We start from the raw sequence: 45,418 nt of genomic DNA on the forward strand, positions 1-45,418 counted from the left end.
TAGAAAACTTATCAAGTTACCTAAATTATTTATTAAGGTAATCTGTTTTATACACGTTTAACCTGAATGGACGGGATAGATTTTTCATACGAAGTAATCGAGCTCTTTTTTAACCATTAGAATTTATTTATAGTTGAAAAATGAGTATGTGTAGATGGTGTTGGTGGATATAGTTAATGCTATATTTAAAAATCAATATGTGTAAACACACTATACTTTTATTGATATTGCTACCTGATAGCCGATAGTGGTTTTTAAGAACGAAAAAGAACAGTCTAAAATTTGCTACGTGAAGCGGAAGACATTGAAAAAAGTTTTTTCAGTAACAGCGAATTAAAAACCCCCTGCTACATATAGCTGTAGGCTTAAAATTCAACTGTATAAACAAAAAACCTAAAAATAGAAAAAATGAAAAATGAAAAAAAAGAAGGGTACCCCACCAAAAAACCAAAGAAACCCTAAAACAAGTCTGCGCCTTCACGTAGCATGGGTTTTGAATTTGCTACCTCGGGTATTTTTCAACACACTCTATGGTTGTTGATTTCTAGGAAAATAATGATTGGATTGACGTGCTACTTTATACGACCTATGCTTAGTGTTTTGTCTTGCTACTTGAATTATAAAAAGATTTAAAAAGATTTGATTTTCTGTCCCGCTGCGCCCAAGGATCTCGACAGCTAGGAAGGACAGAATGTAAAAATAGGTCCACAAGGGAACTGGATCCAATATCATCACCCAAACACACGGATTTTTCTATTATGTCCTTCTGGAGAGCTGGCCAGGAATCCGGGATCAGGACAGAAATAGATTCTGTCATCCGGGATCACACCCCCATTGCATTAATCCTTCAATTCTGTCCTATAGGATCGCAGATGCAGATCTCATTGAGGGGACAGAAAAAGTCCTTATTCTCGTTTAGAAATGTGTTCATGTTGTTGTTCATGAACAATAACTATAAATATAATAACATCATAATAGATATTTGCCTTTTTCGGAAGGTATTAATGGAGTAATAAAATTTGGTAGAATCTAAAAGAAAAATAATTGAAAAATTACTGAGTGAGGGCAAAAGCCCAGAAGATATCGCAAAAGAAGCAGGCTGCACAGTGAGATACGCCTATGAGATCAAGGCATTGAACGAGCAACCCAAATCCGAGGAACCGACTGTAAAAAATCATCTTGTTGGAATCGAGGATACTTTAAAGAAACTTTCCGGTGATATCAATATAATACGGAAAGTAGAGCAAGATCCGATAATAGTCTGCCCGTGCTGCAAAGATATGACAACTCTATCAAGTGCCGAGATCTGTGGGGAATGTGGAGTTATGCTTTGTACAGACTGCATTGAGAATCATAAGCAACCCGATACTGCAAGTACCTGGAATCCATTTGAAGACAAATCGTTATGTCAAAAATACCAAGAACAAACTCAGCCAGCGATACAGAAAAAAGAGGATAAGAGGGAAAAGAATTGAAGATAGAAATGCATGATGCTTTTAGGCCAATACTCGAATCGATGATTGACGGTGTAGGGATAAAGAGTATTTCTGAAGCTCTCAACCTACACCTTTTAAGGACCTTGAAGCCCGTAAAATCAAAGAGAATACAGCAGAAAATAGGGGCTAAAGCAGAATCCACATAATCGAAGACTAATGCACCATCTTATAAATATTTGAGGTATTAAATTATATTGAATTCAGCACAATATCATGATTCAATTTTTAAGAGGGTATGGGTTTTTTCCCTCTCTCTTTTTTGATTATGCTATTTACCTTCAAAATCTCATTATATTTGGTATAGTTGGCATCCTTACCTATCACCATCGGATGGCTCAGAGCATTTGGTACTCAACCTTCAAAAAATAGAATTTGGGGCGTATATATAGAACGATCTCGGTATGCCTTGCGTATAACGATTTAGAAAAACTAAGCTTACTTTACCCCACAGAGTTGGTATAGGTTGCTAATAGCGAAAAGCATTTGAGAGAAAATGACAGTTAATAAATAAATATGAAAGAAAGATCACAGCAAATAGATGAAGTGGATGAGGCTATCATTAAATGTATCCAAGCGCAGCCTCATAAACTAAATAATATCATTACAATCACCAGATTAAATTATGAAACGGGGAGAAAACGATTAGAAAAACTGAAAAGGTATGGCTACATCACGAGTCCTAATTTTGGCTTTTATGCGATCACAAAACCGGGCTTAAATCTGCTTGAAGTTAGATCACAGGGAATAGTTACTCCCGATCTCAGGGATGATAAGATCGAAGATCTAATCAAGCTTCTACCCACAGCACCACACCAAGCATTTTTTAGGCTGCTTGTAAGCGGAATTATAGCGAAATATTGCTTATTTGATCATTTCAACGATGGCTATCCATCCTTCATTATCGGAGGTAAAACAAAAGCTTTTAAGACCTCAATAGCGAAGTTGATATGTCTTTTATTTGGCTTCAATAATGGCCTCATACATAAGTTATTCTCTGCTACCGCTGGCGAGTTCGGGATACGGAGAGTATCGACAGGAAATGGACAATTCAGACCAGAGCCATCACAGTACTTCAATGAACCTTTCATATGCCTGGATGAGCTTGATAAGACCACATCAAATGATCTGAAAAGAGTATTGCTAAATTATGCAGACGGCGCCAGAGAGTTTCCTATCGAGGGCGAACAGGTCATTAATCATTGCACGACATTAATCACGCTAAACACCAACGGCGATGTGAATGCAATAAAGTCTTTGGGAATTCATGAGGCTTACATTAGAAGGTCCGTTGTTTTGAACACTGAGCAGCTACTTGGCCAGTTAAAGGATGTTGATCTTATGGCTAAGGCTGTGTTCGATTATATGAACACAAAGACCGCGCCCAGGATAAGATTGGAGATATTAAACTCACGCCTTACCAGATTATCAGAATCCGATTATATTCTTATGCGAAATCTATTGATGGGGAATATTGCAGAAGGATATGAGAATCTTGTAGATACGCAGCCCCTGGAGCTTCTTAGTCTGGGCAGAGCCGTGTTGTTGAATGGAGACTGTCGAGAGGCCATATTCCAAACAACTTATGATAGATTGTGCTGCCTTGAAACCCTGGGCCTATCAAAAGAGGGCTGGCGTAAGAGAATGCAGGTTGAATGGGCGAGGTATCGAGCTATTGAGCAGCCGGGTATCATGGAGAAGCTGAAAGAGGCCTCGATAAAAGAGACAGAGAGAGCAACAACCTTAGAGGAAAGAAGAGCCGAACTTCAAAAACAAAGAGAAGAAAAGACAAATGAAAGACTTGAATTTTTAGCAGAAAGGGGGAAGGTAGCTGGCAGGCTCGGTAAATTAATAGAAACCCTCAAAACAATCACAAAGAATCAATCATTTGAGCCTCAAGCAAAACTACTGCTAGAGCAGTCCAGATATCTTAGAAGCAGGATCGAAAAGGCAAGCAACCAGGAAGAGTTAATGACTTACGTTAGACCTTTCAATGATCTTGCAGCAAGAGGAAAGGAAATAATTGATAGCTACAACTCCTGGGCTGCAAGTCAGAAAATAAAAGATTCCTTAGAAACCGATGGGGGGCCCTTTGAATTCTATTACGGTCAAATTAACAAACCCGTTTTTTTTGAAGTCAGCGAAGGCAATTATAAAGACAATAATGGGTGGCGTGTAAAGTTTGATTCACAAGTACTGGAAATAATCAAAGGCAATCAACGCTGGGCATTTCTAGCAGAGGTAGGATCCTTTAAACTGGGAAATAAATATGCCTTACACATACAGTCAATAGTGCGCAGACCAGAACCACGAATCCTTTTAGAAGTTGGAGGTGGATCAACCAAAATTTGACTGGATGCAAAGAATCAGTCAGAAGCATCCATAATATAAATTCTGTCTAGGTCCCGATCATAGGCCTGGGAAGCTTGGGGGACAGAATAGATTTTCTGTCCGTGCTGCAGCTGAGATCTCCGGATCCATGGAAGACAGAAATCAATGAGGTTTTATTAATATACCATCTTTCACTGTCTGAACTGCGTTATTAGATGTTGATAATTTAACCATCGCCATATCAAGGTCATCACCGCTCAGATGAACGTATATTCGAGGCATACCCGAACCCATGACCCACCCCAGATAGTTACACATTTGAGCTTCGGTTAAATGGGAAGCAAGGAAAGTTGCACGGGAATGTCTGAAAAGATGGGGGTATACTCTTTTCCTTATGTTCGCTTTAACGGCCGCCCTTTTCAATTTCATACTTAAGGCACCATAATCAAGTTCCCACACCCGTTTATCCCCGGCTCTTCCATCTATACACTCGTCCAGCGCAGGCGCAGAATCGATAAGCCTAACCCTTCTCATACCAGTTTTACCAGATACAATGATCTTTACGCCTATCGAATCAAAAAAACAGTTTTTTACCTGTAGGGTGAGTAGTTCGCCTATCCTACATCCAGATTCCCACATGCAATAAAACAAGGCGCGATCTTCTTGGCCTGATGCTGCACTTATGATTTCCTGAACTTCTTCGAAAGTGAGCAACTCCTCAGGGAGTTTTTCGCTATGGCTTTTCCCGGCTTTTATCCATGATATCATATCAGTTTTACCAGACCAGGTATAGAATTTTTTAAGGGTTACCCTGTAATCATGTTTTGTCCAGGAAGACCAATCCGACTTTTCAATCTTAGCAAGAAACCTTTTCAAGTCGTCTTTATCCGCATCGCCCAATGGTACACGAATCATTTCTGCAATAGTCTTGAGAGCATTCAAATATTTTTCAACTCTGCAAATACCAAGACCTGAAGCAAAACAATCCGTTTCAAACTTCCGGATCATGGACTTAGATTTTACAGGCATGGAACTTTTCTTAATCCTCTCTTGTATAGCACTTAACCGTTTGTCGAAATTGTAGATATCAGATTTCATATTTTATCACTTATCGTTCATGGGAACCGCGAATGCTCACAGTTCCGGATACGCTCAAATATCCGGAACCTCACAATAGTACAATAGAACTTTAGTATATTTAACACTTGTGCTAAAGTTCTAAAATATCAAAAGTAATATATACCAATAGAATCAAAATAAACTCTATGGTGGAACGTATAATAAAACCTATGACAACAGACGGAAAGATTACAATCCCCAAAGAATTAAGAGAGGAATACAACCTCAAAGACTATGTGGAGATTGTGAAGGCAAAAGATGGTATTCTCATAAAAGCACATTAATAAAAACCCACAGGATGCGATATGAGGCAGATCGCACATAGAATAGGTTATAAGTTTACATAACATATTATGCTAATCATGAGTGAAAAAACTGCTGTTAAACAACCTAAGAAGATCGGAGGGAGTCTTATGCTGGCCTTGACTGGATATGTCAGGACAGACAAGTTTTACAAAGTCGAGCGCTCTGATAAGAAAATTATCATTTCCCCCATAGAACTCTAAAACACTGTTCGTATTATTACGATTGTTTTAAAAATCCTTCTCAGGATGCGATATGAGGCACGATTTTTGCACCCATGGGAACATATAAAAAATATTATACTGCTTTTCTGTCCTTCCGGAGATCTCTGCAGCTGAGGTCCTGGGGAACAGAAATTTTATGATTTTAATTTTCTGTCCTAAGCATTCCGGGATATCCGGCAGGATCTCGGAAAGCCCGCGGACAGAATAGTCTATTTTAATATTCTGTCTTTCCTGGCAAGAGCAGCTGCGATCAGGACCCGGACAGAAATGAATAATACATGATGCAATGCCTTTTTATTTATATAACAAACCTTTATTTTAATTTAAGAGGCACAAACTAAAGAGGGGTGGAATGATCCATCCTATGATATTTCCAGTTTTCGGCAAGCATAGGACAGAAAACACCATAACCAATCGTCATGGATAAGTTTTATATCTATTCAGTATATATTAAGTATATACAGAGGTTAAAACCTTGCAGGACATCCACAGACTCCCCATTCATTTCAAGAAACATGCCGCATTGAGGCTTTTGCAGAGATTTGAGTTAAGCCTGGACGAAGTAAAGCACTGTATCAGGACAGCAAAAATCATCAAAGCGGTTGAAAAAGAGGGGAACACAGGGACCATGCAAAGTTGCCTCGGAGACTCGAAAATAAAATTCGTATTCACGATAAGAGAAAAAGCATTATGGATAATAACAGTGGAGGAATGCAAATGAGTAAATGCCCTATATGCAGCACGCCCATGCACAAAGAACGAAGAGAGATCCAGAAAGGTATCTTTGCCCAGGTTGAAGTTTGCCCTAATTGTGAAGATGAGTGGATCGATGAAAAAGAGTATGAAACTTTATATCAACTATTCACTCGAAAAACATTCAAGATAGGTGGCAGCATTGCAGTCAGGATCCCAAAAGAGCTTGCAACCCTCATAGGATTGAAAGAAGGCAGTGAAGTTAAGGTAGCTGTCAAAGATAAGAAATTGGTGATAGAGCCAGCAACATAAGTGTTCTGTCCCTCCTGGCCTGTGAGATCTCTGGCGCCATGTGGACAGAATCATTAATTGGATTTATGTCAGGATATAAGATATCAGCTACTAGGCCAGCCCGGAGGATCCGCGAAGATCCGGGAAAGTTGGACTAGGTAATTTTTACTAGTTTGTATTCATGCGAACTATCCAGATATGACCATTATTCCAAATCAGATAATTATAATATCATTTTTAAATATGTAATGACTAAAATAAAGAAATAAAATAAAAATCAAGAATCTTTCTTTTCAGTGGCCTATTTTCTAACATTGCTCTTATTGTTATTGAATAAAAAAAGACATACTTTATTTAGTCTTCTTCGTAAAAAGATCTATAAACTCTCTGGATTCCTTGATCAGGTCCTTTGATGCTTTTTTTATCACATCTATGGGGTCTGCGCCATCTGTCCTCACAAAAAGGATTGGTTCGCTGATCGTTGGATGCTTTATATCATATGTTGCTATTTCAACATGTTTGTTGTTGAGTAAAGCGGTTTTAAGCATGTTGAGCAGGGTATGGGTTTCACCTGCTACTTTAATGTTAATTTCTTTGTCTGTTTTTTTAAGGATCGTAAGTTCCATAATATCACCTAAATAATACCTGTCCCGTAATCAGAAGATAGTTTTCTCGTTTCTGTCCTTTCACATTTGGGACATTTAAGTTTGTTGTTATCCAGTTTCAGAACTGTCCTGCAATTCCCACAATAAGCCTTCATAACGCCAAGTTCCTTATTGACGGTTGACAGGCGCATGTTCCGAAGGTCAAGTACTCTTGCCTTTACAATATCAAACGGGGCGAATTCATAATACAACTCCTTGACATAGGCGTCTTTTACATTTGATACATGAATTGCGGCCTGGTCCGCATTGACGATCTCGCGTTCGCCTTTGCCTTTAATCCCTGCTATCTCAACGAGCGCAACCGAATCTTTCACATCTGTGACCTGCCCGATAACGATATCTCCAACCACAAGATGCGGAGGTGTATTCGTGACAGGTTCAACTGATATGGAACGCTCTTTATTGTTAATTTTTACAATACCGCTTGCTGATGCATAAATATTCCCCCCGTCCAGATATGCGCCACTTTTTGGGATGAATTCTTCCGAGGTTCCGATAAGGTCGCCCGGCAAAACATTTCTTGTTTCTTCTTTTTGTTCTTCCTCAACTGCTTCAACAGGTTCCCCGGCCTCAACAGGTTCTTCGGACTGGACGATTTCTTCCGTACTCTCTTCTGTAATTTCCGATTCCATGGTTACATCTTCAACTTCTTCTTCCAGCTCAAGCTCACTTTCTTTTACTTCTTTGGGTTCTTTTTCATCACCCTTGCCAAGCTTTCTCCTGCTTGTTATTTTCTTTCGTTTGATTCTAATAATTATCCCTCTGTTCTTTTCTCGATCCTGTATATCTCAACTTTTATGACCAGTCTTTCCTTCTTATGAAACCCGAATGTCCTTTTTATCGGGAAATCTATTAATTTATATTCTGTTATGACCGATGGGCTTATGAATTTTTTTATGAATTCTGCACTCTGGGCATTATGTATTGAATAAACCACGCTGCTTAATTCGAGGGCTTTCCTCAAAAAAGGGCGATCGCTTCCTTTCTTCTGCGCGCCAAAAGGCGGATTCATTACAACCGTATGCGCTTTTCCACTTATGTCGGAAATATTGCTGCATACGAACTCGACATCAACGTCAAGTTTATGTGCATTTGCCCGTGCAATCTCTAAAACTTCTTTATCATCATCAAAACCTATAACCTTTTCTGCCCCCAGGAGTTTAGCGCCAATAGCAAAAATACCACTTCCGCATCCAAGATCATAAACCGTATCTGTGAGATCTCCTTTCATAAAGGCAAAATGCAACAGCTCCGAGGCAACAGTTGCTGGTGTTGCATATTGTTCCCTGTCAGCTTTAGGTGACCTGAAACCGTCCACTTTTTCCAGCATCATCTCAAGTTGTTTTTTCTTCATGTCATTTCTTCGCGATAAAATGTATAGCTGGCAGCATGGCTTCACCATGTTCTTTTACTTTGTGGAAATACTGCTTTACAAGCGCTTTTAAACCTTCCCCGCCCTGCGTTTTTTCTAATTTTACAAGATTTCCCAGCATCAGAAGGTGCTCATTGACAAATTTCTCAGGAACCGTGATATCATGCCTGATGCTTTCAACTGTTATCTCTGCGAATCCGGCTTTATTTAGCTTGATGCTTATTTCTTCAAAATCATGCTGGTAAAGGGCTCCAACACTTTTCAGGATTTCATTAAATAGCAGATTTGACTTTTGCGCGTCATTGGTTGCAGCCCACTGCATTATCATGAATGAAAAACTTGCATCTTTATCAAGCACTCTTGCTGCCTCTTCAAACAGGAAATCAAGTTTTTCAGACGATACAAGGTCAAAATAATGATATGAAACAACTGATTTAAAGACAGAATTCTTAAATGGCAAGAGTAGCGGTTTTATAAGAACCGCATTTGAAAGTACTCTTTTTGAAGTTATCCCGAAAACAGCTGAGTTGAGTTCTTCGGATAGCATTCCCCCAAAATCCAGAATTCTGGAATCGGGAATAAGATTTGAACGTTTGATGAATTCCTGTCTGTCTTTTGCTGCGTAGGGCATAATTATCAAAATATCTCAGTTTTTATATATCCTCTGCAACTCTTATCGTGATAAGTTTTGCGACGAATAACAGAAATAGTGTTCAAATTTTAAATAGATAACTTAATTATTATCTTAAATACAATTATGGATGGATGTGAACCAATGAAAAACATAACAAAAATAATAATCTCAACATTTTTGGTCATTTTATTGTCAAATAGTGCTTTAGGATATGCTTCATATGGCGGCAATTTAAATGCTACAAATACTACTAATGCTATAGATATCCCGCAAGATACAGGGACAATCCCAACAATAGACCTTAACAACACAACAAGTTCAGACCAGAATGTCATTATAACCCAGCATCTGATAGAATTGGATGCAGTCAAATTAAAGGCAGAAAACAAATTATTTATCCGTGAAACCCTTATTTTCAAGAATATCGATACAAAGGATTTCTTTGGAGACCTGAGGACATGGGTGCCTGAAGGTTCGCAGAATTTGAAACTTGCCAGGTCGGAAATGATGACCGGCGGCGGTTTGGTGCCAATCGATCATTTGCAAAATGGGAATATAATCAGCTGGAAGGATTATGTTCCGCAAAACAAGCTGCCATTCCTTTATGCCTTAGAATATGATGTTCAACAAAAGGCAGATGGAACAATGTCAGGTGGAGAAATATTTTCAAAAAAATTAGCTGTTCCTACAATAGTTAATTATAAATATGTGGAAAATCCGACTATAGGTTCTGCTGTAGTATTAAAAATTACAAAACCGGAGGGTAATACAGTCAAATTCACTGATGAAAATGGCAACAAGGTAGCTGCGACTGAGGTGGAAGAAAAAGAGGGGATTTTCAGGTTTTCATCTCCGGAATTCAGGGAAATAAATGTTGAAATATCATCATCCTTATTACCCGCTTCCGGAAGCCAGAGCTATGCTATATATATTGTTATAGGGATATTGATAATTCTTGTTCTTTTATATCCCTACATAAAGAAAAAATTACAATCTGATAAGACCCCTGAAGATACATCAACAGAAAGTGAGACTGAAGCAACGGAAATAAACGAGGAAGAAGAAATCGAAGCTGACAGTTCCGTATCATCCGGAAAATACGAAGGAAAAAATATGAACGAGCTTTCGGACCTCAAAAACCAATTGCTTTCCAGAATAACAGACCTTGAAAAGAAATATGAATCCGGGGATCTTCTGGATGAAGATTATGAAGACAAAAGGAAATCGTACCAGGACGACCTTAAGGAAATTGATGAGATATTGAAAAAGATGGGATGACCTATCCTATCATTTTCAAAAAATAATGGTGTATCCTGTAATCATCTGTCAGTTCAGGATGAAATGCAAGGGCAAGTATATTTTTCTGTCTTGCTGCCACAATTGAATCAGTGTACTTTGAAAGTATCTCCACTTCATCAGTACATCCCGTGATGCTGGGGGCCCGTATGAATATAGCATTAAAAGGCGTGTCGAATCCATTAAAATCGATCAGGGTCTCAAATGATTCTCTCTGGCGCCCGAATGCGTTCCTGTTTACATGTATATCCATGATTCCAAGTAATGGTTGCCCCGTTTTTTCTACCTGATCATCTCCATATTTTGCAAGAAGAACAAGCCCTGCGCATGTTCCCATAATCGGGATTCCAGCGTTGGCGGCCCTCCTTATTTCCTCCGCAATGCCTTCCCGTTCCAGGAGCCTGCCAAGTGTTGTGCTTTCTCCTCCCGGCAGGATTAGAGCATCACATGAATCAACCAATCCTTTACGTTTTATTTTTATTACCCCGGCTTGAAGACCAGCATGGCGCAGTGCATTTTCTAATGCATTGATATGTTCTTCTACATTTCCCTGGATGGCGATAACTCCGATACGCATGCATCTAACTTATTATTTCAGAATATAAAATTATTCATAAATGTTCAGGATTCAGGGACAGCATATTAGGCTCACATAAAATATCCTGGCGAAAAAAGGAGCCGAATGCAAATTATGAATGTAAATGATATTTTTTTATAGAATCATGATGTTTCTGAATAAGCTGGAGTAAGCCGGAGTAAATATCATGGAAATAAAAACGCCACAGGGAATCCATAAATCAAAAGGCGGGCTAATAAGATCATTCGTTGCAACCGAGAACGGCAGGATAAAAGAAATAAACATCTCAGGAGATTTCTTCCTGTTTCCTGAAGAGTCTTTTTTCAAGATCGCCAAAGAACTGAAAGGAGTTAAGGCAAAACGTGAAGATATAGAACATAAGATCGAAGAAATTTACATACGTGAAAATATCCAGTCACCCGGAACGTCACCATCTGACTTTACTGAATCAATAATGAAAGCTCTGGAGGGATAATATGGAAGAATGGCGCTTTATTGATTTCGGACTTGTGGATATTCGCGATATGATGGCCATGGATGAAGCCATCTTAAAATCCGATGGAGGTAATACCTTTTTTTTCTGGACACCTAATAAATCCATTATCCTTGGTTTTTTCCAGAAGGCAGAGGTTGAACTGAATCTTTCAAACTGTAAAGACTATACTATCACAAGGCGCATAAGCGGTGGCGGTATTGCATTTTCAGATGACCGTCGCAGGCAGATAAATTATGGCGTTGTGGGAACTATCGATAATGAGCGGTTCCCAATGGACATTATAGGATCATATAAGCAGGTATGCGGCGTACTTATTGATACACTGATACATTACAAACTGAATGCAGCTTTTCGTCCGATAAACGATGTAGTTGTGGATAACAGGAAGATCTCAGGAAACGCCCAGACACGCTGGGAAGGAAAACTGCTCCAGAATGGAACTCTACTTCTTGATTTTGATATAGATGAGATGCTCCGGATCTCAAATATCCCGAAAGAGAAATTCATGGATAAGAAAATAGCGTCCGTAAGGGAAGGACTCACCTGGCTTGACAGGGAACTGGGGGAACAGCGTGATATGGAAGAGATAAAAAATGTTATGAAAAGTAAATTTGAAGAACGCTTTTCCATACGTCTAAAATCCGGGTCTCTTAGCCGCAAGGAAATAGAGCTTACACAAACTCTCTTGCCAAAGTATTACTCAGATGAATGGGTTTATCGCTAATGTATGATGCGATCATAGCAGGAGCAGGGCCTGCCGGGTCTGTTGCTGCAAGAACAGTAGCGCTGGCGGGTTATAGTGTCCTCATACTTGAAAAAAACGAAAGGTGCAGGTCGCCCTGTGCAGGGTATATCAGTAAAACCATAAATTTTGATGTACCTGATGAATCTGTTCTCCAGTCAGATATAAAACAAATGCGTACATATTTTCCTGACTATTCGTATCATGATTTTTCACTGAATGGGTATGTCGTGGATAGACCTTTGTTTGATATGAGTTTACTCTCAAAAGCAAAAGAATCAGGGGCGAAGATCATGTGGAATTCACCGCTGATCGATATAAGTTACGGTAAGGTGAAATTCCGTAACGGGAATGCGTCTGGAAAAATAATCGTTGGCGCAGATGGTGTTTTTTCAAAAACTGCGTCAATACTGGGATTGCAGCCGCAAAGATTTGCTGCCTGCGCCCAGTATCACATTCAAGGTATCGAACTTCTTTCGCAAACATGTGAGATTTTTTTTGATTACGATTATGCCCCGGGCGGATATATCTGGGTATATCCGACAGGGGAAAATTCAGCTAAAGTAGGGCTGGGAATGATAAAGGGCAAAAGATCCCCGCGGGAGAACCTTGATGCATTTATAGAAGGATCAAAAATTACGAATCGGCTTTCAGGTAAAAGAACAGGATATATTGCAGGTGCTTTGCCAATCGGAGGACTCCGGGAGAAACTTGTATCCGGCAATGTTCTTCTTGCAGGTGACAGCGCAGGAATGGCTGACCCGGTAACGGGCGCAGGCATCAACAATGCAATACTTGCGGGTGAATTAGCAGGAAAAACTATAATCAAAGCCCTGGAAAATGAAGACATAGCGCAACTTTGCGAATATGAAACAAAAATACGCAAATTGCTTGGCAGGCCGCTGGGCCGCGCTCTTGAAAAAAGAATAAAAATGGATGCCTGCTGTAATAATCAGTTATTACAGGAGCATCTTCCGAAAATTTGGGTTACTTTTAAGCAGTACCGGGTATGAGAACAGCGTTGATGCTGCCTTCCTGCCCTGGCCTGTTCGTGACGCGGGCGCTTCCTATTTCAGTCCTGATTATGGAGCCTTTTGTCACAATGTTTCGCCTTACATAGTGTATATTTGCGGGATTTCCGGTTACAGTTTCTATTTTTACAGTCTTTGATGTCTTTGTTGCCGGATCTGTTACTGTTGCGGTCTGTGCCCTTAAAAGGCGTACTTTTAGCTGGCCACCCAATGTTTTCGCTGTTTTGCGAATGGGTTCGCCCAGATGAGTATTGGCCTGCTCTCCACCAAGCTCGTATTTTTTCTTACCTCTTTGCCGTATGAGTCTTCCGCCTGTATATTTCCGTACTGATTTTCCCTGGAACTTCATAATAATCCTCTTTAAACTTAAATTATAGAATAATTATTTTTCCGCTTTAACGTGGTAATGTAATAAAAAACTATCGGATAAGCTTTTATTATATTCTGTAATTATAATTTACCCTAATTTGATTTGAAACTATAAAAACAATCCTTATAGATTTTTATTTTATTTTTTAATAATAACACATATATAATAATTGACCGTCAATATTAAGAGCTCGATTTTATGAGGCATACGCACATTACAAAAATTATATGGAATTTCTCAATAATATCATATCAGGACAATATTCAAACAATTGAAGCAACATTTATACCTACAAGAGAATATGTCTTGGGATATTGGGCGCTGTATGATCCGCTTTATGCAAGGAAAGAGGGTGGATAGCCAAAGTACCTCACTATAATCCTTTTACTTGTGTTATTGTCTATCCCGCTCATACCACCTTATCGATCACTTAATCAACCTTGGGGTAGAATCTGAGAATATCATTGTCTGCTACCTTGAATTTTATATTACCCATTATGGTTATCTCAGTATTTTTGATTAAGCTTACAGTGTTCTCGTTAGAAAGCATTATCTCATCTCCAAGTGCGGTTCTTACTTCAAATATTCCGAATTTATCGGCGGCTTTTACTTCCATCGCTGTGCTTTCATCGATCAGCCATGCATACTTGAACTGTACCATGTCTGAGGTTGCACCTGAGAAGATCGAGTCCACATAAACGGCGAACAGCAGAGCATTCGATTCACCCAGAATTGTTTTTGTCTTGTAATATACAGCATTTTGTTTATCTGCAAAAGTACTTCCTGAAGGGGCTTGTCCTATTCCCTCATCAACTACTGCTCTGTTTTTCTTCAATGTGAACCATACATGTCCTGGAGTTGCTCTTGTATCTATGGCGTTTATGGTTATCTCATAACCGGAGCCGAGTGGCCATGTTTCACCGGTTGTGAGGGTCTTCATATCTTCTTGGCCCATTTCAAAGACAAGTTTAACTAATTTGTTGGCCTTATCGTTGATAGCAATCCATTTCTCGGCCATCCAACCTACTAATGAATATGAAGATGAGCCAAGGACATTTAGACCTTCTTTCTCGAAGACCTTGAAATCAATAGGTGCTTTTTCGGTTTTGTACACAAGTTCTTCTTTATTGATAGTCCTTGAAGCTTGAAGATCGGACATTGTTCTTGTGATATACAACTTCTCCGGCTTTCTGTCATACTTTAAATCATAGAAAAATCCTGCAAAGGACTGGGCATCCCATGAAGGTTTAGCTTTTGGATTGTCTGGTGTAATAGATCCTCTAATCGCACCTGCTGGTGCTCTTGGTACTGTTGTTACTGTTGCTGTTGATGCTGTTACTTGCGTTGAGACATCAAAAATACCCTTGGCTAGTTTTTTTATGTCTTTTTTCTGTGCTGGAAACCGTCCCAAAATTCTTGCAATGGAATCCAGTAACAGGTTAAACTCTTCATGGTCGTCTGATGTTCCATCCCAATCCATAAGCTTAGCTGCTTCTATCCTCCTGAAAGCAAGGGGGGGTGTCACTTCTTCAATAAGAATTGGGACGAGAATTCCTCTCCGATCACCTTCTCCAGCTTCGGTTTTTACCCACTTTGATTTTACAGATTCTTTTGACCAGAGAACCACCAAACATTTTGAAGCATCCAGTTCTTCCTCAATAACATCATCATAGTTTTGCCCGATAGGGATGATTCGATCCCACCAGACCGAATACCCATGCCGCTCAAGCGCTTCTGCGATTATTCGTGCCTTTGTTCGTTCTTCACTTTTGTAACTAAGGAAGATGTCACTCATTTCATTCCTACCTTTTCAAAAACATGGAAGAGCTTTTTGTTTACCACGAAATCATCCATATGTTGTTTTTATAATAATTTTTATGCTATAAATATCTATCCCATCTTCAAATTACTTCTTTTGATCTCTCACTGTCTTTTCCATCGTTGCCTCCCATTTTGCATGCTCTCTTGAAATCAATGATTCAATCCGTTCAGCTAGCATCACTTCGGGGTTATTGATATCCTTGTAAGCTCCTGCTTTTGAAAGCCATAAATACTTCTCATGTTTTAATTGTTCAGCAGTTGAACGATACGATATCCAATTGTCATGATACTGGTTCAAACTTTGAATTCCTATGAATATGATGATGAGAATGCCAAGTATTCCCGTAAGAATACCAAGCCCATCAAAACCAGCTGCGAATGGAATAATAGCTGCTGCAATTATTTCAGCTACTTTTAGCCGTTTGTACCATTTCTGGTTCTCCATACTTTTGGTATCATACCAAGAAATTTGGTCTTCAAGCCTCTCAAATGCCGGATTAACTTCAGCCATGATTATTGCTATACTTTGGCTAAGTATTAAAAATATTCTAATGAATCCAAACAAAAGAACAATACATTTAGCTAATATAGAATAAAGCCGAAAGTGAAACGGCAGGCTTGAAAAAAAATCATGAATTTGAAATTTATTTAGTATTCGTATTACAAAAAATTATACGATATTTTCATTATCAAATGTTGAACGAAGTAAAACATTTTTATATTTCTATGAACAAAGGCATATGATCACTTTTCCATTCATTATATTGACCAACAGAAAAATTTTTTATTGTATTTATTTTATTTTTCTTTAAAAAAATGTAGTCTGTATGATAATGTCGCTTTTTATTATAGAGATCATATAGATGGTAATATGTTGGATTTTTTTCTTTCCCAAAATCTTCTTTTAAGTAATGATGATAAACACTTTCAATGTTGTACTTATTTAGCATATCATTGACATGTTGAAAATCTCCCTCAAGAGAACACGATTCTTTTTTATCCCAGATTATATTCCAATTGAAGTCACCAAATATAATTATATTATTATTATTATTATTATTTAATAGTTCTTCGTATTCTTTTAGAATATTCCAAACTTGAGCAATATAACGATTTTGAGGTTTTTCTTTGTCATTCATTGCCCATATGCCAATAAAAAAAATATCATTTACCTTAAAAGGAATATAAAACCGTGATGTTGGACTTTTTTTATTAAGTTCTATAATTTTATATTTAGAAAATACAGCTATTCCTTTGTTTTTGTCTTCACCTCCTTCCCAAACATAAAATGGAAATAATTTTTCTTTAAACTTATCAGGATGTTCGCACTCTTGTATGAAAGCAACATCTGGATCAAGTCGCTCCACTAAATTTTTTTGTTTATTTCTGAATGCCATGTGTGCATTCCAAGTTACTATTTTCATGGTTTTGAAAGAGAGATCAATTTACTTATATCTTAGATGGATTTGAAAAGTCTTTATAGTTATATTTATACCATTAATTAATTTAATCTTATTAGAATAATTGAAACCACATAAGTCTTTACACGATCATGAATTTCACACCCGCAATGACAAGAACTACCGCAAGCAGTTGGTAAATAGTTTCATTCGCAAATCTGCGGCTTCCCATGTATGAGCCTATTGTTCCCCCAAGAACTGCCGCAAAACCCAGTATATAAATCGTATCAGGCAAAAATCTCACTCCCGTAAGATGTCCCGCTATCCCGGCTATTGAGTTCACAAGAATGAATACGGCAGAAACGCCTGCTGCCTGCTTCGTCTCTGCCCAGCCCATGTACAGGACAAGAGGGGTGAGGAAGATACCGCCGCCCACACCCACCATCCCGGAGAGCAGACCTATTCCGGCGCCGACCAATATAGCTGCCAGGACAGGAATTTGTTTGGATGTATCTGCGGTCGCTGATTGCTTTTTGCTAAAAAAATGGTAAGCTGCGAATAACAGCACAAGACCCACGATTTGTTTGTAAATATTACCAGGGATGGACATAGAACCGCCTATGAATGCAAACGGGATCGAACTGACCGCAAAAGGCCAGAAAGTATTCCATGAAAAATAACCCGCCCTGTGGAATTGCATTGATGCGATTGCTGCAACAAGGATATTCAGGACAAGCGCTATGGGTTTCATTGTATCGGGTGCAAGGCCGAAAAGTGCCATTACTGCCAGGTAGCCTGAAGCTCCGGCATGACCCACTGAGGAATATAATAATCCTGCCATAAATATGAGGCCGGAAAGAATGATTATGTTATCCATGATCATTCAAATTTTCCTGCCATCCTGTCCAGAAGAAGATTTAATAATCGGTTTGTTTCCTGCACATTATTAATACTTTTCAGGATTTCATCAGGTTTCTGGATATATTTCCCTTCCGTGATATCCTCAAGGCAGTTCCTGAACATAAGATCAATGCTCTTAGCATTATATTCAAGATGGAATTGAAGCCCTATTACCCTTCCATCATCATATTCAAAGGCCTGGTTCGCACAGGCCTGGCTCCTGGTGATCCATGTTGCGCCATCCGGTATACTGAAAGTATCTCCATGCCAGTGGACTGGAATGAATTCCCGGGGAAAATCCTTGAAAATCGATGATTTCTTACCTTGCGGAGTTAAAAAAACCGGGAACCAGCCGATCTCTTTATACGTGTTCGGGCTGACCTTCCCCCCAAGAACATCTGCAATAAGCTGGGAACCAAGACAGATACCTAATATTATTTTTTTCTTTGCGATTACATCGCCAATGAATCTCTTTTCAGGGATCAGCCATGGATATTTTTCTTCCTCATAGGTACTCATTGAGCCGCCCATGATTATTAACCAGTCAAAGTCATCGGTATCCGGGAATATTTCATTTTTATATATGCGTGTTCTTGTGATCGTATGACCTTTGATTTTTGCCCATGCTTCGATGTTTGCAAGTCCCTCGAAGGGTTCGTGTTCAAGTGAATGGATTCTCATCTTTTTTCTCCAATTTATCATCTTTCCAGTTCCACCATTTCAGCAGTTCAGGATCATGTCTTTTGTTGGACGCATAGTAAACGGCACAACAAAACACATAAAGCATACACCTATCAACCTGAACGCACTGACTTTCACAAAGTTCACGGTAGAGTTTTTCAGGGTCATTTTCTTTCAGGTCTTCCACTGAACGCAAACTCATGCCCCACAAATCCAGAGATATCTTCTTTCCGACACCGGGGATCTGTTGAAACTTTTTCAAAACAGATTGTTTCATATTCTGTGACATATTCAATCCAATAGATGTGGTGCAGTATCTGTTTCAAACATAATTTTCAACGAAATAACTGAATGATCCATTCTTCTTTTTTGCCGTATCTATACAAAATAATTTCAATATTTCGGACATAAAGTCTATTCGTGAACTGAATTTTTTGGGTTTCAAGTCATTAAAAGCGCTTTTATTAATGTGCTCCGTATTGTGAAATGATTTTATTCCAAATTTCTTGGAAGATCCATCATCAATTCCAGAAAGATACCAGCCCTCTATTTCTCTTACCACAATTAATATTTTATTTTTATCAATATTTTTGAAATCATTTTCTATTCTTTGTTTTCTATCCGTTATGCATGGAGAGCCATTATTATCTGCCACAAAAATATAATCTGCATTCATTGCTTGAATGCTGTTGAGGAATTTGGAAATCTTCTCATTTGTTTCTTGTGCATATTTCCATAATTTAACTGTTTCATATTTATTTTCAAACATAGGTTTAATGATTCTATTGAAAAATCTCTCATCATCATCGCCTTCGATAAAGATGAATAATTTAGACCCCATCTCTCATATCTCCAATAAATTCTGGACATAAAGTTCTTCTATTCCCATTTCATTTTCCAGAAATATTTTTATTTCCTCTTTATCAGATGGCTTTGAAATTGTGGAAAAGCCTTCTTCATTTCTTGATAAAAGATAGATATTATCTAATCCCGCATGTTTTATTACCTCTGGATTATGGGTTGTAATAATGATCTGTTTTTCTTCAGAGACTTCCCTCATCATGTTTACTAATCTGGAAATCAGGTAAGGGTGTATATTCCTTTCTGGTTCTTCAATTATTATGATTGGTTTTCTGTCAAAATATAATGCGATAATTAAAGCAGTAATGTAGATTGTTCCATCAGATAAAAATGATGCAGGTAAGTATTGGTTTTTAGAATATATTTCACGTAATTTAAATAACAAGGATTTATCTGTTAATTTTTCTACATCCATATCCTCAACAAATGGTAAAACATCTCTCACTAAATTCGAAAGTTTTCTTTTATTATCTTCATTTTCCAAAATGTTCTTTAGAACTATGGCTAAATTACTCCCATCCTCTTCAAGATCAGCTTTTCCAGTTATTGGAGTAGCTTTTTTGGGGATCTTTGGATCGATATCATAAATTGAAAAATCAATGAAAAAAGGTGACATTATAAAGAATAAATATTGGAGAAGAAGATTTTTAGATTCGAATTTGTCGTCTCTTAAGAACGGTGGAAGTATATCCTCTTCTCTTATATTCACTTCATCCGGTTGAATTGAACTGAACTTGATTTTCCCGTTAAGTCTTGAAATTAAAATTTTTCCTTTTCCAGGAATTTCCTTTTCATAAAATTTATCCTCAGAGTTGATTCTCTCTAATTTTACAAAGTTACATTTCTGCGTTATTGTTTCTTCAATAATTTCATATCCTTCACCTTCATTTTTAAATTTTATTGTAATTTTATAAATTGTTTCGTATCTATCAATTCTTATTCTTTCATTTTTACTTACTTCAGGCAAAAAACTCATAAATAGATCATCAGTAGTCACTTCTAATGAAAATTCTTCAGATTGATCAATATTTATATTTCTGAGATATTCAATACCCCCCTGTATAGATATTGCATTATCAAGACCAAGATTGGTCATATCTCGTATAAATCTGAAAATCTGAATAAAATTAGATTTCCCTGAAGCATTGGCGCCAACAAATACATTAAACTTGCCAAGTTGCACATCTAAATCCTTGAAACTCTTAAAATTCGATAATCTAATTCTATTTATAGCCATATTTTATACCAGACCTTGCGCAAAGGATAATTCTGCAATGTTTTTATAATATACTACTTTCGTGGCATCTTCATAACCCAGAAAATCAACAAGTTCATCAAATGAAAGTTTTCCCTCAGTAAAGCTTTTTGCTGTAAGTTTCCAGATCGTTTCTTTAATCATCTCACTCATATATATCAATTGTATTATATAGTTATATTCTTTAATATCCCGATCTTTTGCCAGTAATATTTTCTATCTCAATCTTAATAATTGTTACAGTATCAATAATTTTTTTTAAATCTTTTATTTTTTTCAACGATATCTATCTCTTACATATCCTTGATTTCTTTATCTTTGCATCTCATTATTAAACCTGTACGTATGCAACAAATCATCCGCTCTTATAATGCCTATTTTCTCTCCATTTTCGATCACTCCTAAGTATGATGCTTTACAGCGCTCAAACATTACGATCGCATCAAGGATCCATTTATCCGAGTCGATCGTTAGCTTAGGTGAGTGCATGACATAATCTACCGGAATGTCAAGTTTGGCTCTTTCTGCCGCGGTATTCATAATATCTTCCACCGAGATAATGCCAGCAAGCCTGCCGTTTTTACTTACAAGTACACTTGCAACCTTTTTAATCTTCATGAGCTTTGCAGCCTCCCAGAGTTTAGTCCCGGTGGAAACTACCACCGGATGTGGGAGAAGGATGTGGCTGATTTTGGACATATTTTATCGCTTTTCTAATTTTTATTCTCTTTTCACCGCAAAGAACGCTAAGAACGCAAAGCGAAGCAACAATAATCTTTGCGTTCTTTGCGAACTTTGCGGTGTTTTTCTTATATTAGCCGACTTTCACCTCACCTTCGGTTCGCACACAATATTCTTCTTCGGGCACCCGCGCGCGCAGGCGCCGCAACCGATGCAGTCCCCAGGATGCGCCACTGCCATGACCTTTGCGCCGCACAGGTCATCGGCATTGGGATGCTCGATATACTCGAACACACCTCGTCCGCATATCTTGAAACATTTTCCGCAGCATCCGCAGTCGTTGATATTGCTTCTTACAACAAAGGCAGGAGTCCAGATCCCGCCCGATGCAGTTATTCCTGTTACGTAATCCATGATCTCACCTTATTCTTACTGATGCAGCTTATCCGGGTCATATTTGTGTCCCAGGATGGCATTCGTCATCTGGTCAAGCAGGTATATCGAACCATTGTAGCCCAGGATGGAATACCTGTACACACCAACCCGGTCATAAACAGGGAATCCAAAGCGCACAAGCGGAACACCCTCATCATCTGCAATATCCTTGCCCTTTGAGTTACCAAGTATCAGTTCTGTCCCCTGCGATTTTACAATTTCGTGGAATTCATACAGGTCTGTACCTTCAAGGATCTGCGTATCTGTCTTAAATTCAGTATTTACTGCCTTTATATCAGGTGCAAAGTCCTTATGTTTCGTTGCAGTCATCGCTACTGTGGGATTCATCCCTGCTTCAGCGCAGAACCTTACGATGGCTGACACAAGATCAGGGTCGCCGAAAATCGCGACTTTCCGCCCGTACATATAGTGATGTACGTCAACCATACTGTCTATCAGCCGCCCGCGGTCCCTCTTGATTTCATCCGGGATTGTAGCCCCGCTTAATTTGCTAATGTTCTTCACGAACTTATCCGTGTTTGCAATGCCTACAGGCGTTTCTGCAAGGACGGCAGGGACTTTGAACTTGTTCTGGAGATACGTTGCAGCAGAACCTGCTGTCCTGCAAACCGCGATAGTGCCCAGTGAATTTGCCGAGTCAATGATATCTGATGGTTCTGTTCCTCCATCGGGCAGCAAAGGCTTGTGACCGCCTGGCATGATAGGTGTATCAAGAGTCTCTGAGATATCGGAAAGGAATATGTTTTTCACATTCATGATGCGAAGCATATTCTTTATCTCCCTGATATCTCCGGGATTAATTACGCCCGTGATGATGTTTATTTTATTATTGGGTTCACCTTTTACGGCGAGTGTTTCCACAAGAGCCCGCATGGCATTATCGTAGCCTGTAACATGAGTGCCTACATAGCTGGGAGTGGATGCAGGAATTATCCTCACCGTATCATCGGGCACAACCGCCTTCTTTGATATCAGTTTCACATCATCCCCAATAGTCTCGCTCATGCATGTCGTGCATATTCCGATAAGAGCAGGATTTATCCGCGACTTCACGTTCTTTATGGCTTCAGTCAGGTTCTTGGCTCCTCCATATACTGCTGCATCCTCAGCAAGCGAGGAAACCGCTACTTCTGCGGATTCCCTGAAATGGCGAGCGATATTATATCGGGGATATGTGCTGCATCCCTGGGAACCGTGCACAAGCGGCACACAGCCGTGTACTCCCATATAAGCAAGTATGGCGCCCATGGGCTGGCACATCTTTGGAGGATTAATTGTTACACTTCGCGCCATTTTAATTCATCTCCAGAGGCTGGTTAATAAATTTCCAGACAGGGCTGTTCACTGCGACATCAATGTCCTTTGCGAAATTCACGAATCCCTTAAAGCCAGCATAAGGTCCTTCTTCGTAGGAATGGCCGTTGATAAATGGAATACCAAGCTTGTATGTAAGGTATTTCTCCTTCAATCCGCCGATAAAGAAGTCCGGCTTGAGCTTTAACAGATATTCTTCTATCTCAAGGGCATTCGGATTGTCTATGCAGATATGGCCAGGCTTTGCCTTTTCCATTATTTTCTCATAATCGTCCTTATGACCGAACGTCGTTGCCGTGAGGATCGTTTCAATGCCAAGTTCGCGCATCGGTCCCATCCAGTGCCAGGCACGCGGAGCCCCCTGGTATATGAAACACTTCTTACCTTCAAGTTTCTTTCTATAGTGATTGATCCTGGACTGGTACAGTGCAAGCTCTTGTGCTATTACTTTTTCTGCATTTTCTTCTAAATGGAAGAACTTTCCCACATCTCGAAGTGCCTGTGCAGTTTGAGCCATGCCAAACAGGGATACATTAAGATATGGGATGCCGTACCTATCATGGATCATTTTTGCGATATATGTGGATGACCTCTGGCACTGCACGATATTCAGCTTTGCCCTGTGCATGGGTGGAATATCGCTATACGAGGCGTTGCCTGTAAATACCGAGAGAACCTTCACACCCATTCGTTCAAACAACGGCTTGATGATCCAGGCATCGCCGTCGATGTTGAATTCACCCACAATGCACATGTCGTAAGGTGTGGTCTCATGCGGTTCTTCTGTTCCAACTACCTTTTCAAACAGCGTGCGGTTGGCGATGTGATGCCCCAGGGACTGGCTCACGCCCCTGAAACCCTCGCAATGGAAGGGTATCACGGGTATCCCGATCTTTTCCTGGGCCTGTTTGCATATCGAATCAGTATCATCGCCTATCAGCCCGACAACGCATGTTGAATATACGAACACCGCCTTTCCTTCAGGAAAGAGTTCATGAGATTCAATAATAGAATTTAGTAGTTTTTTTCCACCGCCGTATATCACGCTTTCTTCTGTCAGGTCTGTACTGAAGCAGTACTTCCTGTGCAGCTTCGTGTCTGAAAGGTTCCTCCTTGTACCCCAGGTATAGTAGGCACATCCTATCGGTCCGTGCACAAGTTGTATTGCGTCCTTTACAGGCCCGCCAACTACTCCCCTGCATCCTGCGAATGTGCAGCCGCGCTCGGTCATGTCACCCGGAACTGTCTGGACATTGCATATGGGCAATACCATGTTGTCAGGGTCATGGCAAATAATGTGTGGCTGACGCTGCGGTATGGGGATATCGCATTCAGGTAATATGGTTGTCATTTTTACTACTCCTATTTTTTGATATAATTTTTATTTCAACAGTTTTATGATTTACTTCAAGGCCTGTTCTCCTCTTTCTCCAGTTCTCACTCTCACTGTATCCTCTATGGGGCAGACGAAAATTTTACCATCTCCAATGTGCCCGCTCTGGTTTGTCCTGATTATGGTTTCAACCACTTTCGGGACATCATCATCCTCGACCATAATTGAAATCATCCTTTTAGGGATAAAGCGCATGCTAACCCCTAAGTTTTTTTCCTTTAACTCTGTGAGTGCGGGATCGAGCTCATAATTCCAGCCAGGCAGTCCTTTCTGTTTGCCCCTGCCTTCTACGCTTATCATCGTAAGCGCTGGCACTCCTATTCCCATAAGCCCGGCTTTTGTCTCCTGCAAATTATGCCTTCGGATTATAGCGATAACTTCCTTCATATTTTCACCTATAGCCCTGATGCGCCTGTCCTCACAGTATAAACTTCTGAAACATCGGTCACGAATATCTTGCCGTCGCCGATATTCCCGGTGCGTGCACTGTTCTGGATGACGTTGACTGCTTTTGTTACTTCTTCATCATTCACAACAAGCATCAGCATCACTTTGGGCAGCTCGTCGTAGCATACCGTTCCTACCCTGATCCCTTTTTGCCTGCCGCGCCCGAACACGTTCATCTTGGTGAGGGACACAAATCCTTCTTTTTCCAGGTGCTCAACAACTTTTTCTTCCCTGTTTGGTCTTATTATTGCACGTATCATCTTCATATTCTCACCTCTCCACTATTCCGTATTCAACCATCATATCCTCAAGTTCCTGCATCGCCATGGGCTTCGGGATCACAAAATTCGTATTCCCTATAATGTTTTTTGCAAGCGACCTGTAAACCTCTGCCTGCTTGCAGGCAGGATCAAAGTCGATCACGGTTTTGCGGTTGATCTCAGCACGCTGCACCATATTGTCACGGGGTATAAATTGGATCAAATGCGATCCGATCTTCTTTGCAAATTCGGTGAGAAGTTCAAGTTCATTATCCACGTTTCGTGAATTGCATATTATACCGCCAAGGCGCGCATCCCCGTTTTCTGCAAATTTCACTATGCCCTTGCAGATGTTGTTGGCTGCATAAAGTGCCATTAATTCCCCACTTGCCACGATGTATATCTCTTTGGCGTATCCCTCGCGTATGGGCATTGCAAACCCGCCGCATACTACATCTCCGAGTACATCATAGAAGACGAAATCGAAATCCTCATTGTAGGCACCAAGTTCTTCCAGGAGTTTTATTGCTGTAATAACGCCTCTTCCCGCACAGCCAACGCCTGGTTCCGGCCCTCCAGCTTCAACACACTTTATTCCGCCGTAGCCTGTGTGACGTACAGCATCAAGATTTACGCCCCCCTGGCCATTGTCACGCAAAGTATCAAGGACAGTTGCCTGCACTTTTCCCCACAGGAGCATCCTGGTTGAGTCTGCTTTGGGGTCACATCCTATCTGCATCACACGCTTGCCAATAGAAGCAAGTGCTGCGGTAAGGTTCTGGGTCGTTGTGGACTTACCGATCCCACCTTTTCCATATATTGCTATTTGTCTCATTATTCCTCCTTGCCATGGTACCGGCAATATACTGAACACCTTATTGTATATAAAGTATTGTGTTAATATGAATAAAGTATTTATATTAATAAATATACAGTAAGTTACCGTATGCCTGCTAAAAGAAGGTAAACAAAAATAAATGAGGTGATATTCGGTGTACAAGATAGGAAATACAAGATTTGCTACATTGATAGTGGCGATCTTTTCAATAATGGTAATGCCTGCCCTGGCAGAAGAAGCAGGAATGACCAACCCGGGAGACACAGCATGGGTGCTTGTTTCTGCCGCGCTTGTTATGTTAATGACTCCTGCTGTCGGGCTTTTCTATGGCGGGATGGTCAGGAAAAAGAACGTCCTGGCTATCATCATGCAAAGCTTCATAATACTGGCAATAATAAGCATCCAGTGGGTGCTTTTCGGATACAGCCTGGCATTCGGCCCTGATGCAGGAAGAGGATTGATAGGGGGCCTTGAATGGCTTGGCCTGAATGGAGTGGGAGCAGCGCCAAACCCTGATTACGCTGCCACGATACCTGCATCGGTATTCATGATATTCCAGGCAATGTTCGCAATTATCACACCCGCATTAATAACCGGGTCTTTTGCAGACAGGATGAAATTCAGCACAATGATGGTTTTCAGCGTACTCTGGGCAACTCTTGTCTATGACCCGGTAGCACACTGGGTATGGAGTATCGGCGGATGGATACGCACACTTGGCGCTCTTGACTTTGCAGGGGGCACAGTCGTCCACATAACAGCGGGAATTTCAGCATTTGCAGCAGCGATAATCATAGGAAAGCGTCTCGGATACGGACGTGAGGACATGGCGCCACACAACGTCCCGATGACCATAATCGGCGGTGTGCTCCTGTGGTTCGGATGGTTCGGTTTCAATGCAGGAAGCGCCCTTGCTGCCAACGGGCTTGCAGCCAGCGCTTTTATCGTAACGAACACGGCTGCGGCAGCGGCAGCTCTTACCTGGACATTCATAAGCTGGACACATGGAGGAAAACCGAATGCTGTCGGGATCGTTACCGGAGGTGTCGCAGGTCTTGTGGCAATAACCCCGGGATCCGGCTTCGTGGGCGTGGTTCCTGCCATAATTATCGGCATTGGAGCAGGAATATTCTGCTATTTTGCGATGCACCTGAGGTCAAAAAAGACCCGTATCGATGATTCTCTTGACGTAATGGCATGTCACGGGGTAGGAGGTATCTGGGGAGCTCTTACAACAGGGATATTTGCTTCTGTTGCGGTCAATGCTGCTGGTGCAGACGGGCTTATTTACGGGAATCCGGGACTTGTAGTGAAGCAATTGATAGCGATCGTGGCTGTATTGACTTATTCATTTATAGTGACTGCCATTATACTCAAGGTCCTTGATGCGGCGATGGGCCTGCGGGTAAAGGATGAACATGAAGTCGAAGGGCTTGACGTTTCCCAGCATGGGGAGAAGGCATACTTGTAAGGAAGCGATGAGATGGATAAAATTCCAAACACAGTTATAAGAGAGAATATACCGATAGACGAGGTCTACAGGTACAGGACGCAATGCGGAGAATTTCAATGCCACAGGATAAATGCGCCTGATGGTATGGCAGGAGAACTGATTATCAGTATTTCCAGGAATGAAAAGGCGCTTTCCATAGAAGAAGTATTTGTAAATCGGAAATTCAGGAACACTGGTATTGGGAGCTGCCTTCTGGCTTTTGCCGAGAAGACCGCCATGACATCAGGATTTGGGAAAGTTGAACTGAGAGTTTTTTCAACAGACCCTCTGGTTCCTGATCATAAACTCCAGGAATGGTATATGAAGCGGGGCTACGAGCCTGATGGAGAAAAGATGTCCAAGATAATAAACCCCCTAAATTGTGAGGTGATGATATGAAGAAAATAGAAGCCATAATAAGACCTGAGAAACTCGGTGAAATAAAGACGGCTCTTGCCACGGCAGGATTCATTGGTCTTACGACCTATGAAGTAAAAGGAAGAGGAAGGCAGAAAGGCATAGTGCTTTCATACAGGACAAGCGAGTACAGGGTTGATCTTCTCCCAAAAACAAAGCTTGAGCTTGTCGTGGATGATAAGGATGTCGAGAAAGTAATTGAAATAATATGCGACATCGGGAAAACCGGGAATATGGGTGATGGAAAGATATTCATCATGCCTGTTGAAGAAGTTATCCGTGTCCGGACATGCGAAAGAGGGAATGGCGCGGTTTGAAAGAGCTGGAGGGCCGGATGGAGGTGGGTATCTGGCTAACCGCCTTTACGACCCTCTCCATTAAAAAGACTCGATCAGCGATATGCAAATGTTTTCATGTCCCAGGAATTGCTTGGATTATATTAAGAGAGTCTGGATTAGAATAAAGACTAAAACATATATTTTAATTAATATTCAGCTTGCCATAAATATTTCGGAAGTTTGGGTAAAGTTCGGGAAAAATGATATGTATAGATTCCTTTATACAAATAATATGCAAGTTAAATACAATGGTGGTCATGCAGGGCAGGTTGTGGATTGTGGAAATAAAGTCATCATGATATTGGCTGCTGTCCAATATTTCTAAAACAGTTTACATATCGATATATATATATATATTAAGAATATCAAATTATTAATTCGGATAGGGATAGGCATATATTAGACAGAATTAATGAAAAGGAAATGTTGCTCAGACGAATCGCTGAATTGGAAAAATTAGAAACAGAGCAGAGGCGGACAATAGAAATTTTGCAGGGGAGTGAGAACAAGTATAGGATATTGCTTGAAAATCTGCCCCAAAAAATATTCCATAAAGATTTAAACTCTGTCTATGTATCCTGTAACAATAACTATGCCCGTGATTTGAAAATTCAGCCTGATGAAATTATTGGAAAGACAGACTATGATTTCTATAACAGGGAGCTGGCTGAAAAATATAGGGCAGACGACAAAAGGATTATGGAGTCTGGTAAGGCAGAAAACATAGAAGAAAAATATATTCAAAATGGACAGGAAGTCTTCGTTCAGACAGTAAAAACACCTCTTAAAGATGAGAAAGGCAACATAATTGGTTTATTGGGTATTTTTTGGGATATTACTAAACATAGGCAGACTGAGGAGGCGCTGAAGGAGAGTGAAGAGCTTTACCGCACGATAATTGAAAATTCAAATGATATGATATGGACTTTAGATACCGAAGGGTATTATCAATTTGTCAATAAACGTATTGAGGAATTTAGTGGATTTAAACTGGATTACTTCCTGGGGAAATCATTTACTCAGTTTATCGATAAGAAGGATTTACCAAATGTTATCGATTGTTTTCACAAGGCATTAAATGGAGAACCTCAACAATATGAGGCATCAGTTTATAAAGAAGATGGAACCAACTTTTTTCTTTTAGTTAATACAGCTCCCATATATTCTAAAGGAAAAGTTGTGGGAACAGTGAGTTTTGGCCGGGATATAACAGAACATAAAAAAACAGAAGAACAGGTTAAAGAATCTCTTAAACGAAAATTAAAGAACACCAGTAAACAAAATAGACTCCTATATTATCTGATCGAAGGAACACGTGGAGGAAAGACCCGCGCATTAATCTTGAAATACCTTACCAAAAAATCTTATAATGCCAATCAATTGGCAACCATTTTGAATATGGATTATAAAACTATCAGGCATCATCTTAAGGTTTTAGTAAAAAATGGAATTATTACGAAAAAACACAATGGGTACTTTAATTTATATTTCCTTTCAAATAATATCGCAGAAAATCTAAATAATTTTGATGATGAGAAATTAAAATTATGATTTCTGCACAAATGAAAATTTAAAAAGCGAAATGGGCCCGTTGCGATTTGAACGCAAGACCTCTCGGTTATCAGCCGAGCGCTCCACCTGGCTAAGCTACGGGCCCGAGACTACCGCCCATATTACGCCATCCAATTTAAACCTTATCTTTGTGGAACAGGTATCGAGCCGCCAGAATTCAAAAATAATCGATACCTTTATCATTTATTAAGCACTATCCAACTCACCCTTTCAGGGCCGGTAGCTCAGGGGTAGATCGCTCCCTTGGCATGGGAGAGGCCTCGGGTTCAATTCCCGACCGGTCCATAAAACAAGTTCAATACACTCTTTTATTTTCAATACTGCTCTAATGATAATAGTAATGCTGCCAGTTGTCCTCACGAAAAAACACTTTGCCCAATAAGTAGTTTACATAATACACAAAATCAATCAAAGGTTTATCTTCCACTCTTGAAGTATCTTCCCAAACAATGTAAATAATGCAAACAAGATGCCCACGGTCAAGATAAGTGTAATGAAGGTAACAGTATCAGTCAAAACTCCTGCAATTCCAGATTGAAGGATTCCAATGACTGCACCAAGAACAAGACCATATATGAACCCTACTTTCAAGAGATTTCCCTTGGCATCATTTTCTGGCCTTTTATAACCATATACTATTCCTGCAATAAAAATCAGAATTTCTGATAGGCCTATCATTTATCTCTCACCAAGTGCCTTAATATACCTTTCCCTTATATAACCAGTCGATAATATTTTTAGGCCTGTGTATACATAATTATATGAACTTCTCTGTAAATACAAAAAATAAATATGAGTAAAGAACTGGAGAGGTTTAAAGAAAGAGAAATGAGTTTCCTCAAAGGAGGAGAAGGTGAACCTTTTTTACTTTTACATGGTATTCCGGGATCAGCTTTTACATGGGAATCTGCGGGTATGCTGCTTGCTGACCACTATCAGGTAATTATTCCAGACTTTCTGGGATTTGGACAATCTGATCCTCCAAAAGATGATTATTAATATCATGAATTTCATCGGAAATAAAAAGATAATGGAGATGAAGTTATGAAAACTTCTATTTCAAAAACACTTCTTGCAGGTCTGGCAGGAGGTGCAGCGCTGAATTTCATAATGTTGCTAACATTCCGTCTGCTTGGTTTTGGCTGGAATGGAGGAGGCATATTGCTTGACCCATCTATCCAGAGTCACAAACTTATCGCGGTATGGACTCAAATAGAGCCACTTCCTCTGATTGTATCAAATCCGTCTCCAATCATCATTGGGTTAATCCTATTTGGAATAGGTCATGCCTTCATTTATCAATGGCTCGCACCTGCATGGCCCCCTAAGATAAAAGCAAGAGCATGGCGGATGGCTGCACTTATATTCTTTCTCTCTTTTCTCTTCTGGGAGTTCTTCACTCCATTTAACCAGTTCGGTGAGCCTCCCCAACTGATAGGTCTGGAATTAATTTTCTGGGCAACCATTGCTATTGGTGAATCGTTTGTCATTGCCATAGTGTCCGAATGGAAACCTGCTGCACCCAATTGATTTTTCTCTTAAATATTGTCTGCCATCAATTCAAATGTTCCATTTACACCATTGACGTCCACGGTGTATTTTCCCGCTTTCAATCCATAAACGTCGAGCGAAATCGCTTCCTGGAAGGGTACAATAACCTGTGTGCAAAATGTATCCACAGGTCGAACTGTTTTGATGCGGACTGAAAAAGTGTTATCCTTTTTTTCTTTCGTGATTCCGTCAATCCTGGTGCAGCCATCAGGCAGATAGCCTCTGGCGTTGACTTTTATCTGAACAGGAAATGATTCAAGAACCATTATCTCAATACTTTCAACAGTGGCATTTCCATAACTGAATTTACCAGTGTTATTATTCTCCTTGTCCGGGGAATCAGATTCATTGCCCGATAATAATGTTTCAGTTGTTTTTAATTCTCCGTTTTCCACCCAATCGAACTGGACGGTAACGTTTACTACTGTTTTTGGAACTGTCTTCTCTCTTAAATATTCTGAATCAAATTCCATTACATTCCCTTTGTTCGCAAGTAAGTCCCCTCCGACCGGAACATTTTTCCTGACGACTTTATTGTGGGCAGCGTCTGCAAATATTATTGTGGCAGTCAAATTCTTAGCAACCAGATTCCCGTCATTCCAGAATGTCCCGTGTACTTTTATACTTTCAATTTCTGTATTATTTTCTACTGCCCCCTGCGAAATACCGACATCGCTAACAATGTGTACATATTTATTTTTTTGCAGAGGGGCAAACCATAACAGTATGATTATGGCAAAGACTGCCAATGCGATATAAAATATTGTTCTTTTCTTCATGGGATTGAAATCTTACTACTACCTATTTAATAACTTCTGGTTTTATTTCTGTTGTGAGTTCTCCGTCATTGAGCAATACTACCCTGCTCACATATTTCATATCATCAGGTTCATGCGTTACCATCTGGATAGTCAGTTGCATATCTTTATTTAACTTCTGAAATAAATCAATAATCTGTTTTGATGAAGCAGTGTCAAGATTTGCAGTTGGCTCATCTGCAAACAATATATCAGGCTTGTTTATCAGCGCTCTTGCGATCGCTACACGCTGCTGCTCACCTCCTGACATCTCACGGGGACGGTGATTCAGCCTTGTCCCAAGTCCGACCTGTTCCAGCACTTGTATCCCGGCTTTTATATAGTCATCCTTACTCCTCCCCAGCGCCATTGCAGGAAGATAGACATTTTCAAGCGCAGTAAGCTCAGGCAAAAGTGCATACTCCTGGAAGACATAGCCAAATTTTTCAAGACGGAATCTCGCCTTATGGGATTCAGAAAGACCCAGAATATTTTTTCCCCGGAAAATGATCTCGCCAGATGAGGGAGTATCGAGCAATCCGAGCTGGTGCAGCAGTGTTGATTTACCGCTACCGCTCTTACCCATTATGGCAGCAAATTCACCTCGTTTGATGTCCAGCGTGACATTATTCAATGCTCTCACTTTCACCTCTCCCATAGTATAAATCCGGGAAAGGTTTTTTATTTCAATGAGTTTTTCATCTCCGGTCATTTCATTCACCCCATATCGCATCTATTATCGTTTTACGGACAGCTAACCACGAAGGTATAAAACCAGCCGCAAGAGCTGCTATGATAAGGCTTATTGCATTCATCGAAACCTTTTCAGGAAGAATCATTAATGAAGCAAGGCCGATGGGAAATTTCAATGGATGTTCGATGAACCATGGTTTCAGGGCAAAAAATATTATTATCAGACCAATAAATATGCCGCTTACCACAATGAAAATCGCCTGGAAGATATACGATTGTATGATTATGGATTCTTCTATTCCAACAGCCCTTAAAATCCCTATCTGCCTTCGCTTGCTGATAGTACTGGTATAGACTATTATAAAAATAGTAATGACCGCAACGAACAGGCCGATAGCAGATATCATCATTGAGATCATATTAAAGCTGTTGGTTATGTTTTTTACCATGCCGGCATAGACAGTCCAGGGTTTGATCTCTTCTTTAATACCCATCTCTAAAAACTGTTTTATGTACCGGTCTTCATTTCCATTATCCCTGGTCTTGACCAGTATTTGTGAAGCTTTGTCTTCCAGGCCGATTACTGATTCCATCTCTTTCTGGCTGATGTATGCCATTGTATTGGTTTGTATGAAATTCGCATCATAAATTCCCTTTACCCTGTAGCTCTTTTTAACGCCATTATTGAACAGCACATCTATATTATCACCAACTTTAACTCCAAGTGAAGTATATTCAAGATCACCTCCATACCCTCCTGCAATCTCTTTTCCAAGCAGGATCTCGTTCTCGTCAAGCCTGCTAAGGTATTTGCCAGCAATCAGATATTTATAATTTGTAGTAACTTTTATCTCATTATCCGGATTAATGGAACGAACTGTCCATGTCCCATGTTTATCCTTATATGAAAGTGTCGCACCCGTTACATACTGTGATGAGATGCCCACTACACCTGGAACGCCTTTTATCTTTTGTTCCAGGGAATAAACATCGCTTATATATTTCTCATCATTTGTGGGTTCGATCACTACGTTACTATATAGGGAGTTAATTACCTGATTGTTAGTTGCCTCAGTCACTCCAAGAAAAATTGAACCTATAAATACTAAATTTACAAAGATCAAGGACATTATAAAGATTATTAAAAGTTGTGTGCTTTTACTTCCTTTCATCATTGATCTGGATGCCAGGAACATCGATAGTTTAACGTTATTAAACATATGCCCTCTTCATTTAGTATTATTAGAGTTTTTCTTTCTGCGGTGTAGATAATATGCCCCGCCCACTATGATCGGCAGAGTCACGATAACCGGTGCAGCCATGCCATTTTCATTCGGATTGCTCACATAGAGATTTAATGATTCAGTGACAGTCCGGACACCGAGATCGTCTTCGAATTCGATATTAGCAGAATAAGGAATATCGCCTCCTTTCTCTGCAAAGAAGGTAAAAACGCCTGGTGCGTCGTCATCGGGTTTGATCTTGCCAAGGAAAGCGGTTCTTGTCCCTTTAAATGGGCCATCAAGGTTGACTTTCGCAGATTTCGCCTCACCGGTTCCTGAATTTTCAATGCGCATGTTCACAGTGACAAGGTCGCCTTCTGCCGGATTTTGCGGTTCGATTTTCAAGTCTGAAATCGCAAGTTCTGCTTTACCAAGTACCCGGATGCCTGCAAAGCTTTTAGAACTTATGTTTTTCCCATTCTCATCCCTGTAATCCAATTGGATGGGTATTGAGTATGATGAAATTTCAGTCTTGTCTTTAATCTGGATAGCATAGCTCAATTGAATTGATTCCCCGGGATCAAGTCTTTTTAGGACCTTTGTATCAGCATCCAGGGATACAAACGGAAGATTGCTCGTTGCTGCACTTACCTGTACTTCCCGCGCAATACCGGTTCCAGCATTTGAGACCGAAAAACCAATATCAAACGTATCCTTCGGGCTTATGCGGAGAGGATTTATTGTGATGTTAGAGACCACAAGTTGCGGTAGCCCACGAACCATTACCTTGAAAGTTTTGTTTATTTCAAGTTGCTGTTCATTGCTTATTCCGTGTTCCCGGAATTCAATCTCGTAGGCACCAGAAGCTGTATCAGGATCTACATGAAGCAGATAGGTTTCAACAATAGTGCCATATTTGACAATTTTTCCCTCATAGATAATACGGTCATTTTCATTTTTGAGTTTAATTGGCGAGTCCGGAAGAATCTCGATCCTTACATTTTCCGTATCTGCACCTTCATTTTGAATCCTTATGGAAAGCGTCAGGTCCTGCCCGGGTTCAACAGGCTGGGGGGAGATCTGGTCCAGTACGATATCAAGTTCAGCATTAGCAGGAGAAATTATGGTTATTAGAGCAAATGCTGCAACTATAGTTAATAGTTTTTGTTGTTTATTCATTTATTTTCACCTCTTTTATTGATGATCGTCTTCAACTCAGACATTGATATGCCCAGGTCTATTACACCGAATTTGCCCGCAACCCTGAGGATTTCGCCCTCAACAATCTTGATCTCATCGATCTCCAGAGTGCCTCCGAACTCGAATTCCTCCTTGTAGTCGCATCTGATTTTGAGGTCTTTTATCATGTTTGGCTTCAGGGTCACATAGAATGTAAATTCGTTTCCGATCATTGTTGTATCACAAATGAAAAAGGGACTTGGAAAAGCTTAAATAAAATCTGGCACGACTGTTGAGTTATACAACAAGCATATAACAAAGGTTACACAAATGTAACAAGGAAAACGATGAAAGTCTACGAACTCTTCGCGGAACTGTCCCCAGAAAAAAGGATCGATATACTCCAAACCCTGGATGAAAAATTGGGTGATGGTATAAAAAGCTATATGTGGTACATGTCAGATGATTTTCCCAGGCACCATCTGCCCAATATAGAAAAAAAACTGGAACAAGATAGAGAATAAAAGTATGATCCTAATTAGCCCAATGCTGTTCCTTTTGATCAGATCTATATTTTTTCTTTGTATTTGATTGTTCATAATTACTTCTTTTCCGATTTCCACTTACTGCAAAAATTGTTGCAGATGCGGCGGGAGACCATTGACCATTACATGGGCTATCATTCCGAGCACCAGAAGTATAACCAGTATTGCAGCAATGGTGATAATCGATTTCATGTTAATTTTTATCATTTTGTGTCACCTCCTTTCATGTTCACCCGTAAGCCAGAACCTGCTGCACAGGCAATCGAGTTTCGCGCCATGCAGGGTAAGCACTTGCAAAAGTGCCAATGAATATAACAAGGATTAGCCATAGTGCCACTGCTATTGGAGGAAAGACATGCTCCAGATCGGTGTGGATGAAGATATTACCTGCAAAATTGCCGATGATCACACTGAGCGGTCGTGAGATCATGATAGCAGCAAGCCAGCTCAGGACACTTATAACAATCCCCTCGACAACAACGATCTGTAGCACATCATCAGAGCAAGCGCCTATGGCTCGCATAATACCGAATTCGCGCGCGCGTTCCATCACGTTTATTCCCATTGTGGAAGCCAGAGCCAATCCGCCAACAGCAGCGACTAATGCCGCCATTAACAGCAGGAACACCTGGATGACCACCAGGTGATCTTTTAACACCTGCAATCGTTCTGTACTCGGACTGACTGAAATACGATCCAAACTGGCATCATCAAACTGTTCTTCAAGCTGCCGGGTCATTGCCTTCAACGAAGCGTCACTGTGCCTGTCAGTCTTGATACGGATGTCTGCGGTCTTATCTTTCATACCCGTAATGTGAGACAGATAGTCGAGGTTGACATATGCGGAAGCTGCAATATTTTGTCCACGCCTGCGTGCGCCCAATTCACGTACGGCGCCAACCACAGTCCATTCCATTTCCTTATTACCGGTTTTAAACCTGATCCGGTCACCAACTTTAATTCCCTGTGCCTCCAGCAGTTCATGGTTGATGACAAGAGCGTTCGTATCGTCCAGTCGCAGCCAGCGCCCCTCAATAACCGGGAAGGAGATCATATCAGTATCAGGCGGCACTCCATTGAGTGTAAAAATGATAGAAGTGTCATCAGTATCATCTGAAAGTTTTCGTACCGCTACAGTTTGCACCCAGCTCTCCACACTTGATACACCCGGCACAGCACGAACCGTTTTTTCAACATACTCCGCAGGGTAGGGCTGGCTAAATTTCACCTCAATGTCATCGTGACGGGCAGCCATTGCTATATCGATTGTGTTTGTCCACGATGCCCCGACATTGATAGCGCTCATGAACGTTGCGCCTCCAACTGCCAGGATACCGATCGTCAGCAGCATACGTGACCTCTGTCGGAAAGCATTACGCAGCGAAACCAACAACGGACGACCAATGCCGCGTATGCCGGAAATGAGTTTATCAATACGGTTTGTACCGAATTGCCCATATCCAGTGCCATAATCACTAATAGCCTGCTTGACTGTTATCCGGCTGCCCCTGTATACCGGAAAGGCGGCAGCCAGAAGCGGCACAGACAGACCCACGAAAATCTGGACAGCGTATACCCAGTACGGGATGTAGTTACTGGTGATGTTGAAATTCAGTACCTTAGCAGTAAATGCAGCAAATCCCCTGCCAGCCCAGATTCCTGCAGGAATACCAATGACAAGACCTGCAATACCAAGCAGCAGAACCGTGCCAAAATAGAGTCCGGCAATCTGGTAAGTCCTTGCCCCAATGACCTTCATCACACCGATTTGTCTTATCTGCTGGGCGAGTAAAGCAGAGATTGTGCTTGTGACAAGTATGCTGCTAAGGATAAGAGCGAGTATGCCGAACGCCTCTAATAAGAACAACAATGAATCCATCTGGCCGGCTTGCGGATGTTTTCCTGCATTTGGGATTTCCACAAGTGAAACATTATATCCGCGATCCTCCAGATCATCTTTTACCTGCAAAGCTATGTTGCTGGCATCCTTTGTATTTTTGGCAACTATAGTCAGCTCATTCAGGGAGCGTGTCTCGCCGAGCCATTCAAGGGTATTGATGGTTATGTAGCCGTAAGCTACATTATCTACCCAGCCAGGTGACTGGCCTGGGTCATGGACGATCCCGCTAATGCGCAGGTCGTGATCCTTTCCGTTATTCTGGGTCTGTATCACTACAATGTCACCGATATTTTTGTTAATAAGCGGCAAAGCAGAGCGTTCGATCAGTATTTCCCGGTCAGCAGGCGGCCAAGTGCCTCGCTCGAGCTTAAAAGTAGACACTCGCAGATCGTCAAAGTCATGTATCACAGATAGTAAGAGCCTGCGCCAATCATCTTGTCCGACAAGGAGGCGAGCCATGACAACACGCCGCGCCTGTGCATCTGCAACTCCGTTTAGTTTTTCTACATGTTCAGCCAGCTTCTCATCTGCATTATCTGTGTACAGGATAATTGATGCGGGATTTGTGGCAAGGAAGTTTGCGTCTATTTCTTGGGTCAGGATAGCATAGCCTGCCAGGACGGAGCCAGCGCCGAAAATCCCGATAGCGATAGCCAGTACTACCAGCAAGGTGCGCGACTTGTTAAGCCACATATCACGCAGCACTTTGCGCCAGCGTACACTGATCACAGGGTATCACTTCCGTTTACAACCCGTCCGTCCGCTAATTTGATCACGCTTGAAACCCACGGAGTTATGTCACGTTCATGTGTCACCATCACGATGGTTTTGCCCGATGCTGAAAGTCCTTTGAAAAGCAGTAAAATTGCCTCTGCTGTGCGTGAATCAAGATTGCCGGTCGGCTCATCAGCCAGCAGCAGCGCCGGATCATTTGCCAGTGCCCTTGCAATAGCGGCACGCTGCTGCTGACCGCCGGAAAGGAGGGAGGGCATCTTATCAGCCTGCTCCCTGATACCCACTAGTTCCAGAAGGCCAAACGCCCGTCCCATTCTTTCGCGTGCCGGGATAGCATTGCTAAAATCCATTGGCAGCATCACATTTTCAAGGATGGTCAGTGTGGGTAGAAGCTGGAAGAACTGGAACACGAAACCGACATTGTGCCCGCGCCATTTTGCAAGTTGATCCTGGTCAAGGGTATGGACTTGAGTATCGCCTATCCATATTTCCCCCGATGTCGGGCTGTCGATTCCACCCAGCATATTAAGCAGGGTCGATTTCCCACTGCCTGATTTGCCGATTACGGCAACAAACTCACCGGGCATCACCTGAAGATCAACTTCCCGAAGGGCATGGAATGCACCTCCTGCACCTTCATGGGTCTTCGTGACCTTTTTCAGCCGGATCAGATTTTCACCATGCATGATTTATCACCTCTTTTTTGTGATCTTTTTTTATCATCAAGAGAAAAAAGGACTTGACAATGCTTAAATAAAATCTGGCACGAATATGGAGTAAGACAACAGGCATGTAACAAAGGTTACACGGATGTAACCGGGAAACATTATGAAAGTCTATGAGCTTTTCACGGAACTGTCCTCAGAAAAAAGGCTGGGCATACTCCAGACCCTGGATGAAAAACCGATGACCTTTACAGGTTTGATCAAAAAAGTTGATATAAATTCGACAGAAGCAACAAGACAACTATCAAGATTAGCCCAAACGCGATTAATCGAGAAAAAAGGGGATGGGAATTATTATAATACACTTTTCGGAAAACTGGTCATATCCAGCATACAAGATCTGGCCTTCATATCCGAGAAATCAGGATACTTCCTGGAACACGACACTTCATATATCCCACTCCATCTTCTAAGACAAATAGATGCCCTATCTAAGGGTGAGATCGTAACAGGTGTCTATAATATTTTAAACACCCATGAAAAATTGAGCGAAGGTGTAAAAGGGTATTTCTGGAACATGTCGGATGATTTTCCCAGGCACCATTTGCCCAATGTCGAAAAGGCGTTGGAACAGGGAATGGAGATCAGGGTAATATTTCCGAAAAACCTGATCCCCACTTTAAAGCTTGGCGAAAAAATCAGGGAAAAAATACAGTTCAGGGCATTGGACGATGTCAAATTATCTGTTATGACGACAAACAGGTTTTCCATGCTCAAACTACCAGGACCGGATGGAAAGATCGATCACAATACTGCCATATTCGGCCATGATGAAAGGTTCAGAGAGTGGTGCGAAAATCTCTTCCAGTACTACTGGGAAACAAAATGTTATCCTTGAACAATAATTGAAAATTGGGATGAATCCATGGCACCGCCGTGTGCTCTTAGAAATACATTTGCTGCTTCACTTCCCCATCCGGCACTATTTATTATTATTCCCAGTCCTGCAATGAATGTTATTAAAGATACTTTAGGTAAAATTTGAAGTTTTAGTTTATCCATAATTATATACTCTTATTTCAGTATTCACTGATTTTTTTGCCTACAAATATAATTTATGCCCGTATTATCTTATTTTCTTTGAGTAAAATCATCAGATGGCTGTGGTTCTCGTGGCTCGGATCATCTTGGCAATCCTCACTCTGCGTGGTCTGTTATCCCATTCGGTGTTCTTATCTGGAAGGGTTTTTCGATCACAAGCATTAAGGCAATATGCGGTTAGTTTGATTGATGATACAAAAATCAGGATTTATCAGGGCATGCTATTATTTTGGCGCAGCAGCCGATCTAATTGCATCACTTCCTTTAATTTTCCCGGAAATTGCAAAATTTATGTTCGGATTGGCCAGTCTCAACGCCGATAACGGTTATCTATATGTTTCCAGGATTGGAGCTTCACTGATGCTTGGTTGGACATTATTGCTTGTCTGGGGTAGTTTTAAGCCAATAGAAAGAAAAGGGATTTTACTTTTGACTGTTTTTCCGGTCTTAACAGGTTTATTGGTATCTTCAATCCTGGTTTTAAATTCCGGGTTCATAGAAACAGAGTTCATGCTCCCATTATGGATATTTTATGCAATAATAATTCCATTATATATATACGCATATATTCTTGCGGGCAAAATAGAGACATGGAACTTTATACAGAAATCGAAATAAAGGCGTCACCGGAACGCGTGTGGCAAATCCTAACGGATTTTGCCAGTTACCCTCTGTGGAATCCATTCATACGCCGGGCAAGCGGCAAACCGGAAAAGGTAAACACCTTGAAGTTTATCTTCAGCCGGAAGGTGCTAAAGGAATGACCTTTCGGCCCCGTGTTCTCATATCAGAACCTGGTCGTGAACTGAGATGGCTTGGGCATTTAGTGATACCCGGCCTGTTCGACGGTGAGCACATTTTCATCATCGAGCCACTTGTTGCAGGAGGTGTGCAATTTATACAGCGAGAAATCATTACAGGCCTGTTAGTTCCCCTTTTTGCGCGCAGGCTGGATACTGAAACACGCAGGGGTTTTGAAGATATGAATCAAGCTCTCAAACTGGAAAAGCTTAAATAAAGTCTGGCACGAGTGTGGAGTTATACAACAAGCATATAACAAAGGTTACACAAATGTAACAAGGAAAACGATGAAAGTTTACGAACTCTTCGCGGAACTGTCCTCAGAAAATAGGCTGGCCATACTCCATACCCTGGATGAAAAACCGATGACATTCACCAGTCTGATCAAAGAAGTTGACATTACTTCGACAGAAGCATCAAGACAGCTATCAAGATTGACAGAAACACAGCTTATCGAAAAAAAGGGGGATGGAATATATTATAATACGCTCCTGGGTAAACTGGTCGTATCTGCCATATCAGATATGAACTTCATTTCAGAGAAATCAGGATACTTCCTGAAACATGACACTGCACAGATTCCGCCAGATCTCCTGGGACAAATAGATGCACTCGCTGAAGGTGAAATATTAACGGGTGTTTATAATATTTTAAATACCCATGAAAAATTGGGTGATGGTATAAAAAGCTATATGTGGTACATGTCTGATGATTTCCCCAGGCATCATTTGCCCAATATAGAAAAAAAATTAGGAGAGGGATTGGAAATCAAAGTAATTCTTCCAGATGACTTATGCTCTCCTTCGGTACTTACCGAAAAAAGCAGGAATAAGATAAAGGTCAAAGTATTGGACGAGATCAAAATATCAGTAATCGTAAGCGATAAATTTTGTATTCTCGAATTGCCCGGACAGGATGGAAAGATTGATCATAATACTGCCATTTTCGGTTATGACGACAGATTCAGGGAATGGTGCAAGAAGCTCTTCCAGTACTACTGGGAAGCAAAATGCTCTCCTTGCGTTGCTAATTTGAAGGAATGTCCAAAAGGCTTTTATCTTCATCCTTGAAATATATACTTTGATGAGTGCATTCAGTCATATTATGTCCTCAGAAATATAATATGACTTAAAGTGATAGATAATTAACGTTAATTTGGGGTATTTATGCAAGAATACAAACTTTTCATTAACGGAGAATGGGTAGCATCAAGCAGTGGCGAGATGTTTGATGACATTAACCCTGCAACTCTTGAATTGATAGGGAAGCTTCATAAAGCAAATGAAGATGATGTGAAAAATGCAGCTGATGCAGCAGAGGAGGCGTTTGATACCTGGAGCAGCACTCCTGCCCCCCGGCGCGCAAAGATATTATTCAGGGGGGCCCGGATGCTTGAAGAGAGAAAAGAAGAGCTTTCACGACTCATGACAATGGAAATGGGAAAAGTCCTTAAGGAAGCGCGGGGAGATGTCCAGGAGGCGATCGATATGGCATATTATGCAGCAGGAGAAGGTCGTCGTCTTCTGGGAGAAACTACGCCTTCTGAACTTGCAGATAAATTCTGCATGACCGTCCGCCACCCCATAGGTGTAGTCGGGCTCATAACACCCTGGAATTTCCCGATAGCGATCCCTGCCTGGAAAATAATGCCTGCGCTCATTGCTGGAAACACACTCGTTTTCAAACCTGCAAGCGATACACCCATCCTTTCTATTGAACTTGTAAAAATTCTCCAGGAAGCAGGTCTTCCCGATGGCGTTTTAAATCTTGTGACTGGTGAGGGAAAAACGGTCGGCAGCGAGATCGTTCATAACAGGAAGATCGGGGCGGTTTCATTCACAGGTTCTCTTGAAACAGGGAAATGGATATTGGGAGAAGCTGCAAGGGATATGAAAAAAGTATCCCTGGAACTGGGCGGGAAAAATCCCATCATTGTTATGGATGATGCAGACCTTAACCTTGCAACTGACGGGATTATATGGGGTGCATTCGGAACAACAGGACAGCGATGTACTGCGGCAAGCCGTGTGATTGCGCATGAGAAAATCCTTCCTGAGCTTCTGAAAAAGCTTACCGAAAGAACGGAAAAACTTAAAACCGGGAACGGTCTTCTTGATAATATAGACGTGGGGCCGGTCATAAATAATTCGCAGCTCCGGAAGATAGCAAGATATGTGGATATCGGAAAAAAAGAAGGCGCAAAACTTGTACTGGGCGGAAATGTTATCAACCCCCTTCCAGGCTACTTTTTTGAACCTACAATATTTACTGATGTATCACCTGACATGAGGATAGCGCAGGAAGAGATATTCGGCCCGGTTGTTTCTTTGATCAGGGCGCAGGATATTGATGATGCGATACATATTGCCAACTCTGTTGAATATGGCCTTTCCTCTTCCATTTATAGTGCAGATTTAAAAAATGCTTTTAAGGCTATTGAAAAAATAGATGCCGGGATCACATACGTAAACGCATCTACCATCGGAGCAGAGATCCATTTGCCTTTTGGAGGCGTCAAATCCACAGGCAACGGGACCCGCGAAGGTGGAACGACTGCCATAGAAGAATTTACCGAGTTAAAGACTGTTTATTTTGATTACAGCGGAAAACTACAGAAAGCACAAATTGATATTTGATAGGAGAAATTATGCAAGAGAAAAACCAAACATCAAGAGAGATAATAAACCGGGACCGTAAAGTCGCATCGCCATCCCTCACACGCGCTTTTGACCTTGTTGTTGACCATGCAGAAGGTTCAACGATATTCGATATTGAAGGAAATGCTTATATCGATTTTGCGTCAAGCGTTGCGGTAATGAATATCGGCTATAACTGCAAGAAGGTAAAGCAGGCGGTATGTGCCCAGATGGAAAAAATGGTGCATTGCGGATATTCGGATTTTTACGCAGAGGAACCAGTAAAACTGTGTGAAAAACTGTGCGAAATGACTGGTTACGAAAAGGTTTTCCTTTCTAATTCAGGAACAGAAGCTGTTGAGGCTGCAATGAAACTTGCTTTCTGGTATACAGGAAAAACAAGCATGATCGCATTTTACCGCGCGTTTCATGGCAGGACCCTTGGCGCACTTTCTCTTACCAGTTCCAAAATAAAGCATAAAGAGCATTTTCCATCATTGCGGGTCTTACATTCGGATTATGCTTACTGTTACCGTTGCCCTCTTAACCTTGAATATCCCGAATGCGGCATATCCTGCGCAAAAGAGATCGAGCGGACTATTTTTAAAAGGGAACTGTCCCCGAAGGATACGGCTGCCATCGTTGTTGAACCCATACAGGGAGAGGGAGGATTCATAGTCCCGCCGCCAGAGTTTCATAAAGAGATCAGGAGGATATGCGACGAAAACGATGTGTTGATGATAGCAGATGAGATCCAGAGCGGCGGATTCCGGACCGGGAAGTTCATGGCGCTTGAGAATTTTGATGTAAGGGCGGATATTGTCTGTATGTCCAAATCTATCGGTGGAGGCATACCACTGGGAGCAACGCTATCGAGCAGCAGGATAATGAACTGGCCACCGGGAACCCATGCAAACACATTTGGCGGAAACCTGCTTGCTGCCGCAGGAGGGTTTGCAACACTTGATTTCATGGAGAGTGCAAAGCTTGGCGAAAAGGCAGTTCAAAAAGGGAATTATCTCATAAAACGATTGAATGAACTGAAAGAAAAATACCCGGTAATCGGGGATGTCCGGGGCATCGGGCTTATGACAGGTGTGGAATTTGTGGAAGAAAATAAAGCCCCGGCCATTGAAAAAAGAGATTTGGTCATTAAAAATTCGCTTGACGGGGGGCTGATATTATTGCCGGCAGGTGATTCCGTAATAAGGTTCGTACCTCCGCTGATAATTAAAAATAGTGAACTCGATAAAGGTCTTGAGATATTTGAGACTGCCCTTAGATCAATTTGATCTACATTTGGTTTTCACACAATTTTTTGTTTCCAATCGTAAACTATATATACCATTGTTCGCGTATATACGAATTGAGTGGGCAGAAAATATTTTCATTGAATCACCACCGTAATCTATTCTGCTCACACTTTTATTCATATATTTCTAACACAATTGACAACAATTTAATTGGTTTACATAGATCGTAAACTATAAATACTATTGTTCGTATATGTACGAATTGTAGTGAGCAGAATTTTTTTCCACCACCATAATCCTTTCTGCTCACTAACGCCTTTCCTCATGGTTATGACACAATCGGGAATAATTCAATCTGTTTACGCTAATCGTAAACTATAAATACAATTGTTCGTATATATACGAATTGCAGTGGGCAGAAAAATAAACTTATCCATAGTACATATTCCCCCTCCTGCCCACTCGCTTTTATCCAAATTAGGACTTACGCATTTATCCTCAAATAATTATTTACAGCGTATCTATTGATAGTCGCCTTTTGCTCATACCACGATATATGCTCCTTTAACCGTCTAA

General features: G+C 40.8%; 50 protein-coding genes, 2 tRNA genes and 1 pseudogene. 22 read left to right on the top strand and 31 right to left on the bottom strand.

From position 1 onward, the window contains the following. Positions 1-1,019 precede the first annotated feature (1,019 nt). Complete coding sequence (locus FIB07_15180) at positions 1,020-1,475, top strand: helix-turn-helix domain-containing protein (protein NJD54196.1); 456 nt, start codon at positions 1,020-1,022, stop codon at positions 1,473-1,475. Positions 1,476-2,009: 534 nt separating this feature from the next. After that, the gene (locus FIB07_15185) at positions 2,010-3,845 is read left to right on the top strand and encodes a hypothetical protein (protein NJD54197.1); all 1,836 of its coding nucleotides are present in this window, start codon (positions 2,010-2,012) and stop codon (positions 3,843-3,845) included. 141 nt (positions 3,846-3,986) lie between these two features. On the opposite strand, the gene FIB07_15190 is transcribed toward FIB07_15185, so the two are convergent. Further along, positions 3,987-4,922, bottom strand: a complete 936-nt coding sequence (locus tag FIB07_15190; protein NJD54198.1) for a hypothetical protein — start codon at positions 4,920-4,922, stop codon at positions 3,987-3,989. Positions 4,923-5,089: 167 nt separating this feature from the next. On the opposite strand from FIB07_15190, the gene FIB07_15195 reads away from it, so the two are divergent. The 3 genes from FIB07_15195 (at position 5,090) to FIB07_15205 (ending at position 6,475) form a co-directional block, all read left to right on the top strand. Further along, on the top strand, positions 5,090-5,227 hold the full coding sequence (locus FIB07_15195) for an AbrB/MazE/SpoVT family DNA-binding domain-containing protein (protein ID NJD54199.1): 138 nt from the start codon (positions 5,090-5,092) through the stop codon (positions 5,225-5,227). A gap of 718 nt (positions 5,228-5,945) precedes the next feature. Next, positions 5,946-6,191 carry a DUF4258 domain-containing protein gene (locus FIB07_15200; GenBank protein ID NJD54200.1) on the top strand — a complete coding sequence of 82 codons (246 nt, stop codon included), beginning with the start codon at positions 5,946-5,948 and terminating at the stop codon, positions 6,189-6,191. Then, positions 6,188-6,475, top strand: a complete 288-nt coding sequence (locus FIB07_15205; GenBank protein ID NJD54201.1) for an AbrB/MazE/SpoVT family DNA-binding domain-containing protein — start codon at positions 6,188-6,190, stop codon at positions 6,473-6,475. The genes FIB07_15200 and FIB07_15205 overlap by 4 nt, the downstream gene beginning before the upstream one ends. Before the next feature lie 329 nt (positions 6,476-6,804). On the opposite strand, the gene FIB07_15210 is transcribed toward FIB07_15205, so the two are convergent. The 4 genes from FIB07_15210 to FIB07_15225 all read right to left on the bottom strand — a co-directional run bounded on the left by FIB07_15210 (position 6,805) and on the right by FIB07_15225 (position 9,122). After that, a complete protein-coding gene (locus tag FIB07_15210) occupies positions 6,805-7,080 on the bottom strand; it encodes a DNA-directed RNA polymerase subunit L (GenBank protein ID NJD54202.1) in 276 nt (91 codons plus the stop codon). A gap of 8 nt (positions 7,081-7,088) precedes the next feature. Then, positions 7,089-7,751, bottom strand: coding sequence for an RNA-binding protein (locus FIB07_15215; protein NJD54203.1), 663 nt, complete (start codon positions 7,749-7,751; stop codon positions 7,089-7,091). A gap of 122 nt (positions 7,752-7,873) precedes the next feature. Further along, positions 7,874-8,473, bottom strand: a complete 600-nt coding sequence (locus FIB07_15220; protein ID NJD54204.1) for a methyltransferase — start codon at positions 8,471-8,473, stop codon at positions 7,874-7,876. Between the two features lies 1 nt (position 8,474). Then, a complete protein-coding gene (locus tag FIB07_15225; GenBank protein NJD54205.1) occupies positions 8,475-9,122 on the bottom strand; it encodes a hypothetical protein in 648 nt (215 codons plus the stop codon). A gap of 144 nt (positions 9,123-9,266) precedes the next feature. Between FIB07_15225 and FIB07_15230 the strand changes: the two genes are divergently transcribed. After that, complete coding sequence (locus FIB07_15230; protein NJD54206.1) at positions 9,267-10,403, top strand: hypothetical protein; 1,137 nt, start codon at positions 9,267-9,269, stop codon at positions 10,401-10,403. A 1-nt stretch (position 10,404) separates the two neighbouring features. Here the strand turns inward: FIB07_15230 and pdxT are convergent, their stop codons facing one another. Then, positions 10,405-10,998 carry a pyridoxal 5'-phosphate synthase glutaminase subunit PdxT gene (gene pdxT, locus FIB07_15235; protein NJD54207.1) on the bottom strand — a complete coding sequence of 198 codons (594 nt, stop codon included), beginning with the start codon at positions 10,996-10,998 and terminating at the stop codon, positions 10,405-10,407. A 187-nt stretch (positions 10,999-11,185) separates the two neighbouring features. Here pdxT and FIB07_15240 point away from each other — a divergent pair, with 187 nt between their 5' ends. Genes FIB07_15240 through FIB07_15250 form a run of 3 tightly spaced genes read left to right on the top strand, consistent with a single transcriptional unit; the run spans position 11,186 to position 13,249 of the window. After that, positions 11,186-11,473, top strand: a complete 288-nt coding sequence (locus tag FIB07_15240; protein NJD54208.1) for a lipoate--protein ligase family protein — start codon at positions 11,186-11,188, stop codon at positions 11,471-11,473. A 1-nt stretch (position 11,474) separates the two neighbouring features. Continuing rightward, entirely contained in the window at positions 11,475-12,218 is a 744-nt protein-coding gene (locus tag FIB07_15245; protein ID NJD54209.1) for a lipoate--protein ligase family protein, read from the top strand. Then, the gene (locus FIB07_15250) at positions 12,203-13,249 is read left to right on the top strand and encodes an NAD(P)/FAD-dependent oxidoreductase (GenBank protein ID NJD54210.1); all 1,047 of its coding nucleotides are present in this window, start codon (positions 12,203-12,205) and stop codon (positions 13,247-13,249) included. Before FIB07_15245 ends, FIB07_15250 begins: the two co-directional genes overlap by 16 nt. Here the strand turns inward: FIB07_15250 and FIB07_15255 are convergent. From FIB07_15255 to cfbC, 16 genes are all read right to left on the bottom strand, one after another. Continuing rightward, positions 13,230-13,616 carry a 30S ribosomal protein S8e gene (locus FIB07_15255; GenBank protein NJD54211.1) on the bottom strand — a complete coding sequence of 129 codons (387 nt, stop codon included), beginning with the start codon at positions 13,614-13,616 and terminating at the stop codon, positions 13,230-13,232. The genes FIB07_15250 and FIB07_15255 overlap by 20 nt on opposite strands. Before the next feature lie 451 nt (positions 13,617-14,067). Beyond that, positions 14,068-15,432, bottom strand: coding sequence for a TIR domain-containing protein (locus tag FIB07_15260; GenBank protein ID NJD54212.1), 1,365 nt, complete (start codon positions 15,430-15,432; stop codon positions 14,068-14,070). 111 nt (positions 15,433-15,543) lie between these two features. Continuing rightward, entirely contained in the window at positions 15,544-15,969 is a 426-nt protein-coding gene (locus FIB07_15265) for a DUF4231 domain-containing protein (protein ID NJD54213.1), read from the bottom strand. Positions 15,970-16,174: 205 nt separating this feature from the next. Continuing rightward, positions 16,175-16,882 (bottom strand): endonuclease/exonuclease/phosphatase family protein, encoded by a 708-nt coding sequence (locus FIB07_15270; protein ID NJD54214.1) that lies wholly within the window; start codon positions 16,880-16,882, stop codon positions 16,175-16,177. A 118-nt stretch (positions 16,883-17,000) separates the two neighbouring features. Next, entirely contained in the window at positions 17,001-17,735 is a 735-nt protein-coding gene (locus tag FIB07_15275; protein NJD54215.1) for a sulfite exporter TauE/SafE family protein, read from the bottom strand. Between the two features lie 2 nt (positions 17,736-17,737). Continuing rightward, positions 17,738-18,439 (bottom strand): type 1 glutamine amidotransferase, encoded by a 702-nt coding sequence (locus FIB07_15280; protein ID NJD54216.1) that lies wholly within the window; start codon positions 18,437-18,439, stop codon positions 17,738-17,740. Beyond that, positions 18,420-18,728 (bottom strand): pathogenicity locus, encoded by a 309-nt coding sequence (locus FIB07_15285; protein ID NJD54217.1) that lies wholly within the window; start codon positions 18,726-18,728, stop codon positions 18,420-18,422. The genes FIB07_15280 and FIB07_15285 overlap by 20 nt, the downstream gene beginning before the upstream one ends. Before the next feature lie 33 nt (positions 18,729-18,761). After that, on the bottom strand, positions 18,762-19,280 hold the full coding sequence (locus FIB07_15290; protein ID NJD54218.1) for a hypothetical protein: 519 nt from the start codon (positions 19,278-19,280) through the stop codon (positions 18,762-18,764). A 3-nt stretch (positions 19,281-19,283) separates the two neighbouring features. Further along, the gene (locus FIB07_15295) at positions 19,284-20,537 is read right to left on the bottom strand and encodes a DUF2813 domain-containing protein (GenBank protein ID NJD54219.1); all 1,254 of its coding nucleotides are present in this window, start codon (positions 20,535-20,537) and stop codon (positions 19,284-19,286) included. Between the two features lie 330 nt (positions 20,538-20,867). Beyond that, positions 20,868-21,254 carry a CBS domain-containing protein gene (locus FIB07_15300; protein NJD54220.1) on the bottom strand — a complete coding sequence of 129 codons (387 nt, stop codon included), beginning with the start codon at positions 21,252-21,254 and terminating at the stop codon, positions 20,868-20,870. 126 nt (positions 21,255-21,380) lie between these two features. Continuing rightward, on the bottom strand, positions 21,381-21,650 hold the full coding sequence (locus tag FIB07_15305) for a ferredoxin (protein NJD54221.1): 270 nt from the start codon (positions 21,648-21,650) through the stop codon (positions 21,381-21,383). A 15-nt stretch (positions 21,651-21,665) separates the two neighbouring features. Next, positions 21,666-22,985 (bottom strand): hypothetical protein, encoded by a 1,320-nt coding sequence (locus FIB07_15310; GenBank protein NJD54222.1) that lies wholly within the window; start codon positions 22,983-22,985, stop codon positions 21,666-21,668. Position 22,986: 1 nt separating this feature from the next. Then, positions 22,987-24,357 carry a nitrogenase component I subunit alpha gene (locus FIB07_15315; protein NJD54223.1) on the bottom strand — a complete coding sequence of 457 codons (1,371 nt, stop codon included), beginning with the start codon at positions 24,355-24,357 and terminating at the stop codon, positions 22,987-22,989. Between the two features lie 51 nt (positions 24,358-24,408). Next, a complete protein-coding gene (locus FIB07_15320; protein NJD54224.1) occupies positions 24,409-24,786 on the bottom strand; it encodes a P-II family nitrogen regulator in 378 nt (125 codons plus the stop codon). Positions 24,787-24,794: 8 nt separating this feature from the next. After that, the gene (locus tag FIB07_15325; GenBank protein ID NJD54225.1) at positions 24,795-25,112 is read right to left on the bottom strand and encodes a P-II family nitrogen regulator; all 318 of its coding nucleotides are present in this window, start codon (positions 25,110-25,112) and stop codon (positions 24,795-24,797) included. A gap of 4 nt (positions 25,113-25,116) precedes the next feature. Further along, positions 25,117-25,941 carry a Ni-sirohydrochlorin a,c-diamide reductive cyclase ATP-dependent reductase subunit gene (gene cfbC, locus FIB07_15330; GenBank protein ID NJD54226.1) on the bottom strand — a complete coding sequence of 275 codons (825 nt, stop codon included), beginning with the start codon at positions 25,939-25,941 and terminating at the stop codon, positions 25,117-25,119. Between the two features lie 247 nt (positions 25,942-26,188). Between cfbC and FIB07_15335 the strand changes: the two genes are divergently transcribed. The 4 genes from FIB07_15335 to FIB07_15350 all read left to right on the top strand — a co-directional run bounded on the left by FIB07_15335 (position 26,189) and on the right by FIB07_15350 (position 29,742). Next, complete coding sequence (locus FIB07_15335) at positions 26,189-27,415, top strand: ammonium transporter (protein NJD54227.1); 1,227 nt, start codon at positions 26,189-26,191, stop codon at positions 27,413-27,415. 12 nt (positions 27,416-27,427) lie between these two features. Beyond that, complete coding sequence (locus tag FIB07_15340; protein ID NJD54228.1) at positions 27,428-27,835, top strand: GNAT family N-acetyltransferase; 408 nt, start codon at positions 27,428-27,430, stop codon at positions 27,833-27,835. After that, the gene (locus tag FIB07_15345; protein ID NJD54229.1) at positions 27,832-28,170 is read left to right on the top strand and encodes a P-II family nitrogen regulator; all 339 of its coding nucleotides are present in this window, start codon (positions 27,832-27,834) and stop codon (positions 28,168-28,170) included. Before FIB07_15340 ends, FIB07_15345 begins: the two co-directional genes overlap by 4 nt. Positions 28,171-28,614: 444 nt before the next feature. After that, positions 28,615-29,742, top strand: coding sequence for a PAS domain S-box protein (locus FIB07_15350; GenBank protein ID NJD54230.1), 1,128 nt, complete (start codon positions 28,615-28,617; stop codon positions 29,740-29,742). Positions 29,743-29,774: 32 nt separating this feature from the next. Here FIB07_15350 and FIB07_15355 read toward each other — a convergent pair. After that, positions 29,775-29,848, bottom strand: a tRNA-Ile gene (locus FIB07_15355). Positions 29,849-29,976: 128 nt separating this feature from the next. Here FIB07_15355 and FIB07_15360 point away from each other — a divergent pair. Further along, positions 29,977-30,048: transfer RNA gene (locus FIB07_15360), tRNA-Ala, on the top strand. Positions 30,049-30,171: 123 nt separating this feature from the next. Here FIB07_15360 and FIB07_15365 read toward each other — a convergent pair. Further along, on the bottom strand, positions 30,172-30,441 hold the full coding sequence (locus FIB07_15365; GenBank protein ID NJD54231.1) for a hypothetical protein: 270 nt from the start codon (positions 30,439-30,441) through the stop codon (positions 30,172-30,174). Positions 30,442-30,555: 114 nt separating this feature from the next. Between FIB07_15365 and FIB07_15370 the strand changes: the two genes are divergently transcribed. Further along, positions 30,556-30,762 carry an alpha/beta fold hydrolase gene (locus FIB07_15370; protein NJD54232.1) on the top strand — a complete coding sequence of 69 codons (207 nt, stop codon included), beginning with the start codon at positions 30,556-30,558 and terminating at the stop codon, positions 30,760-30,762. Positions 30,763-30,819: 57 nt separating this feature from the next. Next, entirely contained in the window at positions 30,820-31,293 is a 474-nt protein-coding gene (locus FIB07_15375) for a hypothetical protein (protein NJD54233.1), read from the top strand. An 8-nt stretch (positions 31,294-31,301) separates the two neighbouring features. Here FIB07_15375 and FIB07_15380 read toward each other — a convergent pair whose 3' ends face one another. The 7 genes from FIB07_15380 to FIB07_15410 all read right to left on the bottom strand — a co-directional run bounded on the left by FIB07_15380 (position 31,302) and on the right by FIB07_15410 (position 39,072). Beyond that, positions 31,302-32,093, bottom strand: a complete 792-nt coding sequence (locus FIB07_15380) for a hypothetical protein (GenBank protein ID NJD54234.1) — start codon at positions 32,091-32,093, stop codon at positions 31,302-31,304. Positions 32,094-32,115: 22 nt separating this feature from the next. Next, positions 32,116-32,823, bottom strand: coding sequence for an ABC transporter ATP-binding protein (locus FIB07_15385; protein ID NJD54235.1), 708 nt, complete (start codon positions 32,821-32,823; stop codon positions 32,116-32,118). A gap of 1 nt (position 32,824) precedes the next feature. Continuing rightward, positions 32,825-34,024: an FtsX-like permease family protein gene (locus tag FIB07_15390; GenBank protein NJD54236.1), complete on the bottom strand. Its 1,200-nt coding sequence runs from the start codon at positions 34,022-34,024 to the stop codon at positions 32,825-32,827. Positions 34,025-34,033: 9 nt separating this feature from the next. Continuing rightward, complete coding sequence (locus FIB07_15395; GenBank protein NJD54237.1) at positions 34,034-35,206, bottom strand: hypothetical protein; 1,173 nt, start codon at positions 35,204-35,206, stop codon at positions 34,034-34,036. Next, positions 35,203-35,439, bottom strand: coding sequence for a hypothetical protein (locus FIB07_15400; protein NJD54238.1), 237 nt, complete (start codon positions 35,437-35,439; stop codon positions 35,203-35,205). The genes FIB07_15395 and FIB07_15400 overlap by 4 nt, the downstream gene beginning before the upstream one ends. 541 nt (positions 35,440-35,980) lie before the next feature. Beyond that, entirely contained in the window at positions 35,981-38,380 is a 2,400-nt protein-coding gene (locus tag FIB07_15405; GenBank protein NJD54239.1) for an ABC transporter permease, read from the bottom strand. After that, on the bottom strand, positions 38,377-39,072 hold the full coding sequence (locus FIB07_15410; GenBank protein NJD54240.1) for an ABC transporter ATP-binding protein: 696 nt from the start codon (positions 39,070-39,072) through the stop codon (positions 38,377-38,379). The genes FIB07_15405 and FIB07_15410 overlap by 4 nt, the downstream gene beginning before the upstream one ends. A 142-nt stretch (positions 39,073-39,214) precedes the next feature. Here FIB07_15410 and FIB07_15415 point away from each other — a divergent pair, with 142 nt between their 5' ends. The 6 genes and pseudogenes from FIB07_15415 (at position 39,215) to FIB07_15440 (ending at position 44,881) form a co-directional block, all read left to right on the top strand. Further along, entirely contained in the window at positions 39,215-39,949 is a 735-nt protein-coding gene (locus FIB07_15415) for a DUF1724 domain-containing protein (protein ID NJD54241.1), read from the top strand. Between the two features lie 392 nt (positions 39,950-40,341). Then, a complete protein-coding gene (locus FIB07_15420; GenBank protein ID NJD54242.1) occupies positions 40,342-40,770 on the top strand; it encodes a hypothetical protein in 429 nt (142 codons plus the stop codon). Next, a pseudogene (locus FIB07_15425) lies at positions 40,743-41,170 on the top strand (SRPBCC domain-containing protein). The gene FIB07_15420 and the pseudogene FIB07_15425 overlap by 28 nt, the downstream one beginning before the upstream one ends. 70 nt (positions 41,171-41,240) lie before the next feature. Further along, positions 41,241-42,023 carry a DUF1724 domain-containing protein gene (locus FIB07_15430; protein ID NJD54243.1) on the top strand — a complete coding sequence of 261 codons (783 nt, stop codon included), beginning with the start codon at positions 41,241-41,243 and terminating at the stop codon, positions 42,021-42,023. Positions 42,024-42,119: 96 nt separating this feature from the next. Then, on the top strand, positions 42,120-43,589 hold the full coding sequence (locus tag FIB07_15435; protein NJD54244.1) for an aldehyde dehydrogenase family protein: 1,470 nt from the start codon (positions 42,120-42,122) through the stop codon (positions 43,587-43,589). 11 nt (positions 43,590-43,600) lie between these two features. Then, on the top strand, positions 43,601-44,881 hold the full coding sequence (locus FIB07_15440) for an aspartate aminotransferase family protein (protein NJD54245.1): 1,281 nt from the start codon (positions 43,601-43,603) through the stop codon (positions 44,879-44,881). Positions 44,882-45,418 lie beyond the last annotated feature (537 nt).

Origin of the sequence: Candidatus Methanoperedens sp., from assembly GCA_012026795.1 — an archaeon.
Classification (GTDB): Archaea; Halobacteriota; Methanosarcinia; order Methanosarcinales; family Methanoperedenaceae; genus Methanoperedens.

What these genes read in the sequence shown, in the direction of transcription:
- FIB07_15300 (NJD54220.1), bottom strand. Translation starts at nt 21,254, where the DNA reads ATGTCCAAAATCAGCCACATCCTTCTCCCACATCCGGTGGTAGTTTCC.
- FIB07_15315 (NJD54223.1), bottom strand. Translation starts at nt 24,357, where the DNA reads ATGACAACCATATTACCTGAATGCGATATCCCCATACCGCAGCGTCAG.
- FIB07_15185 (NJD54197.1), top strand. Translation starts at nt 2,010, where the DNA reads ATGAAAGAAAGATCACAGCAAATAGATGAAGTGGATGAGGCTATCATT.
- FIB07_15305 (NJD54221.1), bottom strand. Translation starts at nt 21,650, where the DNA reads ATGGATTACGTAACAGGAATAACTGCATCGGGCGGGATCTGGACTCCT.
- FIB07_15260 (NJD54212.1), bottom strand. Translation starts at nt 15,432, where the DNA reads ATGAGTGACATCTTCCTTAGTTACAAAAGTGAAGAACGAACAAAGGCA.
- FIB07_15390 (NJD54236.1), bottom strand. Translation starts at nt 34,024, where the DNA reads ATGTTTAATAACGTTAAACTATCGATGTTCCTGGCATCCAGATCAATG.
- FIB07_15215 (NJD54203.1), bottom strand. Translation starts at nt 7,751, where the DNA reads ATGGAATCGGAAATTACAGAAGAGAGTACGGAAGAAATCGTCCAGTCC.
- FIB07_15410 (NJD54240.1), bottom strand. Translation starts at nt 39,072, where the DNA reads ATGCATGGTGAAAATCTGATCCGGCTGAAAAAGGTCACGAAGACCCAT.
- FIB07_15380 (NJD54234.1), bottom strand. Translation starts at nt 32,093, where the DNA reads ATGAAGAAAAGAACAATATTTTATATCGCATTGGCAGTCTTTGCCATA.
- FIB07_15310 (NJD54222.1), bottom strand. Translation starts at nt 22,985, where the DNA reads ATGGCGCGAAGTGTAACAATTAATCCTCCAAAGATGTGCCAGCCCATG.
- FIB07_15265 (NJD54213.1), bottom strand. Translation starts at nt 15,969, where the DNA reads ATGGCTGAAGTTAATCCGGCATTTGAGAGGCTTGAAGACCAAATTTCT.
- pdxT (NJD54207.1), bottom strand. Translation starts at nt 10,998, where the DNA reads ATGCGTATCGGAGTTATCGCCATCCAGGGAAATGTAGAAGAACATATC.
- FIB07_15190 (NJD54198.1), bottom strand. Translation starts at nt 4,922, where the DNA reads ATGAAATCTGATATCTACAATTTCGACAAACGGTTAAGTGCTATACAA.
- cfbC (NJD54226.1), bottom strand. Translation starts at nt 25,941, where the DNA reads ATGAGACAAATAGCAATATATGGAAAAGGTGGGATCGGTAAGTCCACA.
- FIB07_15295 (NJD54219.1), bottom strand. Translation starts at nt 20,537, where the DNA reads ATGGCTATAAATAGAATTAGATTATCGAATTTTAAGAGTTTCAAGGAT.
- FIB07_15320 (NJD54224.1), bottom strand. Translation starts at nt 24,786, where the DNA reads ATGAAGGAAGTTATCGCTATAATCCGAAGGCATAATTTGCAGGAGACA.
- FIB07_15365 (NJD54231.1), bottom strand. Translation starts at nt 30,441, where the DNA reads ATGATAGGCCTATCAGAAATTCTGATTTTTATTGCAGGAATAGTATAT.
- FIB07_15290 (NJD54218.1), bottom strand. Translation starts at nt 19,280, where the DNA reads ATGGGGTCTAAATTATTCATCTTTATCGAAGGCGATGATGATGAGAGA.
- FIB07_15400 (NJD54238.1), bottom strand. Translation starts at nt 35,439, where the DNA reads ATGATCGGAAACGAATTTACATTCTATGTGACCCTGAAGCCAAACATG.
- FIB07_15435 (NJD54244.1), top strand. Translation starts at nt 42,120, where the DNA reads ATGCAAGAATACAAACTTTTCATTAACGGAGAATGGGTAGCATCAAGC.
- FIB07_15420 (NJD54242.1), top strand. Translation starts at nt 40,342, where the DNA reads ATGATACAAAAATCAGGATTTATCAGGGCATGCTATTATTTTGGCGCA.
- FIB07_15255 (NJD54211.1), bottom strand. Translation starts at nt 13,616, where the DNA reads ATGAAGTTCCAGGGAAAATCAGTACGGAAATATACAGGCGGAAGACTC.
- FIB07_15245 (NJD54209.1), top strand. Translation starts at nt 11,475, where the DNA reads ATGGAAGAATGGCGCTTTATTGATTTCGGACTTGTGGATATTCGCGAT.
- FIB07_15340 (NJD54228.1), top strand. Translation starts at nt 27,428, where the DNA reads ATGGATAAAATTCCAAACACAGTTATAAGAGAGAATATACCGATAGAC.
- FIB07_15225 (NJD54205.1), bottom strand. Translation starts at nt 9,122, where the DNA reads ATGCCCTACGCAGCAAAAGACAGACAGGAATTCATCAAACGTTCAAAT.
- FIB07_15280 (NJD54216.1), bottom strand. Translation starts at nt 18,439, where the DNA reads ATGAGAATCCATTCACTTGAACACGAACCCTTCGAGGGACTTGCAAAC.
- FIB07_15210 (NJD54202.1), bottom strand. Translation starts at nt 7,080, where the DNA reads ATGGAACTTACGATCCTTAAAAAAACAGACAAAGAAATTAACATTAAA.
- FIB07_15350 (NJD54230.1), top strand. Translation starts at nt 28,615, where the DNA reads ATGTTGCTCAGACGAATCGCTGAATTGGAAAAATTAGAAACAGAGCAG.
- FIB07_15415 (NJD54241.1), top strand. Translation starts at nt 39,215, where the DNA reads ATGAAAGTCTATGAGCTTTTCACGGAACTGTCCTCAGAAAAAAGGCTG.
- FIB07_15230 (NJD54206.1), top strand. Translation starts at nt 9,267, where the DNA reads ATGAAAAACATAACAAAAATAATAATCTCAACATTTTTGGTCATTTTA.
- FIB07_15385 (NJD54235.1), bottom strand. Translation starts at nt 32,823, where the DNA reads ATGACCGGAGATGAAAAACTCATTGAAATAAAAAACCTTTCCCGGATT.
- FIB07_15205 (NJD54201.1), top strand. Translation starts at nt 6,188, where the DNA reads ATGAGTAAATGCCCTATATGCAGCACGCCCATGCACAAAGAACGAAGA.
- FIB07_15335 (NJD54227.1), top strand. Translation starts at nt 26,189, where the DNA reads ATGACCAACCCGGGAGACACAGCATGGGTGCTTGTTTCTGCCGCGCTT.
- FIB07_15250 (NJD54210.1), top strand. Translation starts at nt 12,203, where the DNA reads ATGGGTTTATCGCTAATGTATGATGCGATCATAGCAGGAGCAGGGCCT.
- FIB07_15440 (NJD54245.1), top strand. Translation starts at nt 43,601, where the DNA reads ATGCAAGAGAAAAACCAAACATCAAGAGAGATAATAAACCGGGACCGT.
- FIB07_15345 (NJD54229.1), top strand. Translation starts at nt 27,832, where the DNA reads ATGAAGAAAATAGAAGCCATAATAAGACCTGAGAAACTCGGTGAAATA.
- FIB07_15195 (NJD54199.1), top strand. Translation starts at nt 5,090, where the DNA reads ATGGTGGAACGTATAATAAAACCTATGACAACAGACGGAAAGATTACA.
- FIB07_15370 (NJD54232.1), top strand. Translation starts at nt 30,556, where the DNA reads ATGAGTAAAGAACTGGAGAGGTTTAAAGAAAGAGAAATGAGTTTCCTC.
- FIB07_15430 (NJD54243.1), top strand. Translation starts at nt 41,241, where the DNA reads ATGAAAGTTTACGAACTCTTCGCGGAACTGTCCTCAGAAAATAGGCTG.
- FIB07_15285 (NJD54217.1), bottom strand. Translation starts at nt 18,728, where the DNA reads ATGTCACAGAATATGAAACAATCTGTTTTGAAAAAGTTTCAACAGATC.
- FIB07_15220 (NJD54204.1), bottom strand. Translation starts at nt 8,473, where the DNA reads ATGAAGAAAAAACAACTTGAGATGATGCTGGAAAAAGTGGACGGTTTC.
- FIB07_15395 (NJD54237.1), bottom strand. Translation starts at nt 35,206, where the DNA reads ATGAATAAACAACAAAAACTATTAACTATAGTTGCAGCATTTGCTCTA.
- FIB07_15275 (NJD54215.1), bottom strand. Translation starts at nt 17,735, where the DNA reads ATGGATAACATAATCATTCTTTCCGGCCTCATATTTATGGCAGGATTA.
- FIB07_15240 (NJD54208.1), top strand. Translation starts at nt 11,186, where the DNA reads ATGGAAATAAAAACGCCACAGGGAATCCATAAATCAAAAGGCGGGCTA.
- FIB07_15325 (NJD54225.1), bottom strand. Translation starts at nt 25,112, where the DNA reads ATGAAGATGATACGTGCAATAATAAGACCAAACAGGGAAGAAAAAGTT.
- FIB07_15270 (NJD54214.1), bottom strand. Translation starts at nt 16,882, where the DNA reads ATGAAAATAGTAACTTGGAATGCACACATGGCATTCAGAAATAAACAA.